53 protein-coding genes (2 of these 53 cut by a window edge) are annotated in these 57,111 nt (G+C 60.1%); 33 read left to right on the top strand and 20 right to left on the bottom strand.

Features of this window, described 5'->3' with window-relative positions; translation table 11 throughout:
- The 3 genes in view from GGD50_RS25075 to GGD50_RS25065 are tightly spaced (at most 5 nt apart) and all read left to right on the top strand, a layout consistent with a single transcriptional unit that may run on beyond the window.
- Window positions 1–2,438, top strand: partial view of a DUF4159 domain-containing protein gene (locus GGD50_RS25075; RefSeq protein WP_107108683.1) — the 3' portion only. The gene continues 388 nt to the left of window position 1, outside the view; only the last 2,438 of its 2,826 coding nucleotides appear in the window; its start codon lies off the left edge, out of view; it ends in the stop codon at window positions 2,436–2,438.
- A 1-nt stretch (window position 2,439) separates the two neighbouring features.
- Window positions 2,440–4,512: a hypothetical protein gene (locus tag GGD50_RS25070; protein WP_107108684.1), complete on the top strand. Its 2,073-nt coding sequence runs from the start codon at window positions 2,440–2,442 to the stop codon at window positions 4,510–4,512.
- A 5-nt stretch (window positions 4,513–4,517) separates the two neighbouring features.
- Entirely contained in the window at window positions 4,518–4,943 is a 426-nt protein-coding gene (locus GGD50_RS25065) for a GNAT family N-acetyltransferase (RefSeq protein ID WP_107108849.1), read from the top strand.
- An 84-nt stretch (window positions 4,944–5,027) separates the two neighbouring features.
- Here the strand turns inward: GGD50_RS25065 and GGD50_RS25060 are convergent, their stop codons facing one another.
- Entirely contained in the window at window positions 5,028–5,600 is a 573-nt protein-coding gene (locus tag GGD50_RS25060) for a GNAT family N-acetyltransferase (RefSeq protein WP_107108685.1), read from the bottom strand.
- Between the two features lie 330 nt (window positions 5,601–5,930).
- Here GGD50_RS25060 and GGD50_RS25055 point away from each other — a divergent pair, with 330 nt between their 5' ends.
- A complete protein-coding gene (locus GGD50_RS25055) occupies window positions 5,931–6,920 on the top strand; it encodes a glutathione S-transferase family protein (protein ID WP_107108686.1) in 990 nt (329 codons plus the stop codon).
- 11 nt (window positions 6,921–6,931) lie between these two features.
- On the opposite strand, the gene GGD50_RS25050 is transcribed toward GGD50_RS25055, so the two are convergent.
- Complete coding sequence (locus tag GGD50_RS25050) at window positions 6,932–7,423, bottom strand: NUDIX domain-containing protein (protein WP_107108687.1); 492 nt, start codon at window positions 7,421–7,423, stop codon at window positions 6,932–6,934.
- Window positions 7,424–7,490: 67 nt separating this feature from the next.
- On the opposite strand from GGD50_RS25050, the gene GGD50_RS25045 reads away from it, so the two are divergent.
- The 5 genes from GGD50_RS25045 to GGD50_RS25025 all read left to right on the top strand — a co-directional run bounded on the left by GGD50_RS25045 (window position 7,491) and on the right by GGD50_RS25025 (window position 10,951).
- Window positions 7,491–8,411, top strand: coding sequence for a metallophosphoesterase family protein (locus GGD50_RS25045; RefSeq protein WP_245407485.1), 921 nt, complete (start codon window positions 7,491–7,493; stop codon window positions 8,409–8,411).
- A gap of 93 nt (window positions 8,412–8,504) precedes the next feature.
- Window positions 8,505–9,071, top strand: coding sequence for a hypothetical protein (locus GGD50_RS25040; protein ID WP_107108688.1), 567 nt, complete (start codon window positions 8,505–8,507; stop codon window positions 9,069–9,071).
- Window positions 9,072–9,282: 211 nt separating this feature from the next.
- Window positions 9,283–9,798, top strand: coding sequence for an RNA polymerase sigma factor (locus GGD50_RS25035; protein WP_107108689.1), 516 nt, complete (start codon window positions 9,283–9,285; stop codon window positions 9,796–9,798).
- Between the two features lie 20 nt (window positions 9,799–9,818).
- Window positions 9,819–10,637 (top strand): anti-sigma factor family protein, encoded by an 819-nt coding sequence (locus tag GGD50_RS25030; RefSeq protein ID WP_107108690.1) that lies wholly within the window; start codon window positions 9,819–9,821, stop codon window positions 10,635–10,637.
- 110 nt (window positions 10,638–10,747) lie between these two features.
- Window positions 10,748–10,951, top strand: coding sequence for a hypothetical protein (locus GGD50_RS25025; RefSeq protein ID WP_107108691.1), 204 nt, complete (start codon window positions 10,748–10,750; stop codon window positions 10,949–10,951).
- A 46-nt stretch (window positions 10,952–10,997) separates the two neighbouring features.
- Here the strand turns inward: GGD50_RS25025 and GGD50_RS25020 are convergent, their stop codons facing one another.
- A complete protein-coding gene (locus GGD50_RS25020; RefSeq protein WP_107108692.1) occupies window positions 10,998–11,402 on the bottom strand; it encodes a hypothetical protein in 405 nt (134 codons plus the stop codon).
- 304 nt (window positions 11,403–11,706) lie between these two features.
- On the opposite strand from GGD50_RS25020, the gene GGD50_RS25015 reads away from it, so the two are divergent.
- Window positions 11,707–13,557, top strand: a complete 1,851-nt coding sequence (locus GGD50_RS25015; RefSeq protein WP_107108693.1) for an ABC transporter ATP-binding protein — start codon at window positions 11,707–11,709, stop codon at window positions 13,555–13,557.
- Window positions 13,558–13,623: 66 nt separating this feature from the next.
- Here GGD50_RS25015 and leuA read toward each other — a convergent pair whose 3' ends face one another.
- Together leuA and GGD50_RS25005 are read right to left on the bottom strand one after the other, a co-directional pair.
- Window positions 13,624–15,336, bottom strand: a complete 1,713-nt coding sequence (gene leuA, locus GGD50_RS25010; RefSeq protein ID WP_107108694.1) for a 2-isopropylmalate synthase — start codon at window positions 15,334–15,336, stop codon at window positions 13,624–13,626.
- 329 nt (window positions 15,337–15,665) lie between these two features.
- Window positions 15,666–16,850: a benzoate/H(+) symporter BenE family transporter gene (locus tag GGD50_RS25005; RefSeq protein WP_107108695.1), complete on the bottom strand. Its 1,185-nt coding sequence runs from the start codon at window positions 16,848–16,850 to the stop codon at window positions 15,666–15,668.
- 251 nt (window positions 16,851–17,101) lie between these two features.
- On the opposite strand from GGD50_RS25005, the gene GGD50_RS25000 reads away from it, so the two are divergent.
- Window positions 17,102–17,485 (top strand): YciI family protein, encoded by a 384-nt coding sequence (locus tag GGD50_RS25000; protein WP_107108696.1) that lies wholly within the window; start codon window positions 17,102–17,104, stop codon window positions 17,483–17,485.
- Between the two features lie 111 nt (window positions 17,486–17,596).
- Here the strand turns inward: GGD50_RS25000 and GGD50_RS24995 are convergent, their stop codons facing one another.
- Window positions 17,597–18,184 (bottom strand): ATP-dependent Clp protease proteolytic subunit, encoded by a 588-nt coding sequence (locus tag GGD50_RS24995; RefSeq protein WP_107108697.1) that lies wholly within the window; start codon window positions 18,182–18,184, stop codon window positions 17,597–17,599.
- A 228-nt stretch (window positions 18,185–18,412) separates the two neighbouring features.
- Here GGD50_RS24995 and GGD50_RS24990 point away from each other — a divergent pair, with 228 nt between their 5' ends.
- Window positions 18,413–19,213, top strand: a complete 801-nt coding sequence (locus tag GGD50_RS24990) for a DUF2076 domain-containing protein (protein ID WP_107108698.1) — start codon at window positions 18,413–18,415, stop codon at window positions 19,211–19,213.
- A 56-nt stretch (window positions 19,214–19,269) separates the two neighbouring features.
- Here GGD50_RS24990 and queF read toward each other — a convergent pair whose 3' ends face one another.
- Together queF and GGD50_RS24980 are read right to left on the bottom strand one after the other, a co-directional pair.
- Window positions 19,270–19,734, bottom strand: coding sequence for a preQ(1) synthase (queF, locus tag GGD50_RS24985; RefSeq protein WP_107108699.1), 465 nt, complete (start codon window positions 19,732–19,734; stop codon window positions 19,270–19,272).
- Window position 19,735: 1 nt separating this feature from the next.
- Window positions 19,736–20,650, bottom strand: a complete 915-nt coding sequence (locus tag GGD50_RS24980; RefSeq protein ID WP_107108700.1) for a cation diffusion facilitator family transporter — start codon at window positions 20,648–20,650, stop codon at window positions 19,736–19,738.
- Here GGD50_RS24980 and GGD50_RS24975 point away from each other — a divergent pair.
- Together GGD50_RS24975 and bluB are read left to right on the top strand one after the other, a co-directional pair.
- A complete protein-coding gene (locus GGD50_RS24975; protein ID WP_146143997.1) occupies window positions 20,649–20,927 on the top strand; it encodes a hypothetical protein in 279 nt (92 codons plus the stop codon). The genes GGD50_RS24980 and GGD50_RS24975 overlap by 2 nt on opposite strands.
- Window positions 20,928–21,046: 119 nt before the next feature.
- Window positions 21,047–21,796, top strand: a complete 750-nt coding sequence (gene bluB / locus GGD50_RS24970; RefSeq protein ID WP_245407486.1) for a 5,6-dimethylbenzimidazole synthase — start codon at window positions 21,047–21,049, stop codon at window positions 21,794–21,796.
- Window positions 21,797–21,812: 16 nt separating this feature from the next.
- On the opposite strand, the gene GGD50_RS24965 is transcribed toward bluB, so the two are convergent.
- The 5 genes from GGD50_RS24965 to GGD50_RS24945 form a co-directional block, all read right to left on the bottom strand.
- Entirely contained in the window at window positions 21,813–22,520 is a 708-nt protein-coding gene (locus GGD50_RS24965) for a TIGR02117 family protein (RefSeq protein WP_245407487.1), read from the bottom strand.
- Window positions 22,521–22,649: 129 nt separating this feature from the next.
- Complete coding sequence (locus GGD50_RS24960) at window positions 22,650–24,839, bottom strand: anthranilate synthase (protein ID WP_107108702.1); 2,190 nt, start codon at window positions 24,837–24,839, stop codon at window positions 22,650–22,652.
- 214 nt (window positions 24,840–25,053) lie between these two features.
- A complete protein-coding gene (locus GGD50_RS24955) occupies window positions 25,054–25,953 on the bottom strand; it encodes a DUF805 domain-containing protein (RefSeq protein WP_146143998.1) in 900 nt (299 codons plus the stop codon).
- A 127-nt stretch (window positions 25,954–26,080) separates the two neighbouring features.
- On the bottom strand, window positions 26,081–27,598 hold the full coding sequence (locus GGD50_RS24950) for an ABC-F family ATP-binding cassette domain-containing protein (RefSeq protein ID WP_107108704.1): 1,518 nt from the start codon (window positions 27,596–27,598) through the stop codon (window positions 26,081–26,083).
- A gap of 466 nt (window positions 27,599–28,064) precedes the next feature.
- Window positions 28,065–30,287, bottom strand: coding sequence for a TonB-dependent hemoglobin/transferrin/lactoferrin family receptor (locus GGD50_RS24945; protein ID WP_107108705.1), 2,223 nt, complete (start codon window positions 30,285–30,287; stop codon window positions 28,065–28,067).
- A 279-nt stretch (window positions 30,288–30,566) separates the two neighbouring features.
- On the opposite strand from GGD50_RS24945, the gene GGD50_RS24940 reads away from it, so the two are divergent.
- Window positions 30,567–31,364, top strand: a complete 798-nt coding sequence (locus GGD50_RS24940) for an extensin-like domain-containing protein (protein ID WP_107108706.1) — start codon at window positions 30,567–30,569, stop codon at window positions 31,362–31,364.
- A 108-nt stretch (window positions 31,365–31,472) separates the two neighbouring features.
- Here the strand turns inward: GGD50_RS24940 and GGD50_RS24935 are convergent, their stop codons facing one another.
- A complete protein-coding gene (locus tag GGD50_RS24935; RefSeq protein WP_107108707.1) occupies window positions 31,473–33,152 on the bottom strand; it encodes a formate--tetrahydrofolate ligase in 1,680 nt (559 codons plus the stop codon).
- Between the two features lie 175 nt (window positions 33,153–33,327).
- Between GGD50_RS24935 and GGD50_RS24930 the strand changes: the two genes are divergently transcribed.
- Window positions 33,328–33,837 carry a TIGR00645 family protein gene (locus GGD50_RS24930; protein ID WP_107108708.1) on the top strand — a complete coding sequence of 170 codons (510 nt, stop codon included), beginning with the start codon at window positions 33,328–33,330 and terminating at the stop codon, window positions 33,835–33,837.
- 13 nt (window positions 33,838–33,850) lie between these two features.
- On the opposite strand, the gene GGD50_RS24925 is transcribed toward GGD50_RS24930, so the two are convergent.
- On the bottom strand, window positions 33,851–34,657 hold the full coding sequence (locus GGD50_RS24925; RefSeq protein WP_245407488.1) for a COG3904 family protein: 807 nt from the start codon (window positions 34,655–34,657) through the stop codon (window positions 33,851–33,853).
- Window positions 34,658–35,147: 490 nt separating this feature from the next.
- Between GGD50_RS24925 and GGD50_RS24920 the strand changes: the two genes are divergently transcribed.
- Window positions 35,148–35,879, top strand: coding sequence for a helix-turn-helix transcriptional regulator (locus tag GGD50_RS24920; RefSeq protein WP_107108853.1), 732 nt, complete (start codon window positions 35,148–35,150; stop codon window positions 35,877–35,879).
- A 138-nt stretch (window positions 35,880–36,017) separates the two neighbouring features.
- On the opposite strand, the gene GGD50_RS24915 is transcribed toward GGD50_RS24920, so the two are convergent.
- The 4 genes from GGD50_RS24915 to GGD50_RS24900 all read right to left on the bottom strand — a co-directional run bounded on the left by GGD50_RS24915 (window position 36,018) and on the right by GGD50_RS24900 (window position 39,516).
- Window positions 36,018–37,157, bottom strand: coding sequence for a DUF2333 family protein (locus GGD50_RS24915; protein ID WP_107108709.1), 1,140 nt, complete (start codon window positions 37,155–37,157; stop codon window positions 36,018–36,020).
- A 189-nt stretch (window positions 37,158–37,346) separates the two neighbouring features.
- Complete coding sequence (locus GGD50_RS24910; protein WP_107108710.1) at window positions 37,347–38,369, bottom strand: hypothetical protein; 1,023 nt, start codon at window positions 38,367–38,369, stop codon at window positions 37,347–37,349.
- A gap of 81 nt (window positions 38,370–38,450) precedes the next feature.
- Window positions 38,451–38,837 carry a c-type cytochrome gene (locus GGD50_RS24905; RefSeq protein ID WP_107108711.1) on the bottom strand — a complete coding sequence of 129 codons (387 nt, stop codon included), beginning with the start codon at window positions 38,835–38,837 and terminating at the stop codon, window positions 38,451–38,453.
- Window positions 38,838–38,934: 97 nt separating this feature from the next.
- Entirely contained in the window at window positions 38,935–39,516 is a 582-nt protein-coding gene (locus GGD50_RS24900) for a thymidine kinase (protein WP_107108712.1), read from the bottom strand.
- A gap of 242 nt (window positions 39,517–39,758) precedes the next feature.
- Here GGD50_RS24900 and GGD50_RS24895 point away from each other — a divergent pair, with 242 nt between their 5' ends.
- The 9 genes from GGD50_RS24895 (at window position 39,759) to GGD50_RS24855 (ending at window position 48,068) form a co-directional block, all read left to right on the top strand.
- Window positions 39,759–40,706: a choline ABC transporter substrate-binding protein gene (locus GGD50_RS24895; protein WP_245407493.1), complete on the top strand. Its 948-nt coding sequence runs from the start codon at window positions 39,759–39,761 to the stop codon at window positions 40,704–40,706.
- 171 nt (window positions 40,707–40,877) lie between these two features.
- The gene (gene choW, locus GGD50_RS24890; RefSeq protein ID WP_210318951.1) at window positions 40,878–41,738 is read left to right on the top strand and encodes a choline ABC transporter permease subunit; all 861 of its coding nucleotides are present in this window, start codon (window positions 40,878–40,880) and stop codon (window positions 41,736–41,738) included.
- Complete coding sequence (gene choV, locus GGD50_RS24885) at window positions 41,735–42,784, top strand: choline ABC transporter ATP-binding protein (protein ID WP_107108714.1); 1,050 nt, start codon at window positions 41,735–41,737, stop codon at window positions 42,782–42,784. Before choW ends, choV begins: the two co-directional genes overlap by 4 nt.
- 40 nt (window positions 42,785–42,824) lie before the next feature.
- Entirely contained in the window at window positions 42,825–43,574 is a 750-nt protein-coding gene (locus GGD50_RS24880) for a HugZ family pyridoxamine 5'-phosphate oxidase (protein ID WP_107108715.1), read from the top strand.
- A gap of 118 nt (window positions 43,575–43,692) precedes the next feature.
- Window positions 43,693–44,010: an ArsR/SmtB family transcription factor gene (locus tag GGD50_RS24875; protein WP_028751732.1), complete on the top strand. Its 318-nt coding sequence runs from the start codon at window positions 43,693–43,695 to the stop codon at window positions 44,008–44,010.
- 384 nt (window positions 44,011–44,394) lie between these two features.
- Complete coding sequence (aptA, locus tag GGD50_RS24870) at window positions 44,395–45,723, top strand: omega-aminotransferase AptA (protein ID WP_107108855.1); 1,329 nt, start codon at window positions 44,395–44,397, stop codon at window positions 45,721–45,723.
- A gap of 91 nt (window positions 45,724–45,814) precedes the next feature.
- Window positions 45,815–47,512 carry an adenine deaminase gene (ade, locus tag GGD50_RS24865; RefSeq protein ID WP_107108716.1) on the top strand — a complete coding sequence of 566 codons (1,698 nt, stop codon included), beginning with the start codon at window positions 45,815–45,817 and terminating at the stop codon, window positions 47,510–47,512.
- A 104-nt stretch (window positions 47,513–47,616) separates the two neighbouring features.
- Complete coding sequence (locus tag GGD50_RS24860) at window positions 47,617–47,817, top strand: hypothetical protein (protein ID WP_107108717.1); 201 nt, start codon at window positions 47,617–47,619, stop codon at window positions 47,815–47,817.
- Window positions 47,814–48,068 carry a type II toxin-antitoxin system RelE family toxin gene (locus tag GGD50_RS24855; RefSeq protein WP_107108718.1) on the top strand — a complete coding sequence of 85 codons (255 nt, stop codon included), beginning with the start codon at window positions 47,814–47,816 and terminating at the stop codon, window positions 48,066–48,068. Before GGD50_RS24860 ends, GGD50_RS24855 begins: the two co-directional genes overlap by 4 nt.
- On the opposite strand, the gene bglA is transcribed toward GGD50_RS24855, so the two are convergent.
- Window positions 48,069–49,715 (bottom strand): beta-galactosidase BglA, encoded by a 1,647-nt coding sequence (bglA, locus tag GGD50_RS24850; protein ID WP_107108719.1) that lies wholly within the window; start codon window positions 49,713–49,715, stop codon window positions 48,069–48,071.
- A 294-nt stretch (window positions 49,716–50,009) separates the two neighbouring features.
- On the opposite strand from bglA, the gene GGD50_RS24845 reads away from it, so the two are divergent.
- The 7 genes from GGD50_RS24845 to GGD50_RS24815 form a co-directional block, all read left to right on the top strand.
- Complete coding sequence (locus tag GGD50_RS24845; RefSeq protein ID WP_107108720.1) at window positions 50,010–51,590, top strand: peptide ABC transporter substrate-binding protein; 1,581 nt, start codon at window positions 50,010–50,012, stop codon at window positions 51,588–51,590.
- Window positions 51,591–51,641: 51 nt separating this feature from the next.
- On the top strand, window positions 51,642–52,565 hold the full coding sequence (locus GGD50_RS24840; protein ID WP_107108721.1) for an ABC transporter permease subunit: 924 nt from the start codon (window positions 51,642–51,644) through the stop codon (window positions 52,563–52,565).
- Window positions 52,562–53,479, top strand: a complete 918-nt coding sequence (locus GGD50_RS24835) for an ABC transporter permease (RefSeq protein WP_107108722.1) — start codon at window positions 52,562–52,564, stop codon at window positions 53,477–53,479. The genes GGD50_RS24840 and GGD50_RS24835 overlap by 4 nt, the downstream gene beginning before the upstream one ends.
- Before the next feature lies 1 nt (window position 53,480).
- On the top strand, window positions 53,481–54,476 hold the full coding sequence (locus tag GGD50_RS24830) for an ABC transporter ATP-binding protein (RefSeq protein ID WP_107108723.1): 996 nt from the start codon (window positions 53,481–53,483) through the stop codon (window positions 54,474–54,476).
- Window positions 54,469–55,455 carry an ABC transporter ATP-binding protein gene (locus GGD50_RS24825; protein WP_107108724.1) on the top strand — a complete coding sequence of 329 codons (987 nt, stop codon included), beginning with the start codon at window positions 54,469–54,471 and terminating at the stop codon, window positions 55,453–55,455. Before GGD50_RS24830 ends, GGD50_RS24825 begins: the two co-directional genes overlap by 8 nt.
- A gap of 96 nt (window positions 55,456–55,551) precedes the next feature.
- Window positions 55,552–56,469, top strand: a complete 918-nt coding sequence (locus tag GGD50_RS24820) for a sugar kinase (RefSeq protein WP_107108725.1) — start codon at window positions 55,552–55,554, stop codon at window positions 56,467–56,469.
- Window positions 56,470–56,593: 124 nt separating this feature from the next.
- Window positions 56,594–57,111, top strand: the beginning of a protein-coding gene (locus GGD50_RS24815) for a glycosyltransferase family 4 protein (RefSeq protein ID WP_107108726.1). The gene runs 589 nt beyond the window's last position; 518 of the gene's 1,107 nt are visible here — the first part of the coding sequence; its start codon is at window positions 56,594–56,596; its stop codon lies off the right edge, out of view.

The following is a 57,111-nucleotide window of genomic DNA, read 5'->3' as shown; positions in this document are numbered from 1 at the left end:
TCTCCATCGCCTTCACCGCAGATCGGAGCAACGACACCACGCCGGGCGCCGCTGCCGCCGCCCGTGACAAGCTGCACGCGGCCAATGCAAGGCCGCTGGTGCCTGATCGCCAGCGCGCCGCCCAGGCCATCAAGGCCGCGTTGAATGGCACGAAGCCGGGCACGATCGCCTTCCTTTCCGACGGCGCCGAAAGCAGGGACAAGGACGATATCGTCAACCAGCTTGCCACCCTGGAGCCCAGCGATCTGCGGCTGATCCAAAGCGATGGCAACGAGGTACTGGCAATCACCGGCGCCACCAATGCCGCCGACAACATGACTGTCACCGCGACACGGCTGAACGGCAGCAGCCCGCTGCGGCTGGGGCTCAGCGCACTGGACAATCAGGGTCGGCCGATCGCGGCTGGCTCATTGAATTTCGCCGGCGGCCAGACGGTCGCGACCGGCACCATCGCTGCCCCCTTCGAAATGCGCAATGATTTCGCCCGCATCAGCATCGACCGCCATGCGAGCGCCGGCGCCGTGCATCTCCTCGACGACGGTTTCAAGCGTCGCCGTGTGGCGCTGCTGTCCGGACAGGCGGCCGACGAGTTCCAGCCGATCCTGTCGCCGCTCTATTACATCCAGCGCGCCCTGCAGCCCTATGCCGATCTGGTCCAACCGAACAGCGCGGATCTGGCGAAGTCGATCCCCGAGCTGCTCGCCGGCAATCCCTCCGTCATCATCATTGCCGATGTCGGCCGCCTGCCGCAGGAAAGCTACGCGCCGTTGCAGCAATGGATCCAGAACGGCGGTACGCTGGTGCGCTTCGCCGGACCGCGCCTTGCAGCCGCTCCCGCCGACGATCCGCTGGTGCCGGTTACGTTGCGCCAGGGCGAGCGCACCTTCGGCGGCGCGCTCTCCTGGGCCGAGCCACAGCCGCTTGCCGATTTCCCCTCCTTCGGCCCCTTCGCCGGCATGCCGAAGCCGACCAATGTTCTCATCAAGCGCCAGGTGCTAGCTGAGCCCACACCCGATCTTGCTGAACGCACCTGGGCAAGCCTTGCCGACGGAACGCCGTTGGTGACCGAAAAGCAGATGCAGGCCGGTCGCATCGTTCTCTTCCATGTCAGTGCCGAACCTGAATGGTCCGATCTGCCGATCTCGGGCGATTTCGTCGAGATGCTGCGCCGTATCGTGCAACTTTCCCGCTCCGGCGGCGTCAACTCGGCCGAAAGCACCCCGAAGACCAGCGAAGCGCTGCCGCCATTCCGGCTATTGACCGCCAAGGGCGTGCTGACGAGCGAGACCGGCAATGCCCGCCCGCTCACTCCAAACAACAAAGACGCAATCGCGGCCAACTTCGACAACCCGCCCGGCCTTTATGGCTCGGAAGAGGGCTTTACAGCGCTCAACGTCCTACCCGATGGCGCAGAACTCAAGCCGCTGGATGTCTCCGGCGCGGGCGTATCCGTGACGCGTGAGGGGCTGATCGGCGGCGAGGCTTGGTCGGCCAAGCCGATCCTCTTCACCATTGCCTTCCTGGTGCTTCTAGCAGACAGCCTGATCGTGCTTTTCATGAACGGTGCCTTCCCGCGTCTCAGAAGATCGACGAAGACAATCGCCGGCGGTGCCGCCGTGCTGTTGCTCGCAATCTCGGTTGCCGCCTTCCTGCATCCGACGAATTCCTGGGCCGACGATTCCAAACCCGGCGACGACACTACCTATCAGCGGCTCGACAAGACCCATCTTGCCTATGTCGTCACCGGCGAATCCGACGTCGATCATATTTCCGAGCGTGGACTTGCCGGCCTCTCCGATTTCCTCACCTACCGCACGACTCTGGAGCCGGGTCCGCCTGTCGGTTTGGATCTCAGCAAGGATGAGCTTGCCTTCTATCCCATCATCTATTGGCCGATTTCCGCCACCGCGCCGATGCCGTCCACCGATGCCATCAACCGCATCGACGCCTATATGCGCAATGGCGGCACCGTGCTGTTCGACACGCGCGACGCTATCGATACGATGGGCGACAACACCACGCCGAGCCCGAACGGCCAGCGGCTGCAGGCGATCCTCGCCAATCTCGACATTCCGGCGCTAGAGCCGGTGCCGGCCGGTCATGTGCTCACGAAATCCTTCTACCTGCTGTCCAGCTTTCCCGGCCGCTACGCCGATAGCCCGCTGTGGATCGAGGCGCGGCAGGATACGCGCGGCGACGGCCATGCGGTCGCTTCGTCAGACGGCGTGACCCCGATCATGATCACCGGCAACGACTTCGCCGGCGCCTGGGCGACCGACGACAATGGCTCGCCGCTGCTGCCGACCGTGCCGCCGGACGAAACCCAGCGCGAATATGCCTACCGCACCGGCGTCAACATCATGATGTACATGCTGACCGGCAACTATAAGTCCGATCAGGTGCACATCCCGGATATTCTGGAACGGTTGGGGCAGTAAGATGAATATTGGTTTCGCCCCGTTCCTGCCCTGGCCCATCCTCGCCGCCCTTGCGGTGCTGACGCTTGCCATCGCCGCGCTCGCGATCTACCGCCGCATGCGCGGCAGTGGTATCCGCGCGCTGGCGGCATTGGCCCTGCTCGCCGCCCTTGCCAATCCCGTATTGATGCAGGAGGACCGCGACCAGCTCTCCACCATCGTTCCCGTCATCGTGGACCGCAGTCCGAGCCAGGAGACGCCGGAGCGCATCAAGATGACCGACGATGCGCTGGCCGCACTGAAGGATCGGCTGGCGCAATTCCCGCGTATCGAGCCGCGTATCGTCGAAGTGCGCGAACCCGCCGAATCCGAGTCGCCTTCGACACGCCTCTTCGCTGCGCTCTCGTCAGCGACCGCCGATGTGCCGCCCGCCCGTGTCGGCGGTGCGATCTTCCTGACGGACGGCCAGATCCACGATATTCCCGGCGTCAATCAGGCACTCGGCTTCGACGCACCGATCCACGGGCTGATCACCGGTAAGCCGGACGAGTTCGATCGTCGCATCGAGGTGGTGCGCGCGCCTCGCTTCGGCATCGTCAACGACGAGCAGCAGCTCGTGTTGCGCGTTGTCGATGATGGCAAAAGCCCCGGCGGCACCGCAGCCGTCACCGTCAGGATGAATGGCGACGAGATCGCCACGCTGCAGGCGACGCCCGGCCAGGACACGCCCTTCAGCTTCAAGGTGCCGCGCGCCGGCAACAATGTGCTCGAATTCGCCGTCGCCGAAGTCCCCGGCGAAGTGACGCCCATCAACAATCGCACCGTTCAACTGATCGAAGGCATCCGCCAGAACATGCGTGTGCTGCTCGTCTCCGGCGAACCGCATGCCGGCGAGCGCGCCTGGCGCAATCTTCTGAAGTCGGACGCCTCCGTCGACCTCGTGCATTTCACCATCCTGCGTCCGCCGGATAAGCAGGATGGTACGCCAATCAACGAGTTGTCGCTGATCGCTTTCCCGACGCGCGAACTCTTCGTCGACAAGATCAACTCTTTCGACCTGATCATCTTCGACCGTTACCAGGACCGCCCCAACGTCCTGCCGACGATTTATTATGATTACATGGCCCAATATGTCGAAAACGGCGGCGCATTGCTGGTGGCCGCCGGTCCCGAACATGCGGCCGGCAATTCGATCGCGCTGACGCCGCTATCCTCTGTCCTCCCGGCAGAGCCGACCGGCCAGATGATCGAGAAGCCTTTCTATCCGCGCCTGTCGGAACAGGGCCGCAAGCACCCGGTCACGCGCGGCCTCGACGGATCGGACACCGAGCCGCCGCATTGGGGCCGCTGGTTCCGCAGCGTCGATGTGGAGAAGCCGCAGGGCCAGACCGTGATGGTCGGCGCCGATAACCATCCGCTGCTGGTTTTGAACCGCGTCGGCCAAGGCCGCGTCGCCATGCTGCTTTCCGACGAAGGCTGGCTCTGGGCGCGCGGCTATGAAGGCGGCGGACCGCATGTGTCGCTCTATCGCCGCATCGCGCATTGGCTGCTGAAGGAACCGGCTCTGGAGGAAGAGGCACTGACGGCAAACGCCGCCGGCCGTACGCTGGAAGTCACGCGCCAGACGATCGGCGACGATCCAGGCCCCGTCACCGTCAAAGCGCCCTCCGGCAAGACGCAGACCCTGCAGTTGAAACAGGCGCAGCCGGGCCTCTATCAGGCCCAGAAGCACATGAGCGAAATCGGCCTTTACCAGATCACCAGCGGCAATCTTTCGACGCTGGTGCATGTCGGCGCCGTCGACGCGCCGGAATTCAAGGCGATGATCTCGACGACGGAAACGCTGAAGCCCCTGGCAGAAAAGACCAAGGGGCTTGTCACCCGCGTTGCCAGCGCTGGCGGCGGCGTCACCGTTCCGCCGATCCTACCGGTGCGCGGCGCCGTTCGCATCGCCGACGACCAACGCCTGACCATCCGCATGACCGACGAAACCGTCCTGAAGGGCGTCAACAACCTGCCGCTCTTTGCAGGCTTCGCCGGTCTTGCCGCTCTCCTCTTCGCATTCTCCGCAATGTGGTGGCGCGAAGGACGGTGAACATGATGCCGCAACTCGATGTGACCGACACCCCGTCAGAAAGTGAACTCGCGGCGATCGGCGAAGGATTGACGGCCTTCAACGCCGCCGATGTCGGCCCTTCCAAGCGCCGCTCGCTCGCCGTTCTGATCCGAGACGAAAGCGGCAAGACCATGGGCGGCATTTCGGGTTATACGGCCTGGGGCTGGCTGTTCACCGCGTGGCTGTTCGTGCCGGAAACGCTGCGCGGTCAGGGCATGGCGGGAAAGCTGCTGGAAGCAGCGGAGACGGAAGCGATCACCCGCGGCTGCCAAGGTGCCTGGATCGACACTTTCAATCCGCAGGCGCTGCGCGCCTATCAGCGGCAGGGCTATGTCATCTTCGGCGAACTGCCGGAATTTCCCATCGGACGCAGCCGCTATTTTCTACAGAAAAAACTATCGCCCCGCTGATGGAAACGGGACGATAGGCTTCTTTTTACAGATGCCCGCGCGATGCAGCCGGCAAGCGACAGATGGCTTGTGGAAGTCGCGGCGTTAGCCGGCGATTGCCCTCAACGGCAAATCGTCATCGTCATTTTCCTCATCGGAGACAACAACCGGGATGTCCGCGTCCCGCCAGGCGATCGTGCCCGTGAGCCGCGCATGCGTGTCGGCGGCGATCGGCACGACGAGTACCCTGTTGGGATCGACCGGCCCCGGAAAAGCGAGCGCGTTGTAGGCGACTTTCTCGAAGCCGAGCGGACCATAATAAGGCGGATCGCCCACCAGGATCACCGCTTCCGACCCCCCGCGCTTGGCGGCTTCGACGGCGATCCGCACGAGCTCGCGGCCGATACCCTGGTTCTTGTGGGAAGGCCGGACGGCGAGCGGTCCCAGCAGATGCCCCTTGACGGAACCCGCCAGCACCGGCGTCATCCGGACAGAGGCGATCGTCTCGCCATCATCTGCGCAGATGAAGGAGAGCGAGCGGTCATGCGCGCCCTGCTCGCGAATCCGCGCTGCGGCACGGGTAAACCGACCGGGACCAAATGCTTCTTCGTTGATGAGTTCGATGACAGCGTCATGCGACGCGTCCTCAGTGAGGTAGACCAATTCGTGCTTGTGCATTAGACCAAAGAAACCAGATAGACATACGGGATGGTTCTCGAAAACGCTTGTCGAGCGTTCGGGATCATCGGCGTCGTCGCAGGCTTCTGATTGCTTCCATAGCAAGTGGTCCTCAAAGTGTGACAAGCCCGATAGCAGGAAATGCCCGGCTCGTCCAATGCAAAATGCGAGCGGCCGGTTATTGAGGCATGATCTTGTCCGAAAACCACTTCGCACTTTTCGCGATCATGTCTGTGACGCACTGTTCATCGTTTGCCGTCTCGAAATTCCGCCGGCATGCCGTATTTTCCAGGTCAAGTTCCTCGACAGGATTTCCGAAAGGACAGAGTAATGGGCATGATGGTTGACGGCGCCTGGCATGACATCTGGTACGACACCAAGGAAACCAAGGGTCATTTCAAGCGCGCGGCTTCGCAGTTTCGCAACTGGATCACCGCGGACGGCACGCCGGGTCCGAGTGGTGTGGGCGGTTTCAAGGCCGAGGCCGGCCGCTATCATCTCTATGTTTCGCTCGCCTGCCCATGGGCGCACCGTACCCTGATCTTCCGCAAGCTGAAGAAGCTCGAAAACCTGATCTCCGTTTCTATCGTCGATCCGCTGATGCTGGAAAACGGCTGGGAGTTCAAAGATCGGGATGGTGGGACTGTCGATAACCTCTTCGGCGCAAAGGCGCTCTGGGAGGTCTACGCCAAGGCCGATCCGCATTATTCCGGCCGCGTCACCGTTCCCGTCCTCTGGGACAAGAAGACCGGTACCATCGTCAACAACGAATCCTCCGAGATCATCCGCATGTTCAACAGCGCCTTCGACGGCCTGACCGGCTCGAAGGACGATTTTTATCCGATGGACGTGCGCGGCGACATCGATGCGCTGAACGAGATCGTCTACGACACGGTCAACAACGGCGTCTACAAATCCGGTTTCGCCACGACGCAGGAAGCCTATGAGGAAAATGTGCTTCGCCTGTTCGAAACCCTAGATATGCTCGACAAGCGCCTGGAACGAAGCCGCTACCTCTTCGGCGACCGGCTGACCGAGGCCGACTGGCGGTTGTTCACCACACTCGCCCGCTTCGATGCCGTCTATGTCGGCCACTTCAAATGCAACATCCGCCGCATCGAGGATTACCGCAATCTATCCGGATATCTGCGCGACCTCTACCAGATCCCGGGAGTCGCCGAGACGACCAATCTCATGCACATCAAAAATCACTATTATTGCAGCCACAGGACGATCAACCCCACCGGCATCGTCCCCGTCGGCCCTGACCTCGATTTCGAGCGCCCGCACGCCCGGGAGCGGCTGGCAAAGGCGGCTTGAGGCAGCAAGGCCTACCAATAATTCGAGGGCGGCGCGTCGCCCTCCAGCTCCTTCAGCCGCCGGTAAGTTGCCCTAGTCGTTCCAGGCGGCAGGGCATCGAGCGGAAAGAAACCGCTTTCGACGATTTCGAGATCCGGCTTGCGCGGCACGGTCTGCTCGACCTCCACACGGTAGAAGACGACGTGATCGCGTTTGCTGGTCCGGTTGTTGAAGTAGACGTGGAAGATCTGCGGCCGGCCGGATATCACCAGATTGCCCTCTTCCCGCAATTCCTTCGCCAACGCCTGTTCCACTGTCTCATGCCGCTCAACACCGCCGCCGGGCATGTGCCAGCCGGCGACATACGAATGCCGAACCAGGAAAATCCGCCCCTGACTGTCGAAACAGGCCGCCCGCACACCCATGGTCATGCTGCGGGTGAGCACAAAATAGCTGTGCAGCATTCGGCCGAACAGCTTGGCCCGCCAACCGCGGGCTTCGTCGGGAGCAGTGCTGTCATTCATGCTGCGGTCCGCCGTTGCGTTCCACCATCGAAAAACCGATGTATTTGTTTTGACAATAGACTGAGCTATGTCTCATCTCATGTTCAAGCTCGCGCATATTTCCGACGTTCACCTAGGCCCCTTGCCTCGGCTTTCGATCAGAGAACTCGCCTCCAAACGCATTACCGGATTTGTGAACTGGCACCGAAACCGGCGCAAGCATCTTTTTGGCGGAACGCTCGATCTTCTGCTCGACGACATCAGGTCAAAGCAGGCCGATCATCTGGCGGTGACCGGCGATCTCGTCAATCTCGCCAGCGGTATCGAAATCCGCACTGCCGCGGAATGGCTGAAGACGCTCGGCGACCCTGCCTTTACCTCCGTCGTACCCGGCAACCACGATGCCTATGTGCCCGGCTCCTATGAGAAGGCCATGCGCGCCTGGTATCCATATGTCCAGGGCGACCATGCGCCGTCTGAGTGGCAGGAGGATCGGCGCATTTTCCCCTATCTGCGCATTCGCGACCGCGTCGCGCTGATCGGCTGCTCGACGGCGGTGGCGACGCCCCCCTTTGCCGCCAGCGGCTTCTATTCGGCCCGGCAGGCACGCGAGACAGTCAATATGCTGCGCGCCGCCGGCGAGGCCGGCCTTTTTCGCGTTGTTATGATCCATCATCCGCCGATCCGAGGCGCAACCAGCTTTTACAAGCGCATGATCGGCATCCGCCGCTTCGCCGCTGTGGTCTCGACGGGCGGTGCGGAACTCGTCCTGCACGGCCACACGCATCTTAACACGCTGCATTGGCTGAGGGGGCAGACCGGCCCGGTGCCCGTCGTCGGCATCGCATCGGCCTCGCAGGGTCCCGGCGGGCTGAAGCCGGCCGCTGCCTACAATCTCTTCACCATCGACGGCCATCCCGGCGCCTGGGAGCTCAAGGCCGAGCGCTTCAGCCTCAATGCACGGGGCGACGACGTAGAGGAGCAAGGCGTCGATATCCTGGCTTCATAAGCTCTGGCATTTTGTGAAGGCGGCCCCGTCGTTTCGGTGGCGTTTTCGAATATCCGGCGCTACAATTCTCACATCGGATTTCAGGAGGATGGAATGGGTTTTGGTGTAGCGATGAAGAGTTCGGCCGTGACTGCGCTTGCGGTCGGATTTCTGTTTGGCGCCAGCCTGCAGGCTCTCGCCGCCGGCTCCGAGGGCGACGAGACGGCACCACCGCCGAAGACCAAAACCACAACCAAATGTACTGACGGCAAGGTCTGGGACAAGGATAAAAAAGAATGCGTGAAACCGCAGAAAAGCGGCTTCAACGACGATAAGCTTTTCCAGGCGGCGCGCGAATTCGCCTATGCCGGCCAATATGACAACGCCATCACCGTCCTGAAACTTGCCAAGAACCAGGACGATCCCCGTATTCTCAACTATCTCGGTTATTCCAACCGCAAAGCCGGACGCATGCAGCTCGGCATGACCTATTATCGCAAGGCCCTCCAGCGCGACGAAAACTACATTCTCGCGCGTTCCTATATGGGCCAGGCGCTGCTCGAGCAGGGCGATGTGCAGGCGGCGCGTGTGCAACTTGTTGAAATCCGCGATCGCGGCGGCGAAAACACCTGGGCCTATCGCGCGCTGCTGCAATCGCTGAATGGTCAAATCAGGTATTGAGACAGGTGCGAGAACCCCATTCCTCAAGATCGTGTGAGAAGTGGAGATGAAGCGCACAACCGCTTTTTGAAGACTTGCGAAACGGCACGAAAATGGTTCATACCAACACAGAACGATCCTTCGGCTCAGTTAGCTTTTTCCGCAAGAAAGGCCGTCTTTTGCCGAAGGACGACCGCAGCTCGACAACCCTCAACGCCCCTGTGGAAAGACAATGCCTACGCCGGTAGCCGCCATCGACATCAGACGAGATCTGGTAGGCCTTCTTCCGAAGCTCCGGCGCTTCGCCTTGACACTGGCCGGCGATCTGACTGACGCGGACGAGCTGGTGCAGGGCGTTTGCCAGCGCGGCATTGCGAAATTCCATCTGTGGAACAATGACGGCCGGCTCGAAAGCTGGCTCTACACCATGGCCCGCCATCAATGGGTGGAAGAGTCCCGACGCCATCGGCTGCGGCCTGCCACCAAGGGTAGCGCCTTGGAACAAGGCGAACTGGCAACGCCGGGCATGCGTACCAATCCTGTCGAAGCAAGCGAAGCGCATCAGATGGTCACATCTTTGCCCGAAGGACTTGCCAGTGTCTTCCTGCTCGTCGATGTCGAAGGGCATAGCTACAAACAGGCGGCCGATATTCTTGGCATCTCCTTGTCGACGGTGGCGTCCCGGCTTTCCGGCGCCCGCCTTCGCCTCGCCACTCAAGGTCACAGCCGCTCGCCGCGAAGGTTTTAGCATTGCAGGATATGAAAAAAATGCCGCTCGAAACTCGTTTGTCCGCCTTTATGGACGGCGAGACGAGTCGCGAGGAGAAAGAGGAGCTGGAGCGGCTCATCGCCTCCGATCCGGAAGCGCGGCGGATTTTCGATGAACTGAAGCATGGCTCCGATGTCGGCCGCAAGGCTTTCGACGAGGTACTGAAGGAGCCGGTGCCGCTAGCTTTGGTGCGCTCCATCAAAAGCGCGCAGGCGCCGAAGCCGCGCGAGCCCGCCCCTCGCCTTTCCCGGCCATCCCTGAAGCTTGCTCCGACCGGTCGCCAGGCGCTCGCCGCCGCTCTCATCCTCTTCGTGGTCGGTGGCGGCATCGGCTATCTCTTCGGCGTCCAGCCGTCCAGCGCGCCGGCTGCGACCCCGGCTGCACCGGCCCCGAGCCGCACATGGCTGGACGATATTGCCGCCTATCACCGCATCTATGCGCATCAGCCTCGCCATGTCGTCGAAGTACAGGCGACTGAAGCCGACGAGATCATCCAATGGCTGAAGGGGACCGTCGGCGTGAAATTCAACGTGCCGGATCTCGCCGCCGATGGGTTGGTCTTCCAAGGCGCGCGCATGTTCATTGCCACCGGCAAACCGGCCGGTCAGTTGATCTACAAGGACCTCGACGGCGACGTCATCGCCATCTGTTTCATGAAAGATGAAGGGGTCGCCGACGACGGCAATTTTGACGAGACCATCAGGGATGATGTGAGCATCGTATCCTGGCATCGCAACGGCACCGCCTATGCCGTCGTCGGCCCCTCCTCCGACGCGATGCTCGACCAGATCGCCGACCGGGTATCGACGGAAATTTGAGCTGAGCCGCCACAGCCCTGCTTGCGACTTTCATGCAGCCCGAGGATACTATCAGTCAGTCCATCGCGCCCGGAGCTTCAGCCGACGGGCGCATTCCCTGGAGATTGACCATGTCCGACATTCTGTTGACCATCCCGGAGATTGACGAGCGCATTGCGGCAATAAGAGAAAATCTCCGCGAGTTGATCGAACAGGCGGCCGCATATTCCGGCGCAGCGGACGAGGAACTCGCATCGACACGCATCGCCGAGCAGGAGGAAGAGCTCGAACGCCTGATGAAACGGCGCGAGGAACTTTCCGGACAAAAGCCCTGACGGCGAGAAGACGGCGTTGACTTGTCTGCCGTCTCCTCTCGCAAGATCAGCGAGATCGCGCCGGCGAAATCGTTGCCGTGGCCTGCTCACTTGAAAAGATGATGAAGGCGAACAGCAGAACGCCGATGAAGATCACGATCGACGCTGCCGCAACGATCGGCTCCATCGCCATATTGCCGAGAAGCATCATATACAATGCCGGCACCAGGACTGCGACGCCGGCTGTGTAGACACAATATTGAATCATCGCCAGCCGCCTTTCCGCCTTTTGCGGGTTCAGCGCATGATAACCGCCGAAGAGTGCCATGGTCACCCAGCCGAGGAGATTGGCATGCGCATGGGCGCCGATGACGCTATGATCCTCGGTAATTGCCATTTTCAGGCCTATTCCAATTCCGATGATCAGAAAGATGATTGCTGTCTTGAAATACAGATTGGCAACGCGTGGCATGACGTTCCCCCCAGATAGGATTGCCGGCAGTTTAAAATATCACGCCGATCCGCCTGCCGGGAATTCAGCTTAATGGACGATAGCGGGGTCGATTTCACCCATATCGGGGGAAGCGCCTTTCTATGGATGCCATTTTTGCTGACATTAGCGCCATCATGCGCTATACAACCGGCAAGCGACTTGAGAGGAGAGCGTTTGATGAAAACCCACGGCACCGGAAACCACCGCTGAAAAGCAGTGCCGTGAAGGGCTGCTTGTTCGGCCCATCCATCAAACTGTCATCTCGCGCCCCTGGAGGGCACTCATGTTTCGTCGCTTTGAAAAGCTCGTCGATCCGTTCCAACATTATGCCGATCTGAACCCGCCATCCGATCCATGGCGGTATCTGAAGGGCAACCTGCATCCGTTCCGCTTCGTCATGGCAATGAGCCTTGCCCTGACCGTCATCGGTGCGGCGATCGAGATCTGGCTCATCGGCTATACCAGCCAGCTCGTGGATATCCTGGCAGCCGCTCGGCCGGATCAACTTTGGGCATCCCATGGCACCGAATTGCTGGCTGCCGCCGCCCTTGTGCTGATTGGACGGCCGCTTGCCGGCTATGTCAGGGAAAGCCTCGACGACATCGCATTTCGGCCGAATGCCGAGACCTTGTTTCGCTGGCGCGCCCATCGCCACGTCCTGCGGCAATCCGTTGGCTGGTTCCGCCAGGATTTTTCCGGGCGCATCGCCAGCCAGGTGCGCGACATCGGCAATTCCGCGACTGGAGCGGCCTATGCGGTGCTGCATACGCTATCCTTCGTGACAATCTATGTCGCCGGCTCGCTCTGGCTCATGGCCTCGATCGATCTGCGTCTCATCTGGCCACTCCTCGTCTGGCTCTGCTGCTATCTGGGTCTGATGGCGTTGGTCATCCCGCGGCTTCGCAGAGCGTCCGAGGACTTTCAGGGCGCCTATGCAGCGCTCACGGGCATGTTGGTCGACACCTATGCCAATATCGACATCATCAAGCTCTTTGCCAATGCGGCCGAAGAAGACCGTGAAGGACGGGAGCGCTTCGCCGCTGCCCGCAAGACCTTCGTGCGCGTGCAGAAGCTCGAAGTCATGGTCAATTCGAACATGCTGTTCCTGGGTAGCTGTCTGATCGTCGGCCTGGTCGGCTATGCCGTGATCCTTTGGCAGGCCGGCAGCGCGCCGCTCGGTCTGATTGCCGCCTCACTCGCCTTGAGTTTCCGCATCACCGGCATGGCGGAATGGATGCTCGACGCCGTCTCGTCGCTGTTCGGTCACCTCGGCGCAATGCGGCAATCGCTGCTGACCGTGACGCAACCGCTCACCGTCACGGATGCGCCTGATGCCCGCCAACTCACAGTCAGTGGCGGCGGTATTACCTTCAAGAAGGTGACGCATCATTATGGCAAGGGTAGTGGCGGCCTGGCCGGCGTTTCACTGCGGATCGCACCCGGCGAAAAGGTCGGCCTCGTCGGTCGTTCCGGCACCGGAAAGTCGACGCTCGTCAATCTGCTATTACGGTTCTTCGATCCGGAAGCGGGTTCCATCGAAATCGACGGACAGAATATTCGCGGGATCACCCAGGAGAGCCTGCGCAGACAGATCAGCATGGTGACCCAGGACGCTGCCCTGCTCCACCGCTCGGTTCGCGATAACATCGCCCACGGCGATCCCCGGTTCTCCGAAAACGCGATGATGGCGGCGGCGGACAAGGCGGCGGCGAGCGGATTTATCGCAACGCTCCGGGATCACGAAGGCCGCACCGGCTACGATGCCCATGTCGGCGAGCGCGGCGTCCAGCTATCGGGCGGACAAAGGCAACGCATCGCCCTTGCCCGCGCCATCCTCAAGGATGCGCCGATCCTCGTGCTGGACGAAGCGACGTCGGCGCTGGATTCGGAGGTGGAGGCTGTTATCCAGGAGACGCTCTATGGCGTCATGGAGGGCAAAACGGTCATCGCGATCGCCCATCGCCTGTCGACCATCGCGCGGATGGATCGCATCGTCGTCCTCGATGAAGGGCGGATCGCAGAAGACGGGACCCATGGCGATCTGCTCGCGCAAAACGGCATCTATGCCGCATTATGGGCACGCCAATCCGGCGGCTTCATTGGCGACGATGATCCCGTCTTGAACGACGGATAGTGGACAAAAAAAATCCCCTCGATGACATCGAGGGGATTTGTCTTCACTAGGCGATGCGGCTGAAATTCAGCCCTGTTTCGCCCGGATATCGAGCACGCGGTTCGCCGCCGAGACGATCGCCTCGAGAGAGGCGGCGACGATGTTGGTATTGATGCCAGCACCGAAGAGCTTGCCGCCGGGATAGGAGGTCTCGACATAGGAGATTGCCGCGGCATTCGAGCCATGCTGCAGCGAATGCTCGGAATAATCCTCGACCGACATCGGAATGTCGAGATAGATCGAGAGAGCATTGATGAAGCCGTCGATCGGGCCGTTGCCGCGGCCTTCGATGCGCTTCACCTCGCCATTGTCGGTGATCTCGGCTGCGACGATCCGCTGCCCCCTGTTCTCGGGATCGGCGAAGGTGTGGTGGTCGACGAAGCGGATGCGCGCGTCGGACTGGGTCACGTAACGCTCGATGAAGTGGTCGTAGATGCGCTTGGACGGCAATTCCTTGCCCTCTTCGTCGGTGATGCGCTGGATCTCTTCGCGATATTCCACCTGGAGATTGCGCGGCAGGTTGAGCCCGTAATCCTGCTGCATGATGTAGGCGATGCCGCCCTTGCCCGACTGCGAGTTGATGCGGATGATCGCCTCGTAGGTGCGGCCGACATCCTGCGGATCGATCGGCAGATACGGCACTTCCCAAACCGGATGGTTGGCGACCTTGGCGGCCTTCATGCCCTTGTTGATCGCATCCTGATGTGAGCCGGAAAAGGCGGTGTAGACCAGTTCGCCGACATAGGGGTGGCGTTCGCCTATCGCCATCTGGTTGGAATATTCGAAGACTTCTTTCATGCGCTCGATGTTCGAGCAATCCAGCTCCGGATCGACGCCCTGCGTGAACATGTTCAGCGCCATGGTGACGACATCGACATTGCCGGTACGCTCACCGTTGCCGAACAGCGTGCCTTCGACGCGGTCGGCGCCGGCCATCAAGGCCAGTTCGGCAGCGGCGATACCGGTGCCGCGGTCATTATGCGGATGCAGCGAGATGATCAGGTTTTCGCGGTTGTCCAGATTGCGGCACATCCATTCGATCTGGTCGGCATAGATGTTCGGGGTCGCCATTTCGACGGTGGAAGGCAGGTTGATGATCAGCTTGTTGTCCGGCGTCGGCTTCACTACGTCGATGACGGCGTTGCAGATTTCCAGCGCCACCTCCAGTTCGGTGCCGGTGAAGCTTTCCGGCGAATATTCGAAGCGATAGCCGCCACCCGCCTTGGCCGCCATGTCGGTGATCATCTTGGCCGCATCGACGGCGATCTCCTTGATCCCCTTCACATCCTTGGCAAACACCACGCGGCGCTGCAATTCGCTGGTGGAATTGTAGAAATGCACGATCGGCTTGTTGGCGCCTTCCAATGCCTCGAAGGTGCGGGTGATCAGCTCCGGCCGGCACTGCACCAAAACCTGCAGCGACACGTCGTCGGGCACATTGCCTTGCTCGATGCACCAGCGGGCAAAGTCGAAGTCGGTCTGTGATGCCGAAGGAAAACCGATCTCGATTTCCTTGAAGCCCATCTCCAGCAACAGGTGGAACATGCGGGCCTTGCGGTCGTGGCCCATCGGATCGACGAGCGCCTGGTTGCCGTCACGCAGATCGACGGAGCACCAAATCGGCGCCTTGGTGATGGTTTTCGAAGGCCAGGTTCGGTCGGGAATATTGATCTGCGGGTAAGCGCGGTACTTCGCCGCTGCGTCGGGCATGCCTTTGGGGGAATGGCTGTTCGCGTCCATGTTTCGTCTCTTCCTTTCCCGTCATTTGCCCCGCGTCTTAACCGATCGTATGCGGCTTGGCGATGACAAATACGGACCCGCTATGGGGTATACTGTCGATTTTAGGGATATGTCGCGAGGAGCGATGGCCGGGCGGGCTCTACGGCCGCCGAGCGCTCCTCAAAGGACCCGGCAACCGCGCGTAAGGCCGAGAAGAAGAAGCGAAGTCAGGGCGCGCGTATTGTCACGCAGGGCAACGCGCCCACGTGCAATCTGTTCGGAAATCTTCGCGCCAGTCGTCTTCATGCCCGCGCTTATAGCCGTGCAGTCAAAAAGAAGCAACCCCTCGCTTATTTCTTCAGCAATTGCACCATGTGCGACAGTGCCATCATCAATCCTCCCGCGACCAGCCCCCAGAAGGCGCCGGAGATGCCAGCGAAGGAAACGCCCGATGCCGTGACGAGGAAAGTGATTGCGGCCGCCTCGCGCGATTCTGCCTTTTGAAAAGCGTTCATGGCCGAGTTGGACAATGCACCAACCAGCGCCAGCCCGGCGACGGCTTCGATCAGGATCGGCGGCGCCAGCGCCACGAAGGCGGTGACCGCACCGGCGAGCAGCCCAAGGATGATGTAAACAACCCCGGCAATAATCGCCGCCCAATAGCGCCGCTGCGGGTCGGCATGGGCGTCCTGTCCCGCACACATGGCGGCGGTGATCGCGGCAAGATTGACGGCATGCCCGCCGAGGGGCGCGCTGAACAGGGAAAACAGGCCCGTGACGGCAAAGAGCGGACCGGGCTTCGGATCATAATGGTGAACCTTCAGCACCGCGATGCCCGGAATATTCTGCGACGCCATGGTGACGATGAAGAGCGGCAGTGCGACGGAGACGAGGCCGGCGGCGGTGAAGGCCGGTTTGACCAGTTCAACGCTCGGCAGCAACGAATGCTGCAGCGATGCCAGCGCTCCATCAGGCACCTTCACGCCGAAAGCCAGCACCAGCGCGAAGGCAGCAAGCGCCGCCGGCACGGCCCAGAGCCGCTTGAATGCGCCGACGACGATCCAGGCGATAATGATCGGCAGGCCGAGCCAGGGATTGAAGCCGATTGCCTTCACCGGTGCGAAGCAAAGCCCGAGCAACACGCCGGCAAGCATGGCATTCGCCAACGCCGGCGGAATAGCGGCAACGGCACGCCCGAGCGGCCGGAACAGGCCGGCAATCACGATCAGCACCGCACAGACGAGAAACGCACCGACCGCCGCCGGAAAGCCGCCCTCAATGGCGCCGGCGCTCGCCAGGAGCGCCGCGCCCGGCGTCGACCAGGCAATGCTGATCGGCAGCTTTGTCGCAACGCTGAGCACGATGGCGCAGAGGCCCATCGAGATCGACAGGGCCGTCAACCCGGACGCAGCCTGCGCAGCCGTGGCACCGACCGCCTGCAGCCCATGCAGCACGACCGCGAACGAACTGGCAAAGCCGACAAAGGCGGTAAGACAGCCCATGAACAGGCTTTGAACGGAGAAATCTTTGAGCATGGCAGCGGCTGGAGACTCGTGGGTACGATGGAAAGCGCATGGAGCATCTCAAGCGTCGGTCATGCAAGTGCAGTTTCGCGAAGATCAGGCAATCCACCCAACCGAGCGCCATTCGATTGACAAAAGAGCACAGACAGGGATTGCGCACCAAACATCAAACCTGTGTAGTCAAATGCAACTAAGAGGTTTCTGAACTCCAGCCGATAGCTCGATTGGCTGAAACCGATAGATCCATAGAGGGGGAACGATCTATGTATTACGCCATCCTGGCCTATCACGAAGAGGGTGTGGTCGAATCCTGGACCAAGGAGGAAGATGCGGCCTTGATGACCGAACTTCTCCAGATCAATGATCGCCTCGTTCAGGAGAAGTCTTTGGGACCCGCCGCACGGCTTGGCTCGACGCAAGGCGCCGTGACGCTGCGAGGCAAGGGTGCCGGCATCGTCACTGACGGCCCTTTTGCTGAGACCAAGGAGCAATTGCTGGGCTTCTATGTTGTGGATTTTCCAACGCTTGAGGCGGCAGTTGCGGCAGCGCGCGACCTCCGCCGCGTCAATCCGACCGCGGTCTACGAAATCAGACCGATTTCGCTTTATATTCCCGGAGCGTCACTGGCATCCCGCGACGAGGAATAGCAAGTTCGGCCATAGCGCATCACCATCGCAACTTCCGCTACCCGGCAACGCAAAACGCCCTCGCCTGCCTTTCGGCAAGCAAGGGCGCCTTAACTCAGCAAAAGCCTTCGCTTAGATGTCGGCCTGCGACGTCACGATCCGGGAAACCAGGCCATAAGCCTTGGCTTCTTCCGCAGACAGCCAGTAGTCACGGTCCGTATCCTTGGCGATGCGCTCGACGGGCTGGCCGGTCGCTTCCGAGAAGATCTTATTCAGGCGCTCGTTCATCTTGATGATCTCGCGAGCCTGAATTTCGATGTCGGAAGCCATACCGCGCGTGCCGCCGGACGGTTGGTGCAGCAGGAAGCGGGTGTTCGGCAGGCAGATGCGGCGCTCCTTGGGGGCTGCCACGTAGATCAGCGCGCCCGCAGAAGCGACCCAACCGGAACCAATCATCCAGACCTTCGGCTTGATGAACTTGATCATGTCGTGAATGGAATCGCCGGATTCGACGTGGCCGCCAGGCGAATTCACGTAGATTCGGATATCCTCATCGCTGGCCGCGGCAAGCGCCACGAGCTGCGAGCAGACCTTCTGCGCCAGTTCCTGCGTAATGCCGCCATAGATGAAGATCGAGCGCGATTTGAAAAGATTCGCCTCCGCGTCCTTGCCCAAGGGCAGCTCTTTCGTCTTTTCTTCCTGTTCGTCTTCGTCGTTCATTCGCAAGTCTCCAGCAGATGTGTCCTACCGCACATAGTGCGACTCAATGCGTAAAACAATGCCGGAAAAAGGCAAGGCGCGAATAGCCTGGGAAAGCATGGCGTTATGGTTGCGGATTACCGAATTGTAACTTGAAGCGGCTTTGAAAAGCCGGAATTCCATCCTACGTCAGGTAAGCGCGAGAATCGCGCCCCGAATTTGCAGCAACAGATAGCCAAGGAGGCCATCATGTCGCCTGAAGAACGTCAACTGCTCGCGTCCCTCTTCGATCGCGTCCGCGCTACGGCCAGCACTCAGCGCGATGCAGATGCGGAGGCCTTCATCAATCAGTCGGTTCGCGATCAGCCCTATGCGCCTTATTTCCTCGCACAAGCTGTGCTCATGCAGGAACAGGGCATGAAGGCTGCCGCTGACCGCATCCAGCAGCTCGAAGCGCGCGTGCGCGAACTGGAACAGCAGGGCGCCGACAATCACCCGCAGCCCCAGAGCGGCGGCTTCCTCGGCGGTCTCGGCTCGCTGTTCGGCGGTGGCCAGCAGCAGCCGCAGCGTGGCCCGGGGCCGCAAGCCGGTAATTCGCAGCAGCAGGGCCGTCTCTATGACGATTATGCCCGCAATGCTCCGCAGCCCGGTCCGTGGGGCGGCCAGCAACAGCCAAGCGGCCCGTGGAACCCGCAGGCCGCCGCTCCCTCGGCAGGCGGCAGCTTCCTGCGCGGTGCCCTCGGCACGGCAGCCGGCGTCGCCGGCGGCGTCATGCTGGCGGAATCGCTCTCCAGCCTGTTCAGCCCCCATCTCGGCGGTACCGCCGGCGGTGGTCTCGGCGGCCTCTTCGGCGGCACGGCCGCCAATGCAGCCGAACAGCCCGTTCAGGAAACGATCATCAACAACAATTATTTCGGCAACGACAGCAATGGCCAGAACGATAATGGTCAAACCAATGTCGACTACGCATCGAATGATCAGGACGACGACAATGACAATGACTACGACGACTCGTCCGACAACGGCGGCGACGACAGTTCATTTGCCTGAAGCCAATCGTCTCTGATTGCAAAAAGCCGCCTCCCTTCGGATGGCGGCTTTTTAGTTTACCCGCGCCCACGATAAGGCTGCACGCCCTGATCCGGCAACCACACACCCTCCGGTGCCTTTCCCGTCTGCCAGAACACATCGATCGGGATACCGCCTCGGGGATACCAATAGGCACCGATGCGCAGCCATTTCGGCTCCAGCAGTTCGACCAGCCGCTTGGCGATGTAGATCGAGCAATCCTCGTGGAAAGCGCCGTGGTTGCGGAAGGAATGCAGGAAGAGCTTCAGCGACTTCGATTCCACCAACCACTCGTTCGGAATGTAGTCAATGACGATATGGGCAAAATCCGGCTGACCCGTCATAGGGCAGAGCGAGGTGAATTCCGGAGCGGTGAAGCGCACGACGTAGTCCGTGCCGGCATGGCCGGACGGCACTTTTTCGAGAACGGCGGCTTCGGGGTTCGCAGCCGTTTCGGTCTGACTGCCGAGCATCGACAGACCGGAAACATCGGTTGTAGGCATCTTAGATCTCCTTGATCACTTTGACGCGGATGCCATGGGCCTTCTCGCCCTCGGGCTCCACGTGAATGGTTATTTCCGCGCCCGCATGGATCGCCCGTATGGCGTCTTCAAGGCGGTCGCAGATGCGATGTGCCTCGCGGACAGGCATGGCCGCGGGTACAACGAGGTGGAAATCGACAAAGGTGACGGCGCCCGCCCGGCGCGTCTTCAGATCGTGCACGCCGAGCGAGCCGTTGGCATGCGTCGCGATCGCCTCTTTGATCACCGCTTCCTCTTCCGGTAGGACGGCCTTGTCCATCAGCCCGTCGATGGAATTGGAGACGACCTTCCAGCCCTGATAGAGAATGTTGACGGCGACGAGAATAGCAAGCACCGGGTCGAATATCGGGTAGCCGGTGCCCAGCGCCAGCAGCAGGCCGAACAACACGCCGATGGAAGTATAGACATCGGACATGATGTGCTGCCCATCCGCCGTCAGCGCCGGCGAGCGATGCTCGCGCCCTGCCCGGATCAAGGTCAGCGCCCAGATCGCATTGATGACACCGGCGGCAAAGTTGATGGCGAGGCCGAGGACGGGCGCCTGCAACGGCTGAGGATTGCTCAAATGCCCCATCGCCTCCTGCACAATCATCAGCGCAGCGACGATGATCATCGCGCCTTCTGTGACGGCCGAAAGATATTCCGCCTTGTGGTGGCCGAAGGGATGATCGTGATCCGCCGGCTTCTGCGCATAGCGGATGACGAAGAAAGCGATGAAAGCGGCCACGACATTGACGAGGGATTCCAGGGCGTCCGACAACAGCGCCACGGAGCCCGTCACCCACCAGGCGAGCATCTTCAGCGCCAAGACGCCGAGCGATAGCGGAATGCCCCAGAGGGCCAGTTGCCGTATCGTCTGGTTGCCCTGTCCGTTCATGCGTTTCTCCAATGCGGATGCGCGCGCCCTGCATATGCGAACGAATTGCAAAAACCGCGCCATTCAAATGCAAAACCGCCCGCGCGAAATTCGCGCAGGCGGCTCAATTGGCGTTCATATGATGCAGAACGCACCGTTTGTCAAAGGACGGCTTGGGCCTCGCGCATCACAATTTATCCCAAATAGCCCGGTTAAACAAAGTCGGGCCGCAAAGCTGCCGCTGAAAGACGATGATGCGACAAAGATGATGGCCGGCAGGTCATATGCTTGCCTGTGAAAATCATGATGGCACCTTCCCGTGCGAGCATGCACTAAGCTATAGGTCGACCGATAACGCCCCAGCGAACGGCATTCCGCCACGAAACGTCGCCGCTACCTCCAAATCCACGGTGGAACATGCCTTCTTTTGATGATCCCTCCCATTCGCACAACGCAGCTTCGGTCGCAGATGTGCCACCCAAAGAAGCGGATCATCTGATCGCGGCATGCGCCTTCTCCGAAGCGGAGCGCGCTGCCGTCTACCGTGCTATCGAAACCCGCCGCGACGTGCGCGATCAGTTCCGCTCCGACCCGCTACCCGACGATCTTGTGAGACGGCTGCTCGAAGCAGCTCATCGTGCGCCGTCGGTCGGTTTCATGCAGCCATGGAATTTCCTCCTGATCCGCCAGCAGGAGACGCGCGAGCGCGTCTGGAAGGCATTTCATCAGGCCAATGAAGAAGCCTGCCTCATGTTCGAAGGCGATCGCCGCGCACAATATCAGCGACTGAAGCTCGAAGGCATTCGCAAGGCGCCCCTCAGCATCTGCATCACCTGTGATACCAAGCGCGGCGGGCCTGTCGTGCTCGGGCGGACGCACAATCCGGCGACGGACGTTTATTCGACGGTCTGCGCCGTTCAAAATCTCTGGCTGGCCGCGCGGGCCGAGGGTGTCGGTGTCGGTTGGGTAAGCATTTTTCACGAGGACGCGATCAAGAGCATCCTGAACATACCCGAGCATGTCAAAATCGTCGCATGGCTATGCGTCGGCTACGTCGATGAACTCTACGATATGCCCGAGCTTGCCGTGAAAGGTTGGCGCGATCGCCTGTCGCTCGACAAGCTGATTTTCGAGGAATGTTGGCAGGATGATCAGGACGCTTTCTGAGCAGCCTTGATCCGCGCTACTCCGCCTGAGTGGATGCAAAACGGTCGCGATCGTTGTGCAGGCTGAGTGACAGCCGCAGCGTCCAAGGCAGCGCCGTCCATAAGCCCGAAGTCAATCCCGCCTGCCTCAACCCGGCGGCTGTCCAGGTATTGCATCCCGTGAGCGCGTTGAAATATCCCCGCGCCTCGAAGAACGCATCATTCGGTCCGTAATTGCTGCCAATCAACGGGCTCGGCTGGTTATTCGTTTGCTCGAAACTGCCGAGAATGAACCGTTTGAGCCGCTCCAGCCCCTCGGTATCGATGCTGATGGCCGTGACATCAGGAGCATCCGCCGGAATCTCGCCCGCCAGCTCGGCGTGGATGACGGCACGATCCAGAGTGAAGCTTTTCAAGACAGGGCCAGCCTTCAAATCAGCCCAAGTTCGCGTCTCCGTATAGAAACTCCGGCCGCCCCAGCCGAAAACGAGATAGCGCACATTCGGATTATCGAGATCAAGCCCCGCTGTCCGCAGGAATGCGAAACGGGAGATGAGATCGCCATCGACCGGTATGGCGATATCCGTATGGATGGGATTGCTGAGCACGAGGATATGTTGCGACCGCTCGGCTCTTGCCGCCTGCCCGTCATGCCAAAGCGGCCGCGGCGCAACGATGCCGAGACCTGCGATCGCCACAACCGCAAGCACGGCGAAAAAGACGCCCTTGAATATCCTTGAGATCACCGACCGAAAGCCCCCGCCAACATCGAATGTCTTCAGCGGTTTGTTGGCTCTTTCAAGGCAAAAAACACCCCTATGCACTTTTTCCGAGTGCATAGGGGCGTTCGAACTCGACGGCTAACGGTTCTCGCCTCACGCAGCCTTCGTCTTCACCCGCCGCGCCAGATGCGCTACGACATTCTCGATCATCCGCATGCCGGCGTCGCCACCAAGCGTCATGATCGATTCCGGGTGGAACTGTACAGCCGCAATCGGCTCCTTGACGTGCTCGATGCCCATGATCGTGCCGTCTTCGCTTTCGGCCGTGATCATGAAGTCACGCGGCAGGCTCGACGGATCGGCGAAGATCGAATGATAGCGGCCGACCGTAACCTCGCGGCCAAGACCCGAGAAGACGAGTCCCGGCTCCAGCACGCGGATGCGTGATGGCTTGCCATGCATCGGAACCGCAAGATGGCGCAGCTCGCCGCCATAGGCCTCGGCGAGCGCCTGCAGACCCAGGCAGACGCCGAAGATCGGCAGGTTGCGCGCCCTCGCCTTCTTGATGGTCGCCTTGCAATCGAAGTCCTTCGGATTACCGGGACCCGGCGACAGCACGACCAGATCCGGATCAAGCCGGTCGAAGACCTCTTCCGGCACCGGCGTGCGCACGGTCGAAACCGTGGCACCCGTCTGGCGGAAATAATTGGCGAGCGTGTGCACGAAGCTGTCTTCGTGGTCGACGAGCAGGATCTTCACACCCTTGCCCACGGAGGCGACGTCACGTTGCTGTTTGCCGGAATTGCCGGTCTTGGCATCACGGATGGCGGAAAGCATGGCAGAGGCCTTCAGTTCGGTTTCGGCTTCTTCTTCCTCGGGAATCGAGTCGTTGAGCAGAGTTGCGCCGGCACGCACTTCGGCAATGCCGTCCTTGATGCGGACGGTACGCAGCGTCAGGCCGGTGTTCATGTCGCCATTGAAGCCGACCATGCCGATCGCACCGCCGTACCATGCGCGCGGGCTCTTTTCATGGCTCTCGATGAAGCGCATGGCCCAGAGCTTCGGCGCGCCGGTGACGGTGACAGCCCAGGCGTGGCTGAGGAAGCCGTCAAAAGCATCCATGTCGTCGCGCAGGCGGCCTTCGATATGGTCAACCGTGTGGATCAGGCGCGAATACATCTCGATCTGGCGGCGGCCGATGACCTTGACCGAACCCGGCTCGCAGACACGGCTCTTGTCGTTGCGGTCAACGTCGGAGCACATGGTCAGCTCGGACTCGTCCTTCTTGGAGTTCAGGAGCTTCAGGATCTGCTCGCTGTCGGCAATCGGATCGTCTCCGCGCTTGATCGTACCCGAAATCGGGCAGGTCTCGATGCGGCGGCCGGACACGCGCACGAACATCTCAGGCGAAGCGCCGACGAGATATTCCTGATTGCCGAGATTGATGAAGAAGGAATAGGGCGACGGATTGATCGCCTTCAAGCGCTTGGAAATATCGGATGGCTTGCTCTCGCAGCGCTCCATGAACTTCTGGCCGGGCACGACTTCAAAAAGATCGCCCTTGCGGAAGCTCTCCTTCGCCTTGACCACCAGCTCGGCATATTCGCCGGGGCGATGATCGCTCTTCGGCGGAATGGTATTGGTGTGGCGGAAGGGCTCGGCAGCGATCTCGCCGGACTTGCCTTCGGTAGTGACGCCTCCCTTGGCAAAATCGTAACGATCGATCCAGGCCTTGGCGGAATAGTTGTCGACCACCAGAATCTCGTCCGGCAGATAGAGCACCATGTCGCGCTGGTCATCAGGACGCTCGAGCTTCAGGCTGATCGCGTCGAACTGGAACGCCAGATCGTAGCCGAAGGCGCCGTAGAAGCCGATGCTGGCATCGGCCTGCGAATAGAAGAGATCAGTGACCGCGCGTAGCACCGTGAAGACCGTCGGGGTCTTCGAGCGCTCTTCCTCGGTAAAGACGCGATCCGGCGTCTTTACCGTCAGGTCAAGCCGGCGTTCTGTCGAAGCGCCAAGCACCAGTTCGGAAACCGTCTTCAGCTTTTCAGCGATGAAACCGAGAATGACCTCGCCACGCTCATTATAGGCCTCGATCCAGACATTGCGCCCATTGCAGGACAAACCGAGCAGCGGATCGACGATGGCGGTATCCCAACGGGTGTAGCGGCCGGGATATTCGTAGTTCGACGAGAAGACCGCGCCACGGCGCTCATCGAGCTTGTCGATATAGGACGAAACCGCATCCGCATAGGGAGTCGGCCGGCGTTGCCGGGTGACGGTGATGCCACCCTTCGTCTCGTAGATTTCCGCACCATCATCCCGAAGGATCGTTACCATTGTTCCTCACTCCGTTGTCGGGCCCGGATGACAGGCGGCCTTTATAACAAAAAAGCCGCCTCGAAATCTCGGGCGGCTCACTCGTCGTCTTTGAACACGATTGGTCGAGGCCGCCTCAGCGTGCCCACCACCAAACTGCAATATTGTTCAAGGACATGTTCATGAGGGAATTGTTAGCGTGAGACGAGATGATGCGCAAGCCGCAATCTCAGGATTACGCAACCGCCTTGTTTTTTCTCCAACGGAAGGGCGGTCCATATTTGTTGGCATCGGCATTTCCCCTTGGAATGCCAACAGCGATGATCATAACTAAACAAAGAAGTATCGGTCCTGAAGTCGCGTAGGATGGCAAACTAGACATCTGGTCCACCCCGATAAGCGAAAACATCGCCAGTGGAATAACAAAACTCAAGCCGACAATGACGCTCCATCCCCAGAAGCCAGACCACCCGAAATCGCGCAGCCGCGCCGCAACAAGCGTTGCCGCGATAGCAACTGCCAGAACGAATAGCGGAAGTCCCCATGCGGTATCCCCATTGTTGCCCCCCTCAGCCGCCGCTCGCGCGAAAAGAACCGCAAAGACGAACACCAGGCCTGCCCAATAGGCGGAGCGGTTCACACGTCGTCTGAAAATAGACAGTGGCGGCAAAATCCAGCGCCGCGCAAATTGCTGCGTGGATTCCGATACAACTATGTTATACCGCGACGGCATTCTATATTTGCTATCCGGATCGCTTGGCGGAAGCCCCACAACTGTGACCAAAGCAAGGAACGGAAGTGTGTCAAATAAGGTAATATAGCCCCCAGCGGGACCATCCACCCATCCATTCGGCAATATCGCCGGCTTTAGTATCGCTATTATTCCAACGGGAAAAACGAAACTAAACAACGCCACGCCCGCCCAACCCCAAAAGGCTGACCATCCAAAATCCCGTAGTCGTGCGCCCATCACGGACGCGACGAAGAAGAGGATGAAGTCCATATGACGTAAGAGATCGGAAGTGTAACCCATCTCGCTCAGAACAACGGCTCCGACCCGAAATCCTAAAAATATGCAGATGAACATCCAGTATGCAGGGCGGTTCAGGCGATCGTTCAGAATCAAGCTCGTCAAGTTGCACCTTCATGAAATGTCGGTTGCATTCTGTATGCTGATATTTCTCGCTGTCAACTCAAAGCTGTAGATGCGTTCACAGTCGATGCTCGCTGCCGATCCGATCGCCTTACCCTACCTCTTATTCCTACCTCCTGGCCGCCTCGAAGAACTCCTCCGGCCCCTCCACTTCCGTCAGCCGCTTCTTCTCAATCAGCCAGAAGCGATTGCCGATGGCGCGGACGAAGCTGCGGTCGTGGGAGACGAGCAGGCAGCTTGCCTCTTGCGTCATCAACTCGCCCTCCAGCGCCTCCTGCCCATCGATATCGAGATGGTTGGTCGGTTCGTCCAGTAGGTAGAAGTTAGGATCGGTCAATCGCAGCACCAGCATGGACAATCGCGCCTTCTGACCACCCGAAAGCCTGCCGATGGCCCGGCCCTGCATGTCGACGCCCATACCGGCGCCAGCAAGCAGCGTGCGCGCCCGCTGTTCGCCGAGTTCGAACAGCCGCGTGATCACGCCGAGCGGGGTGTCGTCATGACCGAGATGCGAGAGCGCCTGATCGCTATAGCCTAGCGCCAGCGATGGCGTTGCCCGGATTGCCCCCGATGCGCTCTGATCGGCAATGGCTTTGTGGATCATCTCGACAAGCCGGGTCTTGCCTGCCCCATTTTGGCCAAGCAGGACGATGCGATCACCCTGGCAGATCCAGCGTTTGCCGGTCTTGAACAACAATGTGCCATCCGGTGTCTCGACGCAGGCATCATCGAGCGTCACCAATATCTTCGCCTGAATGCCGCGATTGGCGAGCTTGATCGCACCGGACGAACGCTCCTGATGACCCGGCCGTGCCGCATCCTCCAGGCGCTCGGCGCGCGCCTTGAGCTGTTTCGTCTTGACCGTCAGCAGGTCGCTGCCGGAATTGATGCCGAGATTGTTGAGCTTGGCTGCCTGCTTGCGCAATTGCTGCGCCGTCTTCATGTCCTTCTGGTAACGCCGCTCATCCGAAGCGTCGGCCTCGTCCAGCGCAGCCCGTGCCCGGCCATACGGCAAGGCGTAGTCCACCGATTGCTCCTGGCGCAGGAACAGGGTGCGGTTGGTGACGGCATCGAGAATGGCGCGGTCGTGGCTCGCGATCAACACCGGCACATCGCGTGGCAGAGCGTTCAACCAATCTTCCAGCAGCGCGATCTTCGCGAGATCGAGGTGGTTGGTCGGCTCGTCCAGCAGCAGGACATCCGGCTCCGTCACCCAAACACGGGCGAGCATGGCCAGCCGCTGCCAACCGCCACTAAGCTCCGCAAGTGCCCTCTCCCGCAGCACCTGCGGCACGTCGAGCGAATCCAAACTGACGTCGACGCGCCAGCCCTCGCTCTCGGCTTGTTCGGCCGGCAGAGCACGGAGAACCGCATCGTAGAAAGAGATAGCAGCCAGATCGGCCGGCACATTCTGCTCGACATAGCCGACCCGAAGGCCGCGCGAGCGGGTAACGTCGCCCGCTGTCGGCTCCAGCCGGCCGGCGATGCAATTGAGCAGGCTGGATTTACCCCTGCCATTGGCAGCAACGATGCCTATACGGTCGCCGGCACCCACGGTGAAATTGAGATTGGAGATGAGCGGCACACCCAAGGTAATGCCAAAATTGCGGAGATTGATCAGAGTCATGGTCTTTTCCGGTCTGACCCAAGCAAGCCACCGTCCATCGATCCAAGGCGCCTTATCGCCATGGGATGCAGGTGTTACCGGCCGTATGTTCGGCTCTTTGCTCGGTAAACTGTCATGACGCAGCCGCGCGAACACAAAAGCTCAGCGCTGCGTTACCCAACAGGGGCAGACCAGAAGGAAATGAGTGAGTGACAGCCTCTGATCAGCCCTGCAAACGCGTTTGCAGGGCATGAGTCGGACCGAACTGGCGATTACGCCAGACAAACGTCATCATGCGGCCCTCCTCTCTCAATCGGTTGAGCCGCCTTGATAGCATTGAACGCTGCGATAGACAATCGCGCGGCATTCGCAGGCAGGCGTTCAGGAAGGCGAAGCCGAGCATGTTTATGCGTCAGCTTCCCCAAAAATGCTCAGGAAAAAGGGCGATGCCGAAGCATCGCCCTCCCTGTCATCACGATGAGATCGCTTAGAACTTCTGCGTCAGCGTCAGCTTGAAGGTCCGGCCAGGCTCCGAATAGAACTCATGCGGTTGCGTCAGACTGGTCGAGGCGACGTTCAGTGCGTCGTAATAGGTCTTGTTGAAGATATTATAGACCCCTGCCCGCAACGTCAGGCCTTTCACCTGCTCCGGTTCCCACCATCCCGTCAGGTCGAAGATGCCGTAACCCGGCGTGCGGAAGCTGTCGCCATCCTTCTTCGGCTCGCTCGTCGCGGTGATGAAGGTCAGATCCGTACCCCAGATCTCGGTGGCATAGCCGACGGTGAAGGCCGCCTTTGCCGGAGCGACGGAATCGAGCCATTCGCCGGTATCGGAGTCCTTGCCATTGGCATAGGCAAGCGAGCCCTTGATATGAATGCCATTGTCGAACTTCTTGTGCGCATTGACCTCGACGCCGAAGATGCGGACGTTGTCGCGGTTGAAGTATTCGGTAATCCCCAACGGGTAAGTACGCGTCGGATCGACGGAAGTCTCGCTGTCGATGAAGTTCTTATACTTGTTGTAGAAGCCGCCGATATGGCCGCCGAAATCATCATCGCCGAGGTTCGCGCCGATTTCGACGCCGTTGCTGGTCTCCGGCTTCAGATCGGGATTGCCGTAGCTGACATAGCCGCCGGGCACGCCGTAATTCAGGTAGAGTTCGCTGACATTCGGCGCGCGGAAGCCCATGGCCCATTGCGCATAAAGCTCGACATTGTTCTGCGGCTGGTATGCCGCACGCAGCTTCGGCGAGAAGCGGGTGTCGGACTGTCCGGACGGCAGGCCGGAATAGTTGGCGCTGTCGCGATAAGCGTCGGTATTCTTTGGCGAGTAGTCATACCAGTCGAAGCGCAGGCCCGGCGTCAGCGAAAAGCTGCTGGAGCCGATTTCGATCTTGTCGTCGATGAAGGCGCCGACGCGCTTGCCGTCGACATCAGGCATATCAGACTGGTTGGTGTGCAGGAATGCGCAAGAAGCGGCCCAACGAGGAAGGTTGCAGCTATCGCCGCCGGCTGAATATTGATGCGTCTTGGTGAAGGCGACGTCGAGGCCGAAGGTGACGTTGTGATGCAGGCTGCCGGTATCGAAGGACTTCGACGCATTGCCGTTGAAGCCGATGCTGCGATCCTCGACCTCGTTGCGGCGCCAATAATCGCCGATGACGGAGGTATAACGATAACCCTCGGCGCCGTTCTCGCGCATCAGGTTCTGCCAGTAGAAGACCGCATTGGCGGTGTCGACCAGCGAGTCGGCGCTATCGGCCTCGTATTTATAATCGAGCGACAGGCGGTTGCGTTCGATATTGTCGGTCGTATCGTAGTTGCCAGGCCGGAAGTTTCCGGTCGGGCTCTGCAGATGCATGGCATCGATATCTGTATCTTTATTGTAGTGTTCGGCCGTAATGCCAAAAGTTCCGACATCGGTATATTGGCGGATCTTGAAGAGGCCATTGCGCTGGTTGTAGTTGGCCGGATCGGCCTCGGTGCGCTTGGTGGAGTAGCCGCCGACATCGCCGTTGTTTTCCAGCTCATGTCCGTGCGTGTATCCGCCCTCGAAAAGAACGGCAGTATTGTCGATGCGCTTGGCAACTGCGGCCGAGCCGCCGACGCTGCGGTCATCGCCGTTGTAGCCGAGTTTGAAGACGCCGCCCCAGGTCGAACCAGGCGTGATCAGATCCTCCGGCTCCAGCGTGCGCAACACGAAAGCGCCGCCAAGAGCACCGGAACCAGCGCGGCTGGAATCGGCGCCGCGCACGACGTCGACCGTCGAAAGCGTATTGAAGTCGAAGCTGTTGACGCCGCCGTCCGCAGCGCGAGCGCCGTCGAGCAGGAACGGGACCTCGATGCCGTCGATCGTCGTCAGCACGCGGTCGTCTTCGAGGCCGCGAATATTGATGCTGCCGCTGGTGCGGTCGAAGCCAACGCCGACTTCGGTGCTACGGCCAAGGTCCTCGATACGGGTAATCTGATTATCGTCGATTTCCTTTGCCGTCGTCTCAGTGGTCGTCGGCGAGTCGGCGAGCACGTCTTTCGACGCTTTCCCCTTGACCACGATCGGCTTCAACTCCGTTGCGCGGCCGCTCTTCGCCGCCGCTCCGTCTGCGGTCGCATCATTCTGATTTGCCGTCTGCGCATAAGAGGCCGTGCCGAGCCCGAGGGCCAGAAACGCCGTGCACGCCAAGAGAACCGAGCGGGATCGCCGGACAACCATAACCATTCCTTTCGAATTGCTTCACCGGGCTGGCTGGTTGGTGCCTTCTGACGCACGCAAGGGGCTGGCTGGGTTCTTTTCGTTGAACGAAGCGGAGCAATTTCCGCCTTCTTTCTGCCGCATAAAAAACATGACTATTATTGTCAATATATCCAGTTGATATAATTATGAATAAAATTGTCATGTTTAAAACATGACCGATAAAGTTGCTGAATTGCAACGAAATCGCTGCATCGAGCGTTCTCCCGGCGTTGCTATTAGAAATGGGTGAAATACTTGATGCTGCTCCGGATCATCTCCGTCACGATCGCCGTCGCCATGTTGACGGCAGCCTCCCTCCCCGAAACCGGCCCTATGCCCCAGTCCAAGCCGGATAGCGAACAAACTCAATCGCCTACTGAGCCGCCGATACCGGCACAAAAACCGGAGACTTCCGAGACCCAACCGGCCGAGACCCAACCGACCGACGGGGAAATGCAAGGGCCGCCCAAGCCGCCGCTAACCGTCGCAGCGGAATCGGACGAAGAGCATCAAGCCTGTCTTAAAGAATTGAGCGCCATGGGTGCGGTGTTCAAGGACATTCCCCGCATCGATGACGGCAACGGCTGCGGCATCGACAAGCCGATTGCCCTCTCCGAACCGCTGCCGGATATCAAGCTGAAGCCGGAAGGCACGATGCGCTGCGCGGCCGCCTTGGCGCTTGCCCACTGGATGAAAGAGAGCGTGATCCCCGCCGCCGCAACTGCGCTGAAGGACAATGGCCGAATTACCGCGCTCAACCAGGCCTCGACCTATATCTGCCGCCTGCGCAATAACGCCACCACCGGCAAGATCTCGGAACATGCCCGCGGCAATGCCATCGACATCGCCAGCTTCACCTTCGAAAACGGCGAGACCGTCGGCATCGAGCCCCGCCACGAAGATCCGACCCTGACAGGTGCGTTCCAACGCAGCGCCAGTGCCTCCGCCTGCCTCTATTTCACAACCGTCCTCGACCCGGACAGCGACGCTGCACACGAGACGCATTTCCATCTGGACGTGCTGAAGAGGAACGGCGAGTTCCGATATTGCCACTGAGCGTCGGGCTTTGGCCCGCTTAGGGGAGCTGGCGCGGCTCGGTCAGCTCTCGGCGCTGGCCAACAAAGTTCTGACCCTCCGGCTCCCCAGTTGCACCGGAATCGGAACTTAAAACAATCCCTCGATATATCCCTGATCATTGAGGAAAATCCGCTCTGCCGCCGGGGATTTCGGCAGGCCTGGCATGGTCATGATCTCGCCGGTGATAACGACGACAAAGCCGGCGCCGGCCGAGAGGCGCACTTCGCGGACTGGCACGATATGCCCCTCCGGCGCGCCGCGGATGTTCGGGTCCGTTGAGAAGGAATATTGTGTCTTCGCCATGCAGACCGGCAAATGGCCGTAACCCTGATCTTCCCAGGAACGGAGCTGATCGCGCACGGCCTTGTCGGCGGTCACCTCGCCGGCATGGTAGATCTTCGAAGCGACGATCTCGATCTTTTCAAGCAGGGAGAGGTTGTCAGGATAGAGCGGCTGGAATTTCGCCTGGCCGGATTCGGCAAGCTCGACCACCTTGTAGGCAAGCTCTTCGATCCCCGCCGATCCCTCGGCCCAGTGGCGGCAAAGGATCGCCTCGGCACCAAGCCGCGCCACGTAATTCTTCAACGCCTCGACTTCCGCATCCGTATCCGAAATGAAGTGATTGATGGCAACAACGACCGGCACGCCGAATTTGCGGACATTGGCGACGTGCCGCCCGAGATTGGCGCAGCCTTTCAGAAGGGCTCCGACGTTCTCCTGGCCGAGATCTTCCCTCCTGACACCGCCATTCATCTTCAGTGCCCGGACCGTCGCGACGATAACAGCCGCATCCGGCGAAAGCCCGGCCTTACGGCACTTGATGTCGAAGAACTTTTCCGCGCCGAGATCGGCGCCGAAGCCCGCCTCGGTCACGACATAGTCGCCAAGCTTCAGCGCCGTGCGCGTAGCGATCACAGAATTGCAGCCATGGGCGATGTTGGCGAAGGGGCCGCCATGCACCAAAGCCGGATTGTTTTCCAGCGTCTGCACTAGGTTCGGTTGCATCGCATCCTTGAGCAGCACCGCCATTGCCCCATCCGCCTTGAGGTCGCGGGCATAGACCGGCGTGCGGTCGCGGCGATAACCGATGATGATGTTGCCGAGCCGCTTTTCCAGGTCCTTCAGATCGGCAGCCAAACAAAGGATCGCCATGACCTCGGAGGCGACGGTGATGTCGAAACCGCCCTCGCGCGGAAAACCATTGGCCACGCCGCCGAGCGAGGTGACGATATCGCGCAACGCCCGGTCGTTCATGTCCATGGCGCGGCGCCAGGTGATGCGACGGACATCGATATTCTGTTCGTTGCCCCAATAGATATGATTGTCGATCAGCGCGGCCAAAAGATTGTGCGCCGCCGTGACAGCGTGGAAATCGCCGGTGAAGTGCAGGTTGATATCTTCCATCGGGATGACCTGCGCGTAGCCGCCGCCCGCCGCCCCGCCCTTCACGCCAAAGCAAGGTCCGAGCGAGGCCTCGCGCACGCAGACGATCGCCTTTTTGCCGATGCGATTCAGCCCGTCGCCGAGGCCAACGGTGGTCGTCGTCTTCCCCTCGCCGGCCGGCGTCGGATTGATAGCAGTGACGAGGATCAGCTTGCCGTCCGCGTTGCCCGCTTTCGAAGCGATGAACCTCGCCCCTATCTTCGCCTTGTCATGTCCGTAGGGCGCAAGATCTTCGGCAGGAATGCCAAGCTTGGCGCCGATCTCGGCGATCGGCAATTTCTTCGCGGCGCGCGCGATTTCTATATCGGATTTCACCGCTGTCATAGCACCTGTTCCCGCCCTGAACATGGAAGCATTCCCCCTGTCGGGATAGCCCAATAAATATCCACTGTGAATAGCTGCATATTGCGGTCGGTCCTGCAACCATGCTGCCTTGCAGCAAAGCGCCGGCGCACCTATTTTCCCGGACGATCTGCAGGACGAACGAAAAGGATAAGGCATGAAGTCCCTGGAACTACTGCTCGAGCGCATCATTCTCTCCAGCCGTTGGATTCTGGTGATCTTCTATCTCGGCCTCGCTGCCTCGCTCGCGATCTATGCCGTCTCGTTCGGCTACAAATTCCTGAAGGTCGCCGCCGGCGTCTTTGACTATGACGAGGCGGACATGATTCTCGCCATTCTCGGCCTTATTGATGCCGCGCTGGTGGCCAGCCTCATCGTCATGGTGATGATTTCAGGCTACGAAAATTTCGTCAGCCGCTTCGACAAGGCCGATGACGAAGTCTCCTTCCTCGGCAAGCTCGATTCCGGCAGCCTCAAGATCAAGGTTGCCTCTTCGATCGTCGCCATCTCGTCGATCCACCTGCTGCAGATATTCCTCAACGCCACCCAATACGAGAACGCCAAGCTGATGTGGCTGACCATCATGCACCTCGCTTTCGTCGCCTCGGCACTTCTGCTCGGCTATCTGGAGCGGATCATGGCTAAGGCGAAAAGCAAGGAGGCCTGAGGCGAAGGCATATTTACTCGCCGACGACAGGCGAAGCGGGCGGCCGGGCGGCACATTCCGCAATCGACTGCTTGCCCTTGCAATCCCTGGCGGCAACGAGTTGATCGGCAGCGGCAAGCTCCGTCGTCAATCGCAGCTTCAGCGCATCCATCTGCGCGATGAGATGGATCGACGTCGGCGCGGTGCCGAGCATCAGATCGACAAGCGATTTGTCGACACCCATTTCCTCCAGGAAATCGACGAGCCTCGCCGTCTGTCGCCTGTCGAGCTTGGTCGTATCGTGCTTACCGACGAATTTGCGCCCCACCTCCCGTTTGGAGAGGATCTTTCGCTTGCCATTCACCATTTCGTATTCGGTGCGGTACTGGACGCGCACCTCGCTGTAGGTCGTGGTGATCTGATGGACGCCGAGAAGCGCGAAGGGACTGGAGACGCGCTCGGCGCCGCCGGCAAAAAACAGCGGGCAGGCCGAAAAGCAGATGGCACCGAGAGAAAATGTCTCACCCTTGATGGAGCCATCCTTAGTGCGGGCGGCCGAACAGATCGGCTCGGCATAGGGACAATCGCGCGAGCGCGTCCTGCCGACGGCGATTGCGAGTTTCTGCTTGCGGATGGCATAGGCCATCTCCATGGCTGCCCGGACATCGCCGCCCGGCGAACTGACAATGATCGGCAGTTTCCTGCCGCCGAGGCGTTTCAGCAGCTTTTGCAACTTCTTCGGCGAATCCGCCATGATCTGCCCTTCGGCGGAGATCCAGTCCGGGCAATTGTTGTCGGCGCGGCACCAGGCCATGTCACCATGCACCAAAACAAAGTCCATGGACTGACCGGCGGCAGCGCCCGAAGCTTCAGCGGAGGTGAAAGAAAGCAACAGAAGAAAAACGGTTGTCAGGAACCACAAGGCCCTTTGGCAACACCGAGCGACACGCTGCGGGAACAAGCAGAAGATCATGAAATAGAAGCCTGGAAGCAATTGCTGTGAAAGACCGATAGCAATCGCTTTTGACCTTCGCAAGGCAAGCCTCGATAGTCTTCCGTCAGCCGTCACCAATGGCGATCAGCTTGGCATTTCCGCCGGCCGTTGCCGGATGTCCGCAGGCCCGGCGCCCATGCCGGAATGGAGAAATCAAGAAAGCAACATTTTTGCTCAAAAAACCACTTTTCGGAAAAGTAATACAAATCAGAACTTTACCATATTAAGACATATGAAAATGGAATTATTTCTGATTGGTGTCGCAAATTTGTCTCTAGCATTCGCCCGGAAATCCGGTATTTGATACCGATAACACGCTGTGGGCGCTTACATCAAAATGTCCTATTTCATCACCGCCGAGAGACAATTATTGCTTTCCGCCGAATTGGCCGCAGCCCGGACACAAACGGCTTTTGCGCAGGCTTTGGATCGTGCGAGCTCCGCTTTCGGCTTCAGCCACGCAGCCCTGATGAATGCTCCGGTTTCCGAAGATTCCATGTTGACGCCGCTGGTCATCGAAGGCTCGATGCCGGTGCAGTTTCTCCGTGATTTCGATCGTAACCAGTTGCTCCGCCAATGCTCGATCTTGATGCGCGTGCGGGACTCGGTCATGCCGCGTTCGTGGCATCTGCTGGAAAAAGGCGCCGCCCACGATGTGGACCTGCCGCGCGAGCTGCGGACGCTCTTCACCAATCACAATTGTCCGATGGGCGTCGTTATTCCCATCAACTCCTCTGACGGACAGCGTCTCGTCTTCTGGTTCATGGGCAATCGCAGCAGTCTCGGGCAGAGCGAGCTCAACGAGCTCACCATGATCATGCTACAGGGGCTCGACACCTACAACTGCATCAAGCGCAACGACGGTGCCGTGCCGCACATGCTTTCCGCCCGGGAGCTGGAAGTGGTTCGCTGGACGGCGCAGGGCAAAACTTCGGTCGAAATCGGCCAAATTCTCTCCCTCTCCGATCACACGGTCAACGCCTATATGACCAACGCGATCAGAAAGCTCGATTGCGTCAACCGCACACAGTTGGTCGCCAAGGCCATCCGTTTGAAACTGATTAGCTAAAGCAATTCCAGGAAAAGTGCGAAGCGGTTTTCCGTCCGGAATTGCGTGAAAACAAAGAGATAGAGCGGGAAAGCGATTCCGTGACACGCTTTCCCGCTCTAATCGTTTCAGCACATTCCCCTGACGACCGCCCGTCCTTTAACGGCCGCCAAGAACGCTACGCATTTCCACCAGATTCGAGCGCACACGCAGGATGTAGAATCCCATGGTCGCAAGATGGCTCGGCATGATCCAGCCATCTTCGCGCCCATTCGAAATGATGGCGGGCTGAATCCGCAAGGCGGCTTGCAACTGCTTCATCGTGCCGGTCCAGAGCGTACCCAGGTTACGCTCGGCGATGACCTGCTGGAAATCGGCACCAACCGCGCTCAGAATGCCGTAATAGCCATAGAGCTGGCCATAGGCGAACCAGAAACGGTCATCGGCGCGCATGTCAAACCAGCCGTAATTGTGGTTCTCCGAGCGCTCCGCCAGAATGTCCGACGTGCTACCGAGATCGTTGGCAACGCGATCGATGAATTGCAAGAGATTGTCGGCCCGGCTATCGAAAACGGCATTGCAGGCGCCGAGATCGGTATTGAACTTGCGCAAGCTGCCGATGGCAGCGCGATAATAGCTCGGCGTCGGCGTCTTCAGACCAAAGGGGCGCAGGCCGAAGTACCAGCTCGATTCGTCGAACTGCAGATTGCCACGAGCGCTCTGCAGGTCGCTGTTGACGCCGGATGTGCCACGCACGCGGACGAGCGTATCGACCAGCTCCACCGATGTGCGCCGCACAGCCTGATTCACGCCGCGCTGAAAAGCCGCCTTATTGTCGAGGAAAGGCGTGTCATCCCAGCTCATGCCGACGAACCCCAGCTTGAAGAGCAGCATCGAGGAGATCCACGCATTCTGGTTGACGTTGAAATCGGTAAGATCGGCCGTAACGTCGACGATCGCGGAGGTCTGGCAGGCCTTCGGCGCATTCGCGGCTGCTTGCTGCCCATTCACAGCCGGCAGTTCCTGCCCTGCCCCGACCTTGCGGTCTGAAAACTTGTAGACGTCGGGATAATTGGCATCGAAGCCGTTCCAGACCTGCGTCTGCCAGATGAAATAGACGTAGAGCACCGCCATCAGCGCCACGAAAGCGGCAATCGGCAGTTTGATCATCCAATTGCGCTGCCGGTACCAGCCGTGAGCGGCAAGGAAGGGCCAGAGTATCCCAACGAAGAGGAGCCCCAGGCCGCGTGCAATGGCGCTGCCGATCCGCTTGAAGAACGCAGTGATCGAATCAAGCATGAACCTCTCCTTTGCCGCGCTGCGCGCCTGTCGGACGAGCAATGAACGCGGGACACCTTGAGCTTCCCTTCTGCGCCGAAAATCGCTTCGGATTCTCGTGCATGTGGAGGCATGTCGTTATTCTCGTTCAAGCAGATATGTGTTCCCGGAGGAGACAGCAACCGGCTGTTGTCATTTTTCAATCAATGATCAGGTCTCCGGCTCGGTCTCTTCCGACGGCTCGACGACTGCCGCAGGCGCTGCCAGCAGATGCGGCTCCAGCCGCCGCGTAAAGATATCATCGGCACGAGCCTTGCGCGCTGCGAGATCATGCCCCGCAAGCACATTCGCTTCGAAGGCCGCAATCAAAGCGGAGACCGCGGCTGGCCTTTCGGTGGCCGGCAGCGGCGGCGCAGCTTCCGATATCACCGCCCGCAGCAAGGCAATCCGCTGCTCGATGTCGATGGCAAGCTTGCCCGCCATCGCATTGACGGCGGCAATTTGCGTGTTCAGGACGTTTGCCAGCTCCTCATAGATATCGATCAGCCGCTGTCGCGCTGCTCGCCCCGGCTGCAATGCCCGCTCCCGCTCATGCAGATCATCCCGCTCGGCGGTCAGCCGGCTATATTCCGCCTCCAATTCGGATCGTGAACCGGCATCGCGAGCCGACGAAATGCTGCTGCGCCGATCGAAAATCCTTGGAATCAAGACATCCGCCTGGCGCTGCACGTCCTCAATCTCGAAATCGATGTGTTGCCGCCGCTCGATGACCCGCACCAGATGCGCCTCGCAATCGCGAAAGGAGCGAACCAGCGCCGGTCGCGCGGTCCTGAACTGCGCATCGAGCGAAGCCGAAGCTGCCAGCGCCGCTTCGAGATCGGCCGCAATCGACGCCGGCTTGGCCTGACTTTGCCCGATCCTGCGCCCGAACAGCCCCGACGTGTCGATCCCGGCCGTCTCATCGAACAGCCGCCGGTGCTGCAAATCAGCGGTCGCGGTCAGTGAATCCAGTTGCTTCACCAGCGACAGGGCCAGATTTCTCCAGCGATCGAGCAGCTCGATCGTTTCACGCACCAGCGCCTCTTCCACCGGGAAATTGATGGCGTCGACGCGCCCGTTGCCCTTGGCATTGCCGCCGAGCCCGGCATTGGCCGCATCCATGCCCTTGATCGCGTCCTCGAGCGCCGCGCGGGCCTTGTCGATCTCGCCGTCGAAAGAGTGGGCCTTGACCATGAAAGCGTCTCTCAATTGCCGTTGTTGGCGAGACTAACCGCTTAAATGCACAAAGAAAATGCCTGAGCGTGCAAACCTGCCTCAGTGTGTGACAGAAGGGTTCTTCAAATAGGCGATCAGATTGTCCAAATCCTTGTCGCTCTTCAAACCGGGAAAGGTCATCTTCGTGCCTTTCACCAGGAATTGCGGACTGGGCAGGTATTTCCGCAGCAGCGCCTCGTCCCAAACCTTGCCATCGGCGCCGAAGGCCTTCATCGCCGGCGAGTAGTTATAATCCGGCACGGTGGCCACGGGACGACCGACCACGCCCATCAGCGATGGCCCGACATGGTTCTCATGTTCGGTTGCCGTGTGACAGACGGCGCACTTCTTGAAGACTGCCGCACCGGCAACTGCATCTCCGTCGGCAAGAGCGGCCGAAGCGGAAAGAAGAACGGCGGCCACGGCCGTCAGACAGCGCAATTTCATGTTTCCTCCACCATCGGATGTCTGGATGCGATTCCGATTGCCACGACCATAAAGAAATTCGCCGCCATCTACCGGATGACGCAATGCCGCGGACGCTTCATTCCCCGGCCATGGCTTCCTCCCAGTGACGGCGGCAGAGAGAAACATATTTGTCGCTGCCGCCGATCTCGATCTGCGCGCCCTCGTGCACCACCCTGCCCTGTCGGTCCAGGCGCACCAGCATCGTCGCCTTGCGGCCGCAGTGGCAGATCGTCCGCACTTCACGCATCTCGTCGGCAATCGTCAAAAGCTCCTGCGAGCCCGGAAACAGCTTGCCTTGGAAATCGGTGCGCAGCCCATAGGCCATGACCGGTACGCCGAGGCGATCGACAATGTGGGCAAGCTGCCAGACCTGCTCGCGCGACAGGAACTGCGCCTCGTCGACGAAGACGCAAGCAAGCGCTTCCTCGGCGTGCAGGTTGTCCACCATTGCAAAGAGATCGTCCGTTTCATCGAAGGGCGTGGCGGCCATCTCCAGGCCGATACGCGAAGCGATCTTGCCGCGGCCGGCGCGATCATCCAGCGCGGCGATGAAGGCAACCGTCCGCATGCCGCGCTCCTCATAATTATAGGCAGCCTGCAGCAGCATGGTCGACTTGCCGGCATTCATCGTCGAATAGTGGAAGTACAGCTTGGCCATGATATTCTCCTTGAGCGTCTCATGGGTTCTCCATCGCCGGAAGGAAAGACGCCTTCGGCGAAAACCACAGGAATTGCGCGGCCCGGACAGGACAGATCGGCTCGGCAATATATGGCTGAAAAAATATTGGGGAGTCGCAATCAGCCCCTACAAACCGACGCAAATACAATGAGGTCGCTTGAAAATGTCAGTTATTGGTGGTTGCTTGGGAACGTTAGACTGGGAGTCACACAATGATAAAAATGACTTTAACCGCATTTGCCTTCGCTTCAGCTCTTTCCGCGCTGATGCTGGGCGCAACCACCGCATCCGCCGCTGAGCCGGCAAGCTGTGGCAACGTACATTTTGCCGATGTCGGCTGGACCGACATCACCTCCACCACCGCGACGGCCTCCATCCTCCTGAAGGCTCTCGGCTACGACACCGACGTCAAGGTGCTCGCCGTGCCGGTGACCTATCAGTCCCTGAAGAACAAGGACATCGACGTGTTCCTCGGCAACTGGATGCCCTCCATGGCCGAGAACATCAAGCCGTTTGCCGCTGACAAGTCGGTCGAAACCGTACGTGCCAACCTCGAAGGCGCCAAATACACCCTGGCGACCAACGAAAAGGGCGCAGCACTCGGCATCAAGGACTTCAAGGATATCGCTGCCCACAAGGACGACCTTGACGGCAAGATCTATGGCATCGAGCCGGGCAATGACGGTAACCGCCTGGTCATCGACATGGTCGACAAGAACACCTTCGGCCTGAAGGGCTTCGAGGTGGTCGAGTCCTCCGAGCAGGGCATGCTGGCTCAGGTGTCGCGCGCCGACAAGGAAGGCAAGCCGATCATCTTCCTCGGCTGGGCGCCGCATCCGATGAACAACACCTACAAGATGACCTACCTCACCGGCGGTGACGACATCTTCGGACCGAACTTCGGCGGCGCGACCGTCTACACCAACGTCCGCGCAGGCTACCTGCAGGAATGCCCGAATGTCGGCACCTTCGTCAAAAACCTCGTCTTCTCGCTGCCGATGGAAAACGAGATCATGGGTAAGATCCTGAACGACAGCAAGGAGCCGGAAGCGGCTGCCACGGAATGGCTGAAGGCAAATCCGACTGCGATCACTCCCTGGCTCGCTGGCGTCACCACCAAGGACGGCGGCGACGGGCTTGCAGCGGTTAAGTCCAAGCTCGGTCTCTAACAACATCCGGGGATAAGGGGCGGCTCAACCGCCCCTTTCTCTTCCGGTGGACGAGAGACTGTTTCCTTCCTATTGCGCCACATATCCGGCAGTGACCGGGTGGCGCCATAGGCCGTTATTCTCCGGCGGCCCTATCCGGAATCATTTAAGACGCCCGGAATTGCCGCCCCAATGGTGGGCAAAGACGTGAACTGGTTAAACGATTACCGCATCCCCATCGGTCCATGGGCCAAGGCCGTCGTGGATTGGCTGACAAGCAATTTCATATGGTTCTTCGACGGCCTTTCCTTCGTTGCCTCACATGGGATCAAAGGACTGCTGTTCCTCTTGCAGGAACCACATCCGCTGGTCGTCGTCGTCATTTTCGCGGCCGTTGCCTACTGGTTGCGCCGGAGCATTCCGGTCACGATCCTGACCCTGGTCGGCCTGCTGATCACCATCAATCAAGGCTATTGGAAGGAAACGACGGAGACGCTAGCGCTGGTGCTGGCCTCGACCTTCGTCTGCATGCTCGTGGGCGTCCCCCTCGGGATAGCCGCCGCTCGCCGCCCCTGGCTCTATGCCTTCATGCGGCCGATCCTCGACCTGATGCAGACCATCCCGACCTTCGTCTATCTGGTACCGGCGATGATCCTGCTCGGCCTCGGCATGGTCCCGGGCCTGATCGCCACCGTCGTCTTCGCCATCCCCGCATCGATCCGTATGACCCGTCTCGGCATCATCTCGACACCGCCTTCTCTCGTCGAAGCAGCCGAAGCCTTCGGCGCGACGCCGCGACAGGTGCTGCGCAAGGTCGAGGTGCCCTTCGCCATGCCGCAGATTATGGCCGGCCTGACGCAGACGATCATGCTGTCGCTCTCGATGGTCTCAATCGCCGCCCTCGTCGGTGCGCCTGGCCTCGGCGTGCCGGTGCTGCGCGCGCTGAATAGCGTCAACGTCGCCAAGAGCTTCGATTCCGGCTCCTGCATCGTCATCCTGGCGATCATTCTCGACCGCATGTTCCGTGCCCCCGGCGAAGGAGAAAAATCATGACCACCGCCGTCGGCTTCAAAAATGTTAGCATTATCTTCGGCGACCGTCCCGAGGCAGCGCTCAAGCTTGCAGATGCGGGAAAAACGCGCGACGAGATCGGCAAGGCGACCGGCCTCGTGCTCGGCGTCGCCAATGCCTCGCTCGAGATCGAAGAGGGCGAAATCCTCGTGCTCATGGGCCTGTCCGGCTCTGGCAAGTCGACACTGCTGCGCGCCGTCAACGGCCTGGCGCCGGTCGTGCGCGGCGAGGTCGTCGTCAACAGCAAGACCGGACCGGTCAATCCCTATAGCTGTAATCCCAAGGCACTGCGCGACCTGCGTATGCATACCGTCTCCATGGTGTTCCAGCAGTTCGCGCTGCTGCCCTGGCGCACCGTCGCCGAAAATGTCGGCTTCGGTTTGGAGCTGGCGGGCGTGCCCGAGGCTGAGCGCAAGAAGCGTGTCGACGAGCAATTGCAACTCGTCAACCTGACGCAATGGGCAAACCGCAAGGTCAACGAACTCTCCGGCGGCATGCAGCAGCGCGTTGGCCTCGCCCGCGCTTTCGCCACCGGCGCGCCGATCCTGCTCATGGACGAGCCGTTCTCGGCGCTCGACCCGTTGATCCGTACCCGCCTGCAGGACGAGCTTCTGGAATTCCAGCGCCGCCTGAAACGGACGATCCTCTTCGTCAGCCACGATCTCGACGAGGCCTTCCGCATCGGCAACCGCATCGCCATCATGGAGAGCGGCCGGATCATCCAGTGCGGCACGCCGCAGGAAATCGTCAAGAACCCCGCTGACCAATATGTTGCCGACTTCGTGCAGCATATGAACCCAATCAGCATGTTGACCGCCCGCGATGTCATGCAACAGGGTCTCGGCCACTCCGGAGCAGGCGGCTCGGTCACTGCTACGGCCACGGCCACGACACCGCTCATCGATATCCTCGACGCGCTGACACATCAGCCAGGCAATATCGGCGTCGTTGACAACGGCGTGATTATCGGGACGATTTCCGCCCAGGATGTCGTGGCTGGCCTCACCAGCCACCGGCGGAGAGAGTAGTCTATCTCAGGCTCTCTCCCGTCTTGTAGAGAGAGCAACTATGAACGACAAACCGTCCGTATTGCGGGAAACCGATGACGAGGCGCGCAAGCAGGCACGTATCCTGCTGCGCGCCGCTCGCTATGCGGCCATGGCCGTCATCGATCCGGAAACAGGCTTCCCTTCCGTCAGCCGCGTGCTGACCGGCACGGATATCGATGGCGTGCCGGTCATTCTCGTCTCCGGCCTTTCCGCCCACACTAAAGCGCTATCGAAAGACCCCCGCGCCTCGGTTCTCTTCGGCGAGCCCGGCAAAGGCGATCCGCTCGCCTACCCGCGCCTCGGTGTTCAGTGCAGGGCCGAGCGCGTCGATCGCGAAAACCGTCTGCATGGACGCATTCGTTCGCGCTTCCTTGCGCGGCATCCCAAAGCCAAGCTCTATGCCGATTTTGCCGATTTCTGCTTTTTCCGCCTTATACCGCTTACCGCCAGCCTGAATGGCGGTTTCGGAAGAGCATATATTTTGCCCGGGAACGATCTGATGATTCTTTCAGCGGCGAACGAGATGCTTGCTGAACAAGCAGACGAGATAGTGCGAGAATTACTAGCCCACTACCCACGTATCATTACAACTATAGTGAGTAGTCTAAGAGGATCGGGCGGCAAAAATTGGCGGATTTGTGGCCTAGATATGGCAGGAATCGACCTAATTTGGGGAGATGAGGCCTTGAGATGGGAATTTGACCCACCTTTGGCGGAGCCGCACGACGCTCATACATACATATCTAAAATAGCATACTCGATACCTTAAATTTAGGTATATACAATCTTTGGCCTGTATTGGTATTGTTACTTATCGGATTAATTCCCCGATTAGAGCAAAAACCCGCAATTTCTGATGTACGCTCCGCATTAGGAAGATTAAAAAGATGAAGACAAGAAATTTGGCCGAACACTCCAACGTGGCGGCAGCATTATTATCTGCTATGGCGAACCCGAAGCGCCTCATGATTCTTTGCAGCCTGGTCAAGGGTGAAGTTCCGGTTGGTGTATTGGCCAATCAGGTGGGGCTCAGCCAATCTGCACTTTCCCAGCACCTTTCGAAGCTGCGCGCCCAGAAGCTGGTGAAGACCCGCCGCGATGCTCAAACGATTTACTACTCCAGTACTTCAGACTCGGTTATCCGGGTTCTGGAAACACTGGAAGACATTTATTGTGAACCGGAAAAAAGTAGATCGGCTGCTTAATAGCCAAAACTGGCTATGAGTATGTCGAGGCAAGGTCCGCAAGGAAAAGATAGTTTCCAACCTTAGGATCAAGCCTCTTTCATCACCACATATATAAATGATTTGGCTGGCAAATTACCCAATTTGCCAGCCTTTTCGTGTTCGGTGCCTTGCTCTTGGGCGAGCGCGGTGCGGCATGCGAGCATTGCGCCAAGCGCTGCGGCACGCGGGGCGGGGCAGGATCCACTATAGACCCGCGCGCTATCCTAACGCCCACCTTTGTCTTGACACCCATGTTTGTCTTGACGCCAAGGGGCCGGCTGATAATTTGACCAGGCAGTAAATAATCACGCGGCCCCACGGCTGCGATCGGGAAATGGCCCCCGAATGGCCATGGAGAACAGCATGTCCGACCGTCAGAATGCCACCCCCAACGATCTGCGCGCCTTTTGGATGCCGTTTACGGCCAATCGCCAGTTCAAGAAGGAACCACGTCTCTTCGTCGGCGCCAAGGATATGTACTATACGACCCATGATGGGCGGCAGGTGCTTGACGGTACGGCCGGCCTCTGGTGCGTGAATGCCGGCCACTGCCGGCCGAAGATCACTGAGGCCATTCGCGAGCAGGCGGGCGAACTCGATTATGCGCCGGCCTTCCAGCTCGGCCATCCCAAGGCTTTCGAATTGGCGAACCGGCTGGTGGACATCGCCCCCGAGGGCATGAACCACGTTCTCTATACCAATTCAGGTTCCGAATCCGTCGAGACCGCGCTTAAGGTGGCGCTCGCCTACCATCGCGTGAAGGGTAACGGCTCGCGTTTCCGCCTCATCGGCCGCGAGCGCGGCTATCACGGCGTCAACTTCGGCGGCATCTCCGTCGGCGGCATCGTTTCCAACCGCAAGATGTTCGGTACGCTGCTGACCGGCGTCGACCACATGCCCCATACGCATATTCCCGGCAAGAATGCCTTCACGCGCGGCCAGCCGGAGCACGGCGGCGACATTGCCAGCGAGCTGGAGCGCATCGTCACGCTGCATGACGCCTCCACCATCGCCGCCGTCATCGTAGAGCCGATCGCCGGCTCCACGGGCGTGCTGATCCCGCCGAAGGGCTATCTGCAGAAGCTGCGCGAGATCTGCACCAAGCACGGCATCCTTTTGATCTTCGACGAAGTCATCACCGGCTTCGGCCGCCTCGGCGCTCCCTTCGCCGCGCAATATTACGATGTCGTCCCGGACATGATCACCACAGCCAAGGGCCTGACGAACGGTGTCATCCCGATGGGCGCCGTCTTCGTCACCTCGGAAATCCATGATGCCTTCATGCAGGGACCCGAGCACATGATCGAGTTCTTCCATGGCTACACCTATTCCGGCAACCCGATTGCCTCTGCCGCCGCTCTTGCGACGCTCGATACCTATAAGGAAGAAGGCCTGCTGACGCGCGCTGCTGAGCTTTCGGACTATTGGGCCGATGCGCTGCATTCCCTGAAGGATTGCCCGAACGTTATCGACATCAGAAACACCGGCCTGATCGGCGCCATCGAGCTCGACCCCATCGCCGGCGAACCCACCAAGCGCGCCTTCACCGCCTTCCTGAAGGCCTATGAAAAAGGCCTGCTGATCCGCACCACCGGCGACATCATCGCACTCTCCCCACCGCTGATCATCGAAAAGCACCATATCGACGAACTCTTCGGCAAACTCAGGGATATCTTGCAGAATAATATCTGAGGCTTAGTCTCGTCAGAATCAGCCCCTCATACCCCCATTGCAATTGCAGAATGGTCGGGCATGAGGGGCAAACTTTATACGAGGAATGGACATGTCGGAAAAACTTGAACGCTATATCGACCAGGGTGTCGGCCGGGAGCCGGCGGATATCGTGCTCAAGGGCGGGCGGTTCTTCGACCTGGTGACGGGCGAGCTCGTCGCCTCGGATATCGCCATCTGCGGCGATCGCATCGTCGGCACCTGCGGCACCTATCAGGGCCGCGAGGAGATCGATATCTCCGGGCGGATTGTCGTTCCGGGCTTCATCGATACGCATCTGCATATCGAATCCTCCCTGGTGACACCGCATGAGTTCGATCGCTGTGTTCTGCCCTATGGCGTGACCACGGCCATCTGCGATCCGCATGAGATCGCCAATGTGCTCGGCACGGAAGGTATCCAGTATTTTCTGGATTCCTCGCTGGAAACCATCATGGACGTCCGCGTCCAGCTTTCCTCCTGTGTGCCGGCAACGCATCTGGAGACGTCGGGAGCCGATCTGCCGATCGAACGACTCCTGCCCTTCCGCGATCATCCGAAGGTCATCGGCCTGGCAGAATTCATGAATTTCCCGGGTGTCGTGCACAAGGATCCCATCTGCATGGCCAAGCTCGACGCCTTTCAGGGCGGCCATATCGACGGCCATGCGCCGCTTTTGCGTGGCAACGACCTCAACGGCTATCTCGCCGCCGGCATCCGCACCGAACATGAATCGACGACCGCCGAGGAAGCGCTCGAAAAGATCCGCAAGGGCATGCATATCTTGGTGCGCGAAGGCTCGGTCTCCAAGGACCTGCATGCGTTGATGCCGATCCTCACCGAGCGCCTGTCGCCCTATCTGGCGCTTTGCACTGACGATCGCAATCCGCTCGACATCGCCGAACAGGGCCATCTCGATTATATGATCCGCACTGCGATCGCCCACGGCGTCGAGCCGCTGGCGATCTATCGCGCAGCCTCCATCTCGGCCGCCCGCGCCTTCGGCCTGCGGGACCGTGGCCTGGTGGCGCCCGGCTGGCGCGCCGATCTGGTCGTCATCGACAGTCTGGAGAACTGCAAGGCGGAGACCGTCTTCTCCGCGGGCCGGCGCGTCACTGCAGAGCTTTTCGCCACCCGCAAATCCGTCGCCCCGGTCGGTCTCGACAGCGTCAAAGCGCGCCCGATCAACGCTGCCGATTTCGGCGTGCCGATGACCGAGGGCGAAAGCTCCGTGATCGGCGTCACCCCCGGAAAAATCATCACGCAGCATCGCCGTTACCGCCTGCCGGTCAAGGGCAACCAGACCGATATCGATCTCGGCAACGATGTCATCAAGGTGGCCGTCATCGAGCGGCACGGCAAGAACGGCAATCATGCTAATGGTTTCGTTCAGGGCTTCGGCCTGAAGAAGGGCGCCATCGCCTCGACGGTCGGTCACGATAGCCACAACATCTGCGTCGTCGGCGTCAATGAAGACGATATGGCTCAAGCCGCCAACCGCCTCAGCGAAATCAATGGCGGCTTCGTCGTCGTCGAAAACGGCGTCGTCACCGGCGAAATCGCCCTGCCAGTCGCCGGCCTGATGAGCCTCGAGCCCTATGAAAATGTGCGCGATACGCTGCATCACCTGCGCCAGGCTGCTTACGCCCTCGGCGCGACGCTGGAAGAGCCCTTCCTGCAGCTCGCCTTTCTGCCGCTGCCGGTCATCCCACATCTGAAGATTTCAGACCGAGGTCTTGTCGATGTCGACAAGTTTATGCTGATTGGGTGATGAAGCCCGCAATCAAACAATTCACGCGCTGGGACTCCAATTGAGTGGCGCGTATTGTTATCTTTTAATCGCAACGCAAAATCACTTGGCAACGGAAAATACTCGTGACGAAGCTTGAGCAGATTGAGAAAAACATCACCGAACTGGGACAAGAGGATTTCAAGGCGTTCACCGAATGGTTTGAAGCTCTCCAGGCGGCTCGCTGGGACAAGCAGATTGAGGCCGATATCAACGCCGGTAAGTTGGACCAGCTAGCAGACGGAGCCCTCGCCGATTTCCGGGCAGGAAAGACTAAGGCGCTGTGAAACATCATGCGGCGCCGACATTCTGGCAAGCTTATGAAAAGCTGCCAAAACACGTCCAAGAACTGGCTGATCGCAACTTCGAACTACTGAAATCGAACCCGAAGCATCCGTCGCTTCACTTCAAGCAAGTGGGACGCTTTTGGTCAGCCCGTGTAGGAATTTCCTGGCGTGCGCTTGCCGCAGCGGATGGGGAGGATCTCATTTGGTTCTGGATCGGCTCCCACACCGACTACGACAAACTCCTGCGCTGATCATCCCACCTGCCCGCAGAACACGTCCAGTGCCGCGAGGGTCACCGCCTCGCTGGCGTGGGCGGTCGCAAAGCCCGGCATCGGCACGGTCTTTGTCACTTTGATCCCCTTTGGCAAAGCGACCTTTACAGGCTCCCGGGACAGGTTGAAGACAAAGAGCAGTGTTTCGCCCCCCTTCTTGCGCGTAAAGGCGAGAACATCTGCTTTGGTATCGAGGAAGGTCATGTCGCCGTCGACCAGCGCTGCGTGCCGCTTTCGGAAGGCCAGCGTCGCACGGTAATGATGAAGAACGGACTGCGCATCCGCCTCCTGCTTGTCGACGGCGAGTGACGCGTGCTGATAGGGCACCGGCAGCCATGATTTCTCGGCCGTGCTGAAGCCCGCATGCACGCGGCCCGCCTCCCAGGGCATCGGCGTGCGGCACCCGTCGCGGCCCCTGAAGGCCGGCCAGAAGCGGATGCCGTAGGGGTCCCGAAGATCCTCGAAAGCGAGCTCCGCCTCGGGCAGGCCCAGTTCTTCACCCTGATAGAGACAAATCGAACCGCGCAAGGTGGAGAGCAAGGAGATCGCCAATTTGGCGACACGCGGCTGCTCGGCCTCCGTTTCGGCAAACCGGCTAACATGACGGTTCACGTCGTGGTTGGAGAAAGCCCAGCAAACCCAGCCGTCTGTGACGTTTTCCTGGAAATCGCCGACACAGCGGCAGAAATGTTCTGGCGTGAAGTCCGGGCCTAGCAGGTCGAAGGTATAGCACATATGCAGCTTGTCGCCGCCGCTGGTATAGGCGGCGACCGTCTGCAGCGAGCGGGCGCCATCGCCGACTTCGCCGACGGTCGTGCGTCCCTCGTACTGATCCAGCAGCTTGCGGAAGCGCTTCAGGAAGCCGATATTTTCCGGCTGCGTCTTGTCGTGGAGGTGGTTCTGCATGCCATAGGGGTTGCTTTCCGGCGCATCCAGTCCGCCAATGGCAACCGCGGCCGGCGGATTGTCCCGCAGCTTCTTGTCACAGAAATAATAGTTCACCGTATCCAGCCGGAAACCGTCGACGCCGCGATCGAGCCAGAACTTGACCGCCGCAAGCACGGCATCCTGGACCTCGCCATTGTGGAAATTCAAATCCGGCTGAGAGGTCAGAAAATTGTGCTGGTAATATTGACGGCGCACGCCGTCCCATTCCCAGCCCGGCCCGCCGAAGATCGACAGCCAGTTGTTCGGCGCCGTGCCGTCCGGCTTCGAATCGGCCCAGACATACCAGTCCGCTTTGGGATTGTTGCGGCTTGCCCGGCTCTCGACGAACCAGGGATGGCGATCCGACGTATGCGAGATCACCTGATCGATGATGACCTTGAGGCCGAGCGCATGTGCAGCCGTCATCATCTCATCGAAATCGGCGAGCGTGCCGAAGATTGGATCGACGTCGCAATAGTCGGCGACGTCATAACCCATATCGGCCATCGGCGAGGTGAAGAACGGAGCCAGCCAAATGGCATCGACGCCGAGTGAGGCAATATGCGGCAGGCGGCGGGTGATGCCTTTGATATCGCCGAGCCCGTTGGCGTCGGTATCCTGAAATGACCGCGGATAGACTTGATAGATCACCGCACCGCGCCACCAATCGGCTCCCGCCGCTTTGTCCGTTGATTTCATGAAACAATCCGCCTCGATTTCCTCTCGCCCTTCAGATTGCACACTAAGCCTTGGGCGGCAAGCTGCAACTCAGGCGAAGGGTGAGCCCGTGCTTATATGAGCAAAAATTTGTGAAGTGATTTCGGAAAACTGCCAATGTAGATATTCACAGCCGCGAGCCCGAGCTTGCTTTAGGACTTGAAAGCGACGTTGCATCGGATAACTTGCGACATTGACCTGCACGTACAGGTCACCTGCGGGATAAAAATAGCCTTAAAAAACAAGGCCCATAGCTCCAGAAAGGTGGGGAAAGATATGACTCATTTTAGCAAGAAGTTCATCGTGTCGGCATTCGTCGGCACGTTGTTAAGCGTCTCTGCACATGCAGCAACCCTCAATATCCACAACGGCGGCGACCCCACGTCGCTCGACCCGCAAAAAATTTCCGGTGACTGGGAAAACCGCATCGACGGCGACATTTTCGAAGGCCTGGTGACGGAAGATTCCAAGGACAACCCGATCCCTGGCCAAGCGGCAAGCTGGACCGTTTCCCCCGACCAGAAGGTCTATACCTTCAAGCTGCGTGACGGCATCAAGTGGTCCGATGGCCAGCCGGTGACCGCCGAGGATTTCGTCTTCGCCTTCCGGCGCCTGATGGACCCGAAGACCGCCGCCCAATACGCCTATCTGCAGTACACGATCTTGAACGCGGAGAAGATCAACAAGGGCGAGATCAAGGATCTGACGCAACTCGGCGTCAAGGCCATCGACGACAAGACGCTGGAAATCACGCTTGAGAACCCGACGCCTTACTTCCTCAATGCCCTGATGCACTACACGGCCTACCCGCTGCCGAAGCATGTCGTGGAAGCCAAGGGCGACGAATGGGTCAAGATCGGCAACATCGTCACCAACGGCCCCTATAAGCCCGTAGAATGGGTGCCCGGCTCGCACGTCGCCAACGTCAAGAACGATCAGTACTATGACGCCAAGAACGTGAAAATCGACAAGGTGAACTTCTACACGCTGGAAGATCAGGCAGCCGCGCTGAAGCGCTATCGCGCCGGCGAATTCGATGTTCTGACGTCGTTCCCCGCCGATCAGTTCGAGTGGATCCAGAAGAACCTTCCTGGCCAGGCACATGTGGTTCCGTTCCTCGGCACCTATTACTACGTCCTGAACGCCACCAAGCCGCCCTTCAATGACAAGCGCGTCCGCCAGGCCCTCTCCATGGCCGTTAACCGCGAGGTCATCGGGCCGAAGATCCTCGGCACCGGCGAGCTGCCGATGTATTCCTGGGTACCGCCGGGCACGGCCAATTACGGCGAGCCGGCTTACGTGAGCTGGAAGGATGAGCCTTATAAGCAAAAGGTCGAAGAGGCCAAAAAGCTGCTGAAGGACGCCGGCTTCGGCCCTGACCATCCGCTGAAGGCACAGCTTCGCTACAACACCAACGACAACCATAAGCGCATCGCCGTTGCGATCGCCGCCATGTGGAAGCCGCTCGGCGTCGATATCGAACTCTACAACACCGAAACCAAGGTGCATTACGATGAAATGCAGCGTGGCCAGGTGGAAATTGGCCGTGCCGGCTGGCTTGCCGACTACAACGACCCGATCAACTTCCTGAACCTGCTGTCCACCGGCGTCGAGATGAACTACGGCCGCTGGAGCAACCCGGATTACGATGCGCTGATCAAGCGGGGCAACGAACAAACCGACCTGCAGAAGCGGGCCGAAATCTACAAGAAGGCCGAGCAGCTCGCTCTCGACGACAGCGCTGCCATCCCGATCTACTACTACGTTTCCCAGAACATCGTCGCCCCGAAGGTCCAGGGCTTCGTCGATAATATCCAGGACATCCACCGCACGCGCTGGCTGTCGATCAAAGAATAATTGGGAACAGGCCCCCTCCCGGACACAACCGGGAGGGGGCCGTCTAAGACCATGTTTGGCTACGCTCTCCGTCGTTTGCTGTCTACAATCCCGGTCCTGTGGATTGCCGTGACAGTGTGTTTTTTCATTCTGCGCCTCGCTCCCGGCGGCCCTTTCGATGGCGAAAGGCCATTGCCGCCGGAAGTCAAAGCCAACCTCGCGGCTCACTACAACCTCGATAAGCCCCTGGTTGAGCAATACCTGATCTATGTCGGCGACGTCATGAAGGGCGACCTTGGCCCCTCCTTCGCCAATCAGGACTTCACCGTCACCCAGCAGATCATGTCCGGCTTCCCCTATACGCTCACCATCGGCGGCGCCGCCTTCGTGCTCGCAACCATCGTCGGGGTGTTTATAGGCTGTCTTGGGGCGCTCTATCAGAACCGCTCGGCCGACTATTGGCTGGGCGGCGGGCTCTTGATCGGCCTGGTCATGCCAAGCTTCCTGATCGCCCCGATCCTTCAGCTCGTCTTTGGCAATACGCTCGGCTGGCTGCCGGTCGGCGGCTGGGGTGATGGCTCGATCCGGTTCCTGATCCTGCCCATCGTCGTCCTGACGCTGCCGCATGCGGCACGCATCTCGCGGCTGATGCGCGGCTCGATGATCGAGGTGATGAGCCAGAACTTCATCCGCACCGCCAAGGCCAAGGGCATAGGCCCGCGGCTCACCGTAATGCGGCATGCGTTGAAACCGGCCATGATGCCCGTCGTGTCCTATCTCGGACCGGCGGCAAGCTACCTGCTCACCGGTTCACTGGTCGTCGAAAGCATTTTCGGCCTCCCCGGCGTCGGTCGCTACTTCGTCGGCGCAGCGCTGAACCGCGACTACGGCATGGTCCTCGGCACGGTCATTTTCTACATGGTCCTGATCGTGGTCCTCAATCTGCTGGTCGACATCGCCTATGCCTGGCTCGATCCGAAAGTGAGAATGCGATGATCCTCAATTCCGCCAAGAGAGAATTGCTGGAAGCGGAATTGCTTTCGGCAGAAGGGCTTGCACCCAAGGGGCGCTCCCTCACCGGCGATGCGATGCGTCGCCTGCTCCGCAACAAGGCCGCAGCACTTTCCCTGATCGTGCTGGGGCTGCTGGTTCTTGTCGCCATTTTCGGCCCGTACTTCCTGCCCTTCAACTATGAGGACCCGGACTGGAACTCCTTTCGAGGCGCGCCAGACTTTGCCGCCGGCCACTATTTCGGTACCGATGGCAACGGTCGCGACCTTCTATCGCGCACGCTCTACGGTACGCGCGTTTCGCTGACCGTCGCGCTCGTCGCCACCCTCGTCTCGGTGGTCATCGGCGTGCTCTACGGTGCCGTCTCGGGTTATTTCGGGGGCCGTGTGGACGCCATCATGATGCGCTTCGTCGATATCATGTACGCGCTCCCCTACGTCCTCTTCGTCATCCTGCTGATGGTGATCTTCGGCCGCAACGTCTATCTGCTGTTTGCGGCGATCGGTGCGCTCGAATGGCTGACCATGGCGCGTATCGTGCGTGGCCAGACGCTCTCCATCAAGCAGCGGGAGTTCATCGAAGCCGCGCGGGCCTCCGGCCAGCGATCGTTCAAGATCATCCTCAAACACATCGTGCCGAACCTCGTCGGTCCGGTCGTCATCTACGCGACGCTGACCATTCCCGAGATCATCGCAACGGAGAGCTTCCTCTCCTATCTCGGCTTCGGCGTGCAGGAACCACTGACCTCCCTCGGCACGCTGATTGCGGAAGGCTCGGCCGGCATGGAGACGACGCCCTGGCTGCTGTTCTTCCCGGCCGGCTTCTTGGTCGCGCTGTTGATGAGCCTGCTCTTCATCGGCGATGGCCTGCGCGACGCTTTCGATCCGAAGGATCGCTGACATGACAGATACACTTCTCGAACTCAAAGACTACTCCATCACCTTCCGCACCCCGGAAGGCGAAGTCGCCGCCGTCTCAAAGATGAACCTCAAGATCGGCCGTGGCGAACGCATCGCCATCGTCGGTGAATCCGGTTCCGGCAAGAGCCAGACCTTTCTCGGCCTGATGGGCCTGCTCGCCAAGAACGGCCGCACCAGCGGCCAGGCGCTGCTCGACGGCAAGGACCTGCTGACGCTGAAGCCCCGCGAACTCGACCATGTGCGTGGCAAGGACATGGCCATGGTCTTCCAGGACCCGATGACGGCGCTCAATCCATCGCTGCGCATATCGCGGCAATTGACCGAGCAGCTCGAGGTCCATGGCGGGCTTTCGGCGCGTGCGGCTTCGGCGGCAGCACTCGACATGCTGAAGCGGGTCGGTATCCCTGACCCGACGCGCCGCTTCAACCTCTATCCGCATGAGCTCTCGGGCGGCATGCGCCAGCGCATCGTCATCGCCATGGCGCTGCTCACCAAGCCGAAGCTCCTGATCGCCGACGAGCCGACGACGGCGCTCGACGTGACGATCCAGGCGCAGATCCTTGATCTCTTCAACGAGCTGACGGCGGAAATGCACACGGCGCTGGTGATGATCACCCACGATCTCGGCGTCGTTGCCGGCCTCGCCGACCGCGTCGCCGTCATGTATGCCGGCCGCATCGTCGAGGAAGCACCGGTCGAGGAGCTGTTCGAAAATCCGGCCCATCCTTACACCGCGGCGCTCCACGCCTCCATCCCGCGGCCGGATCAGGATGTCGATGATCTCGCCGTCATTCCTGGCCGGCCGCCGAACCTGATGCATCTGCCACGCGGCTGCTCCTTCTCGCCGCGCTGCGCCCATGTGCAGGACGACTGCCTGGACGCACCGCCGCCGCTCGACCGGCTTGCGCCGCAACGCTGCGCCGCCTGCTTCCATCCTCTTTCCGCCCAGCAGGAACGGAGCCTCATCCATGGCTGAACCCACGCTTCTGAAGGTCGAGCATCTGACCACCGAATTCGAGCTGCCATCGAAATCCTTCTTCAAACCGCCGTTGGTCCTGACGGCGGTCAACGACGTCAGTTTCGAACTGAAGACCGGACGCACGCTCGGCATCGTCGGCGAATCCGGCTGCGGCAAGTCCACGCTCGGCCGCTCCATCCTGCGGCTGATCAAGGCGCAGAAGGGCCGCATCATGTGGCAGGGCGGCAACCTGCTAGATCTTTCGGAGGAGGAAATGCGCGCCGCCCGCCGCGACATGCAAATCATCTTCCAGGACCCGATCGCCTCCCTCGACCCGCGCATGACGGTCGGCGACATCATCGCCGAGCCGCTGACCGTCTTCGAGCCAAAGCTGACGAGAGCTGAGCGGCAGGACCGCGTCCGCGAGATCATGGCAGCGGTCGGCCTCGTGCCGGAGATGATCAATCGCTATCCGCACGAGTTCTCCGGCGGCCAGGCGCAACGCATCGGCATCGCCCGCGCTGTGGTGACGCGGCCAAAGCTGATCGTCTGCGATGAGCCGGTCTCGGCCCTCGATGTTTCGATCCAGGGCCAGGTGATCACGCTGTTGCGCAAGCTGCGCAAGGAGTTCGGTCTGACGCTGATCTTCATCAGCCACGATCTCTCCGTCGTGCGCCTGATCTCGGACGACGTGCTGGTGCTTTACCTTGGCAAGGTGGTGGAAGCGGGCGACGCTGCCACCGTCTTCGACCATCCGGCCCATCCCTATACGCAGGCGCTGTTCTCCGCCGCCCCTATCCCCGACCCGAAACGGGCGCGGGGCCGCGAGCGCATTCGCCTGCAGGGCGATCCGCCTTCGCCGCTCAATCCACCAGCCGGCTGCGTCTTCTCGCCGCGCTGCTGGAAGGCGACGGATATCTGCAGGACAAAGATGCCGCCGACCGAACAGGTTCGCCCCGGCCAGACCGCGGCGTGCTATCATATGGACAGGCCGTAAAGCTCAAAAAAGGTGGACGGCGCAGCCCGCCGTTCGCCTTGCTCAAGCAGCCACATACGCGTATGCAGCAGCGAAGGGAAAACGCAGGAGGACGTCTTGGGCGGGCATTTTCTATCGATCGGCGAATGCATGGTGGAGCTGTCGCAGGCCCCGGACGGGCATCTGCGCAAGGGCTTTGCCGGCGACACCTTCAACACAGCCTGGTACGCCCGCGCCTGCCTGCCGGCGGATTGGTCCGTCGATTATTTCACCGCGCTCGGCGATGACCCGATGTCAGACGAAATGCTGGATTTCATGAAAGCGCATGACATCGGCATTTCGAATATCCGCCGTCTCCGTGGCAAGACGCCTGGCCTCTACATGATCAACCTGAAGGATGGCGAGCGCTCTTTCAGCTATTGGCGCGATAGTTCGGCTGCCCGCCAGCTTGCCGCCGATGGCGACCGGCTTCGCACCGCGATCGAAGAGTCCAACGTCCTCTATTTCTCCGGCATCACCCTGGCGATCCTGTCGCATGAAGACGCCGAGACGCTGCTTGCCGAGCTCCGCCGCGCCAAGGCCGTCGGCAAGCTGGTGGTCTTCGACCCCAACCTGCGCCCGCGTCTTTGGTCGAGCTTCGACGCGATGCATACCATGATCGGCGAAGGCGCACGGGCCTCGACGCTAGTGATGCCAAGCTTCGACGACGAGGTCTCTCATTTCGCCGACGACTCGATTGCCGGCACCATCCGCCGCTATCGGCAGCATGGCGCCAATATGGTCGTCGTCAAGAATGGTCCAGACGGCGCGACCGTCGGAACCGATGCCGGCGAAACGCTTGTTCCAGCCGTCAAGGTCGCCAAGGTCGTCGACACCACCAGCGCCGGCGACAGCTTCAATGGCGCGTTCCTCGCGCATTATCTGGAGCATGACGACCCCGTTGCCGCCGCCCATTTTGCCGCAGGGATCGCCGCAAAGGTCATCCAGGAACACGGTGCCTTGGTGCCGCCGGAAAAGCTGCAGGCCGCCGGCTGAACACTGTAATATTTCCATCATAGACACCCCGCACAATAAGGCAGGCGCGGGAATCATCTTTACTGCACCGGAATTGGTTGTACCGACACCATGAGGGTGCGGTGCGGATGGAACGTTTTTGGATATGTTGCAGCGCTTGTCGGACATCGATCACAGAGCATGGGCCGAAGCGGCTACCCCGGTCGCGACGCCGGAGCGCTTGCTCATCGTCAGCGATGCCTGGCACCCGCAGGTGAATGGCGTCGTCCGCTCCATCGAAAATACCAACCGCGAACTGGCGCGTATCGGCGTGGATGTCGTCATGATCACGCCGGAAGGTTTCCGCAACGTCCCCTGCCCGACCTACCCGGAAATCCGCTTGTCGATTGCAAGCTACCGCAAAGTCGCCGCCAGGATCGAAGCGGTCCGGCCAACCTATGTGCATATCGCGACAGAAGGTCCACTCGGGCTGACGGCCAGGCGCTGGTGCTTGAAAAACGGCATGCCGTTTTCGACGAGCTATCACACCCGCTTCCCCGAATATGTTGCGGCCAGGCTGCCGATCCCACAGAGCTGGCTCTACGCCTTCGTCAAATGGTTTCACAATGCCGGCTCCGGCTGCATGGTGGCGACACCGAGCCTTGCCAGTGAGCTCAAGCAGAA

Source organism: Martinezella paranaensis, assembly GCF_014200235.1.
Classification (GTDB): domain Bacteria; phylum Pseudomonadota; class Alphaproteobacteria; order Rhizobiales; family Rhizobiaceae; genus Rhizobium; species Rhizobium paranaense.
Note: the sequence above shows the minus strand (reverse complement) of the source record. Positions and strands in the feature narration are given on the sequence as shown.

Bases quoted from the DNA above. Each gene is read 5' to 3' on its own strand.
- GGD50_RS25070 (WP_107108684.1), top strand. From the start codon at position 2,440: ATGAATATTGGTTTCGCCCCGTTCCTGCCCTGGCCCATCCTCGCCGCC.
- GGD50_RS25065 (WP_107108849.1), top strand. From the start codon at position 4,518: ATGCCGCAACTCGATGTGACCGACACCCCGTCAGAAAGTGAACTCGCG.
- GGD50_RS25060 (WP_107108685.1), bottom strand. From the start codon at position 5,600: ATGCACAAGCACGAATTGGTCTACCTCACTGAGGACGCGTCGCATGAC.
- GGD50_RS25055 (WP_107108686.1), top strand. From the start codon at position 5,931: ATGGGCATGATGGTTGACGGCGCCTGGCATGACATCTGGTACGACACC.
- GGD50_RS25050 (WP_107108687.1), bottom strand. From the start codon at position 7,423: ATGAATGACAGCACTGCTCCCGACGAAGCCCGCGGTTGGCGGGCCAAG.
- GGD50_RS25045 (WP_245407485.1), top strand. From the start codon at position 7,491: ATGTCTCATCTCATGTTCAAGCTCGCGCATATTTCCGACGTTCACCTA.
- GGD50_RS25040 (WP_107108688.1), top strand. From the start codon at position 8,505: ATGGGTTTTGGTGTAGCGATGAAGAGTTCGGCCGTGACTGCGCTTGCG.
- GGD50_RS25035 (WP_107108689.1), top strand. From the start codon at position 9,283: ATGCCTACGCCGGTAGCCGCCATCGACATCAGACGAGATCTGGTAGGC.
- GGD50_RS25030 (WP_107108690.1), top strand. From the start codon at position 9,819: ATGCCGCTCGAAACTCGTTTGTCCGCCTTTATGGACGGCGAGACGAGT.
- GGD50_RS25025 (WP_107108691.1), top strand. From the start codon at position 10,748: ATGTCCGACATTCTGTTGACCATCCCGGAGATTGACGAGCGCATTGCG.
- GGD50_RS25020 (WP_107108692.1), bottom strand. From the start codon at position 11,402: ATGCCACGCGTTGCCAATCTGTATTTCAAGACAGCAATCATCTTTCTG.
- GGD50_RS25015 (WP_107108693.1), top strand. From the start codon at position 11,707: ATGTTTCGTCGCTTTGAAAAGCTCGTCGATCCGTTCCAACATTATGCC.
- leuA (WP_107108694.1), bottom strand. From the start codon at position 15,336: ATGGACGCGAACAGCCATTCCCCCAAAGGCATGCCCGACGCAGCGGCG.
- GGD50_RS25005 (WP_107108695.1), bottom strand. From the start codon at position 16,850: ATGCTCAAAGATTTCTCCGTTCAAAGCCTGTTCATGGGCTGTCTTACC.
- GGD50_RS25000 (WP_107108696.1), top strand. From the start codon at position 17,102: ATGTATTACGCCATCCTGGCCTATCACGAAGAGGGTGTGGTCGAATCC.
- GGD50_RS24995 (WP_107108697.1), bottom strand. From the start codon at position 18,184: ATGAACGACGAAGACGAACAGGAAGAAAAGACGAAAGAGCTGCCCTTG.
- GGD50_RS24990 (WP_107108698.1), top strand. From the start codon at position 18,413: ATGTCGCCTGAAGAACGTCAACTGCTCGCGTCCCTCTTCGATCGCGTC.
- queF (WP_107108699.1), bottom strand. From the start codon at position 19,734: ATGCCTACAACCGATGTTTCCGGTCTGTCGATGCTCGGCAGTCAGACC.
- GGD50_RS24975 (WP_146143997.1), top strand. From the start codon at position 20,649: ATGCGTTTCTCCAATGCGGATGCGCGCGCCCTGCATATGCGAACGAAT.
- GGD50_RS24980 (WP_107108700.1), bottom strand. From the start codon at position 20,650: ATGAACGGACAGGGCAACCAGACGATACGGCAACTGGCCCTCTGGGGC.
- bluB (WP_245407486.1), top strand. From the start codon at position 21,047: ATGCCTTCTTTTGATGATCCCTCCCATTCGCACAACGCAGCTTCGGTC.
- GGD50_RS24960 (WP_107108702.1), bottom strand. From the start codon at position 24,839: ATGGTAACGATCCTTCGGGATGATGGTGCGGAAATCTACGAGACGAAG.
- GGD50_RS24950 (WP_107108704.1), bottom strand. From the start codon at position 27,598: ATGACTCTGATCAATCTCCGCAATTTTGGCATTACCTTGGGTGTGCCG.
- GGD50_RS24945 (WP_107108705.1), bottom strand. From the start codon at position 30,287: ATGGTTGTCCGGCGATCCCGCTCGGTTCTCTTGGCGTGCACGGCGTTT.
- GGD50_RS24940 (WP_107108706.1), top strand. From the start codon at position 30,567: ATGCTGCTCCGGATCATCTCCGTCACGATCGCCGTCGCCATGTTGACG.
- GGD50_RS24935 (WP_107108707.1), bottom strand. From the start codon at position 33,152: ATGACAGCGGTGAAATCCGATATAGAAATCGCGCGCGCCGCGAAGAAA.
- GGD50_RS24930 (WP_107108708.1), top strand. From the start codon at position 33,328: ATGAAGTCCCTGGAACTACTGCTCGAGCGCATCATTCTCTCCAGCCGT.
- GGD50_RS24925 (WP_245407488.1), bottom strand. From the start codon at position 34,657: ATGGACTTTGTTTTGGTGCATGGTGACATGGCCTGGTGCCGCGCCGAC.
- GGD50_RS24920 (WP_107108853.1), top strand. From the start codon at position 35,148: ATGTCCTATTTCATCACCGCCGAGAGACAATTATTGCTTTCCGCCGAA.
- GGD50_RS24915 (WP_107108709.1), bottom strand. From the start codon at position 37,157: ATGCTTGATTCGATCACTGCGTTCTTCAAGCGGATCGGCAGCGCCATT.
- GGD50_RS24910 (WP_107108710.1), bottom strand. From the start codon at position 38,369: ATGGTCAAGGCCCACTCTTTCGACGGCGAGATCGACAAGGCCCGCGCG.
- GGD50_RS24905 (WP_107108711.1), bottom strand. From the start codon at position 38,837: ATGAAATTGCGCTGTCTGACGGCCGTGGCCGCCGTTCTTCTTTCCGCT.
- GGD50_RS24900 (WP_107108712.1), bottom strand. From the start codon at position 39,516: ATGGCCAAGCTGTACTTCCACTATTCGACGATGAATGCCGGCAAGTCG.
- GGD50_RS24895 (WP_245407493.1), top strand. From the start codon at position 39,759: ATGACTTTAACCGCATTTGCCTTCGCTTCAGCTCTTTCCGCGCTGATG.
- choW (WP_210318951.1), top strand. From the start codon at position 40,878: ATGGTGGGCAAAGACGTGAACTGGTTAAACGATTACCGCATCCCCATC.
- choV (WP_107108714.1), top strand. From the start codon at position 41,735: ATGACCACCGCCGTCGGCTTCAAAAATGTTAGCATTATCTTCGGCGAC.
- GGD50_RS24880 (WP_107108715.1), top strand. From the start codon at position 42,825: ATGAACGACAAACCGTCCGTATTGCGGGAAACCGATGACGAGGCGCGC.
- GGD50_RS24875 (WP_028751732.1), top strand. From the start codon at position 43,693: ATGAAGACAAGAAATTTGGCCGAACACTCCAACGTGGCGGCAGCATTA.
- aptA (WP_107108855.1), top strand. From the start codon at position 44,395: ATGTCCGACCGTCAGAATGCCACCCCCAACGATCTGCGCGCCTTTTGG.
- ade (WP_107108716.1), top strand. From the start codon at position 45,815: ATGTCGGAAAAACTTGAACGCTATATCGACCAGGGTGTCGGCCGGGAG.
- bglA (WP_107108719.1), bottom strand. From the start codon at position 49,715: ATGAAATCAACGGACAAAGCGGCGGGAGCCGATTGGTGGCGCGGTGCG.
- GGD50_RS24845 (WP_107108720.1), top strand. From the start codon at position 50,010: ATGACTCATTTTAGCAAGAAGTTCATCGTGTCGGCATTCGTCGGCACG.
- GGD50_RS24840 (WP_107108721.1), top strand. From the start codon at position 51,642: ATGTTTGGCTACGCTCTCCGTCGTTTGCTGTCTACAATCCCGGTCCTG.
- GGD50_RS24835 (WP_107108722.1), top strand. From the start codon at position 52,562: ATGATCCTCAATTCCGCCAAGAGAGAATTGCTGGAAGCGGAATTGCTT.
- GGD50_RS24830 (WP_107108723.1), top strand. From the start codon at position 53,481: ATGACAGATACACTTCTCGAACTCAAAGACTACTCCATCACCTTCCGC.
- GGD50_RS24825 (WP_107108724.1), top strand. From the start codon at position 54,469: ATGGCTGAACCCACGCTTCTGAAGGTCGAGCATCTGACCACCGAATTC.